The sequence below is a fragment of the Sphingobacterium siyangense genome (assembly GCF_007830445.1).
GTDB classification, from domain to species: Bacteria; Bacteroidota; Bacteroidia; order Sphingobacteriales; family Sphingobacteriaceae; genus Sphingobacterium; species Sphingobacterium siyangense.
Window position 1 is genome coordinate 1 of record NZ_VLKR01000031.1, and the last position, 57,671, is coordinate 57,671.

Here is a 57,671-nt window from a genome sequence, read left to right on the forward strand (position 1 = left end):
CCCTATATTTTAACCGGCTTTGGGATTCCCCTAATTTAAGCGTGGACAGGAGATATTCTTCTCCCTACACAAAAGGCCCGATCGTATGATCGGGCCTCTTTTATTTCGTAATTAATGTAATTTACAATTGATTTGCTCGGGCAGTTATTTCCGCAATGTCCAACACCTCAATCTCTGATTCTTTTTCTTTTATTTTTACGCCATCTTTTAACATCGTCATACAGAGAAAGGACATGCTGCAGCGACAACTTGAGGCTTTGCATCGATGACTTCTTCGATACGTTCGATGTTAATGTCTTTTGCTCCGGGCTCTGGTTCTTTGAACATTTGTCCGCCCCCAGCACCGCAGCAAAGTCCATTGCTCTTACAACGTTTCAGTTCGATCAACTGGGTATCCAAGCTTTCCAATACTTTTCTCGGTGCCTCATAGACCTCATTTGCACGGCCAAGATAACAGGGATCATGATAGGTTATCTTCTTTCCTTTGAATACGTTGTTATCCGCTGGTTTTAATTTTCCTTCATCGATCAGGTTTTGGATCAATTGTGTATGATGAATGACCTCATAGTTACCACCTAGGGATGGATACTCATTTTTCAAGGTATTGAAACAGTGTGGGCAAGCCGTTACTATTTTTTTGATTTCATAGCCATTGAGTACTTCGATGTTCATCATGGCCTGCATTTGAAATAGAAATTCGTTTCCACTTCTTTTGGCAGGATCACCTGTACAACTTTCTTCTGTACCTAAGATGGCATATTTTAAACCGACATGTTGTAATATTCTGCAGATATCGCGCGTAATTTTCTGTGCACGTTCGTCAAAACTCCCTGCACAACCTACCCAAAATAGTATATCAGGAGTTTCTCCTTTGGCCAACAGTTCTGCAACTGTGGGAACTTTTAATTCATTTTCCATCATAAAACTATTGTTGTTGAGTCCAATTGGCGCGGTCCAATTGCGCATATTTCCATGGGGCACCATTGTTCTCAATATTTCCAAACATATTGTTAATACTCGCAGGAGCTTGTGATTCTTCCATAACAGCAAAGCGGCGTAGCTCAATAATAATATCCAAAGGATTAATATTGACCGGGCATTGTTCTACACATGCATTACAGCTTGTACAGGCCCATAACTCTTCTCGACTGATGTAAGTGTCAATGAGAGATTTTCCGTCATCCTGAAAGCTTCCATTTGTTTTGATATTCGTACCGACTTCAGTGAGTCGATCCCGTGTATCCATCATGATTTTTCGTGGGGACAGCAGCTTTCCCGTTATATTTGCGGGGCAGGAAGATGTACAACGTCCACATTCAGTACAGGTATATGCATCCAATAAGCTCTTCCAGGTTAAATCCTGGACATCTTTGGCTCCAAAGCGTGCATTTGCATCTGCTGGAGGCGGGGTGAAACTCGGATCAAGCATTGCCTTAACCTCATTGGTCACAGCTGGCATATTGGATAGTTTGCCTTTTGCGTTCAGATTAGAAAAATAGGTGTTCGGAAAAGCCAAAATAATATGAAGGTGCTTGGAATAGGGGAGGTAGTTTAAGAAGGCAAGTACACCTAGGATATGAAACCACCAACAAGACCGCTCTATTAAAAATAAGGCCTCCGTCGAAGTAGGAAGGTATGGAAGAAGATAATGGCTTACTGGAAAGGAACCTGCCGATTTAAAATGTGCAAAGCCATAGAGTTGCAATTTAAGATCAGAAGCGTTCATCAGCAGGAAAGCCGACATTAAAAGAATCTCTGTGATTAAAATAATATTTGCATCCGTCTTGGGCCAATGTTTCAATTCCGCGCTATTTAAGCGAGCTACTTTAGCAATATTTCTCCGAAATAAAAAGATGAGACAGGATACCAGTACACCCAGCGCGAGCCATTCAAATGCCCCAATCAGGAAATTATAAAAACTCCCTAGAAATGAAAAGATACGATGTGTACCAAAAAGCCCGTCGATGACAATCTCCAACATCTCAATATTGATGATGACAAATCCAAGGTATACAAATAAATGTAGGACTGCGGGGAAAATACGCTTAAACATTTTCTTTTGACCAAAGGCGACGAGGAACATCATTTTCCAACGCTCCGCGGATCTGTCCGAACGATCTGCCGGTCTGCCTAGCTTGATATTACGATAAATCTGTTGTGCATTTTTGCTAAAAAGAAACAATGCTACAGCGAAACAAACCGCAAATATTAGTTGACCTATCATATGCTTGTATCTTGGTTATAAACAAATATACTATATTATTTTGTTATGCTAACATAGTAAAAATAAATCAAAAATGAGGACCTAACACGATAAATTATTGGAAATTTTTAATGGTGAATTTAGGCTGTAATGAAAAACGTCCAAGAAGGAATTATTTCTTCTTGGACGTTTTCTCTAGTTGTATCTGAGTAGACTACAGCTCAACATCAGAAAATGTCTGTTCTAATATTTTACGCATCGTTTTCTGAATTCGTTCTTTTCCTGCTTCGGTATTTACATCAATACCGCAAAATGTACTACCTGTAGATTTTGCCTGAAGGCTCAAATAATAAATTGAACTGACTAAAATCGCTAATGTCGCTCTAAGGTCGTTTTCGGAGTTTTCGAATTTTGAATCGACATGTTTAAATAGTTCTTCGCCGAGCAATTCTCTTCTGTCGGCTATATTTTTAAGCGCTTTTGTTTTTTCGCCCAGTCCCCAATGAATAACTTTTTGCTTCGTCTTATCCTTCAAAAAGGTGTTAAATTGAGATTTAAGCAATTCTTCTATCAAGGAGATACTGATGGAGCCCGGGTTTGTGATCATTTGTTCCAATACGCCCTTGTCTCCGATTTGCCAGAAATCTTTTTGTGTTAGGTAAGCTTCCACCAGTTGATCGAGACCGCCAAAATAATTCCATATTAATGCTTTGTTCAGTCCACATTCCAAAGCAATATTAGGCCCATTCAATGCATGGTATCCTTTTTTCTGAATTACCTTTCCGACAGCAGCGATCATTCGCGCCTTGGTGCGTTCCTTGTCGCGAATAGGACCGGAAGTTACCTTTCTTTCTTTTTTAGGATTATCCTCAATTACTTTCTTTTTCATGCGAATAAAATCATTTTAACGACGAAGCTTTCCTGGGTACCTTATATTCGTCAGTTAATGAACAAATTTGGGACCATGAAGTTTTCATTAGGGTAGATATGTTTGTTTTCCGAACCAATATCTACAATTTAGCTGGTAAATGCAAGAAAATCAAGCAGCAGATTTTTATTTACACTATAATTTGACTGATTCGATAAGCTTTTGAGTTTCCCTTATTCTTTTGGCTGTAGAACTGGAGCGTATTTGGTGCTGTCGGCGCTGTACGCTGATTGCGATTCACTTGCCATTGGGAAAATAGATAGGCAATAAAAAAGGGATTATCGATATCGATAATCCCTTTTTTATTGCCTTGTCTACTAGCTTATTTTCTTGCTGGAGCAGCAGGAGTAGCTGTAGCTGAAATACCTAATTTCGTTTTTACTGCAGCAGTTAAGTCTTCTCCACCTTGGAAATAAGGAATATTTGTACTAGAAATATCAAATACATAAGCCATGCCTTTTTCTTTAGAAACAGCATTTACAGCTTCACCAACTTTTCTGTGTATAGGTGCAATTAATTCTTCTTCTTTTTTGTTTAAGTCTTCTTGAGCAGCTTGTTGTGCTGTCTGAATACGCGCTTGGATATCTTGTAATTCTTGACCTATTTTGTTGATTTCTGGATCAACAGTTTCTTTATTTGCTTCACTTCTGTTACGCAATTTATCGTTTGCATCTTTTTGTTTTGTTTGATAGATGGTAACCATATCTTGAATTTCTTTGGTTTTACCATCGCTCAATGTTTTCAACTGCCCTTCAGCTGCTTTAAATTCAGATGTAGACTGAATAATTTCAGCAAAATTGATATGACCAATTTTTTGCTGCGCATTTGCGAATTGAGTTGAGAAAAATACTGCCACTAAAGCAACCGCACCCTTTAATAAATTTTTCATGCTTTTCATTTTAATCTAATGAGCCATCTTTATGGCAATCTTTTAGTTTTCTAATTAATTACTACTATTACTATTTGTGTCCACAATGATAATAAACTCCCGCTTAGTTTGCAAGACTCGGATTGGGTTTATATCCTAATTTTGTAATGACATCATTACTTTTATTCAATTTTGGATTGGCATAGAGAAAAGTAGACTCATTGCCCTTGTCCATAATAAAATCAATTCCCTGCGCCGAAGCAACATCTTGGATAGCTTTTGCTACACGGTCTTGAATAGGTTTCATCAATTGAGTACGTCTTTTAAAGAGGTCGCCTTCAAATCCAAACTTTTGTTTTTGATAGTCTTTTACTTCTTTTTCTCTTGTCACGATTTCATCCTCACGGCGACGACGCATATCTTCATTTAATAAGACCTGGTCCTTTTGATAAGCCTGATATAGTTTTTCAATCTCAGCATATTTCTGATCCACTTCTTCCTGCCATTGCTTAGAAAGGTCATCTAACTGTTTCTGTGCAGTCGTATATTCAGGAATATGTTTTAGGATATATTCTGAATCAGCATATGCAAGTTGTTGGGCAAATGTTGCTGTAGCACTCACGACTACAAAAGCTATAACTAACAATATTTTTTTCATATTTCCTGTAAGTTTTTATAGACTATACTTTTATTATTTAACACTAATTTACCTTATGACTTCGGATAATCCCAAAAGTTTAATTCGAGAAAACCGCTCTACGTAAATTTACGGCTCAAAAATAAGAAAAAAGAAGCAATCTAACAGATATTTCTCGGGTTTAACACTATTTAACTTGTTGAAGAATGCTCCAATGCTAGTTGCCTGGGTGCTGTTTATGGCTTCTTTTTTTCGGTGATCATAACGACACTCAATATAAGAAAATTTATAAGATATATAGGGTGATTTGGCATTTAATCCGATCGGGTGGAAATGAAAGAAAAATACATGATTTACTGGAAAATAATCTTAAAACAAAAAAGCTATCTACAATTTCTTGCGATAGCTTTTTATTTTATTTCGACAGGATTGGATCAACAAAGATTAGAATCCACCCATATTTTGCATAATACTAAATGTAAAGTTTTGTTTCCATGTACTGCTCGGTAAACCCGGGATAGGGTCGAATGCATGGCCGTAATCTATTCCTAGCATACCGAAGATCGGTAAGAAGATACGGGCACCAACACCTGCAGAACGACGTACTTTAAATGGATTGTATTCGGTGAACTTGTTCCAGGTATTTGCCGCTTCAGCGAAAGCCAATACGTAAACTGTTGCCTGATCATTTAACATCACCGGGTGACGTAATTCCATTTGATATTTCGTATAGATTGGACTACCTGAATTTCGTGCCACATTCACATTTTGTGTTCCTTCAGGAATGATTACACCATTTGCATAACCACGTAACGCAACAATTTCAGATCCTTGTAGGTAATCAAACCCTTGCATACCATCCCCACCGACTTTGAAACGCTCGAAAGTTGATATTTCAGTTTTGCTGGAGTATTTACCCAAGAAACCAAATTGAGCTTGTGCTTTGAAAACAAGTTTTCCCGCAATTTTTGCATACCACTGCGAGTCAAATTTCCATTTGTGGTACTCTGTCCAACGGTAGCGTTCCTGAGCCGAACCATTTTTATAATCAATGTTGTTAAACAATGAATATGGAGGCGTCAATTGCACCGAGAATTTGATGTTTGAACCCGAAGTAGGATAGATAGGAGCATCGATCGAATTACGGCTAAACTCTTGCGTCAAGTTGATGTTATAAGCTGTACCATTATCAAATAGGAAGTAATTTCCATAGTTCTGAAGCTTATAACGTTGGAATGACAAGGAGGTGTTTGCCTGGAACCAGTTGTCTGGCCATTGCAAACGCTTACCTAATGTGGCGGTAATACCAGTCATCCAAATACGATTCAACTCGGAATCCTTAACAATTTGCTCGCCAGTATAGTAGTTAAACCCACCATATGATGAACTCGAAGTATAGGCGCTCAAACCAAAATAAATTGGTTTTTTACCACCTAACCAAGGCTCGGAGAAAGAGAAACTATACGATTGATAACGTTTACCCGAAGTTTGACCACGGACACTCAACTTCTGTCCATCTCCACGTGGTAGCGGTTTCCAGGAACTTTTGTCAAAGAAATTGCTGGTAGAGAAGTTGTTAAATGTTAAACCTAAGGTACCGATGATCTGACCGGCACCATAACCACCCGAAAGTTCGACCTGATCCGAAGGTTTCTCAGTAACATTATAAACAATGTCCACTGTACCATCCGCATAATTTAGATTTGTCGGTACTGGGTTTGTCTTTTGCTCATCAAAATTTCCCAACTGCGCAATCTCACGCACACTGCGCATAATTTGTTCTTTTGAGAATTTTTGACCAGGTTTTGTATAAATAGAACGTAATACAACACGGTCGTTGGTTACATCATTACCTTTAACAATAACGTTATTGATGGTATATTGAGCACCTTCATATACACGTAAATTCAAATCGATGGTATCGTTGTAAATACGCGTTTGTTCGGGGTCTACTGAGAACGTAAGATAACCATCGTTCATATAGATTGAAGAGATGTCATCACTATTTTTTGTAGGACCCATCAATTTTGCTGTTAATTTTTCTTCCGAAAAAACATCACCACGTTTGATACCTAAAATTTTATTTAGTAAGGTGTCAGAATACTTCGCATTACCTGTCCAAACAATATTACCTACATAATATTTAGGACCTTCATAGATGTCAAAATTAACCAACACATTTTTTTCACCCTCGCGAATAACCGTATCTTTCAAGAGCGTCGCATCACGATAGCCTTTGGCTGCCATTTTCTTGATTAGGTTTTCTTTACCTTCTTTGTATTTTTCTTCCTTGAATTTTCCAGGACCGAAAATACGGTACCACATTTTTTGCTTGATTGGCTTGGCCATTTTTCTCAATTCTTTTTGAGAAAAATGTTCATTCCCTGTAAAAGTCATTTTTTTGACTCTTACCTTATGTTTTTTATCCACATCGGCAATAAGTATTTCATTATTAGCCTGTGCCGAGTCTTTCACTGTTTTTAGGGTGATCTCCGGATATAAAAAAGCTTTTTCTTTTAAGAACCTTTGGATTGTAGCACGTGTGGTGTTCATCAAGTTTTCGTTGACAATCTTACCAGTGTTGCTATTTAAACGTTTGCGAACTTCTTCGGTCTGGCTTTTACTTAGACCGTTGATATCAATACGAGTTAAACGAGGACGTTCTACTACACGGATGGTCAAAAATATATTTTCACCTTCAATTTTATCTGCCCATAATTCGACATCATCAAAGAGGCCTTGAGCCATCATATCCTTCACTACTTTTGCAGTCGCCTCACTTGGAACTTCCAAATATTGACCTACTGACAATTTAGAGATCGTAATTAATACATTTTTATCTAAAAATTGTGTTCCAGTTATATCAATAGCACTAATTACATAGTTTTTAGGATTGAGATAGCTGATTTTTTCTGGGTCATTTAAATTGAAAGCACCTTTGTCTTGTCCGTAGACAAGCTGCATTGATGAGAGACCAAAAAATAGTATTACGGGTAGTATACGCTTCATTTATCTATAATTATTGGCGCTAAAGTACACCAATCGTTTGTTAATTTTTGTTAATTAAGAAAATTTAACCAGCTTGCTTTTTTTCAAATCAGTGGTCAAATTTAATAAAATCTTTATAACTGTTCACTTGTTTTTCCAAACCTTCTTTCGCGTTGCTGATAATCGACGATGGATTTAAATAAATCTTCTTTCGTAAACTCAGGCCACATCTTATCTAGGAAGCATAATTCTGAATAGGCAATTTGCCAAAGTAGGAAGTTACTTATTCTCAATTCTCCGCTGGTACGTATCAGAAGGTCAGGATCGGGTAGGTTTTGTGTATAGAGATTTGCAGCGAATAATTCATCGTTAATTTCGTCTGCATGGAGTTTTCCGTCTTTTACTTGTTGCGCTAGATTTCGGGCAGCGTCCACAATTTCTTGTCGAGAGCTGTAGCTCAAAGCTAATGTCAACGTACAGTGTGTATTTTCTTTCGTTGCTTCAATGGTTTCCTGCAGCTTTCTTTGTGCATTTGAGGGTAATTTGGTGATATCACCAATAACATTCAAGCGGACGCCATTCTCCTGAAAAGTTTTGATTTCTTTTTTAAGGGAAGTAACCAATAGTTCCATCAGTGCCATCACCTCAAGTTTAGGTCGATTCCAGTTTTCTGCAGAAAATGCATAAAGTGTCAGAAATTTAATATTGGCTTTTACACATCCTTCTAATGCTTCTCGTACTGCTTTTACACCATTTTGATGCCCAAATACACGAAGTTTCCCCTTCTGTTTTGCCCAACGGCCATTGCCATCCATGATGATGGCGATATGCTGTGGCAATTTAATAGTATCTATCTGATCTAAAAAACTCATTTTTGCTGTTTTCAATAAAATTAACACCTTAGCCATAAATGCTATTTTGGCGTTTTAAAACCTATTTTTGGTTTCCTGTATTGCTATCAATGATTATTGTTTGTTTAACGCACTTTTCATTGATTAATTATTGCACCTGGATTTCTATTATGGATATTCTTATTCCGTCTTCCTTTATTTCTTCCAAATATCGATTTTTAATTGGAAATTCAGAAGTACAATATGTAGAAAGATTGTTTGAAACATCTTCATCTAGCAGATTATCTCTTTTCCTGCGTGCAAAGCGAGGCTGTGCGAAGCTATTAATATCCTAATAGTTTCTGACATCGATACCCCAAAGTAATTTTTCCCGCAGCGTGCTGAAAAAGCTTTCATGCGGGAGCCTAATGAGATTAATAGTAAATGGAGCCTGTTTAATGGTTAATTTTACAGATGTATCAATGGATTCGTTTTTGGAATCACAGCTAAGGATGTATTGATTGCTTCGACTCTCTATTTCCAATTCAAGAGTAAACTGATTGGAGATGACAATGGGTCTCACATTGAGGTTGTGCGGAGAGATGGGGGTAATGACAAAATTGCCACTTTCTGGCATAATAATAGGTCCGCCGCAACTCAACGAATAAGCTGTGGATCCGGTGGGGGTAGCGATAATTAGTCCATCAGCCCAGTATGAATTCAGTAGTTCGCCATTGATGCGTGCATTGACCGTAATCATGGCCGAGCTGTCATAACGAAATACGGTAATATCATTGAGCGCATAGTGATTGCCTTGGAACAAATTAACCTGTTCAGATTCAACAGAGAGCAACACGCGCTTCTGTATCGTAAAACGTTGGTTCAGTATAGCGTCGATAGCATCTTCAAAATCATTTTTATTGATGGAAGCTAAAAAACCGAGGCGTCCAAAGTTTATCCCTGCAATTGGAATTCCGGAGTCTTTAATCAAGGAAACAGCAGATAACATGGTTCCATCTCCGCCCAGACTCAACATAATGTCAATATCGTCTTTGATTTCTTGATAGGTATTGTATGTTGAGAAATTAAAGGTACATTCAAATTGTGATAGCAGAAATTCATGAAATGGATCATAGACCCAGATCTCAATATTTTTATCGACAAGATATTCAAATAAGTGTTTCACATGTGGTATAACAGAGGGCTGAAACTCTCTTCCATATATTGCGATTCTCATATTGTTTTCAATTTATGGGGCAAAGATGAGAAAAAACTAATCCTAATCAAATGTTAATATAATTCATGAGCTGCTGATAACGGTCGGCAGTGTCGTCAAATGCAGCTATGGTATTATGGGTTTCAAGAACTAAATAGTTGTGTCTTAGGAATGAATTCAGTAATGCATTAATGTTCGACTTGTCGACTTTAAGGGTAACTTCAATATGGTCACTTTCCAAATTTATTTTGGTCGCACAATTAAGTATTCTGCAATTGTCACTTTCAACAAGGTGCGCAATCTGTGAAAGTGAAAAATCATGTAAGCCAATTGCCAACACAATAATAGCCCCAGATTCATTTTGCGATTGAATTGAACTTATTGCCTTTAATATATCTAATTGCGTTGACACACCAATATATTTGTTGTCTTGATCTAAAACAGGAATGATTGTACTATTATATACAGTTATCATCACCAAGGCATCGTAAGGGTGTTGATTAAACTTCAGCTGTATGGGGGCTGTATTTATTTTTATGGATGAAAGGGGAGCATCTTCATCTTCCGCATCCAATAAGATGGTTTCATTAACCAGGCCAATATAGTCGTCACCATTTAAAACGACTAATTCTTTACAAAGCATATCTTGCAGCTTCTCTAGCGCTTGTTGTATTGAATCAGCATTTTGAATACTGAAATCAGCATTTGAAAGAAATTGACTTATTAGCATACTCAAACTTAATAAAAAAAGTAGGTGAAAAGAAATTTTACAGATCAGATTTATGCTTAATTCATTGATTGCTTGTAATACCTAAAATACGAAGAACAGCGAAAGATTACATAATTGCAAATAAGTACAATTTTAAAGTTTAAAATTGTACTTTTATTACCATTCTGTTATTATTTTTGTCAACGAATTGGAATAGGCATAAAACGGGGCCTAAATGGAGGAGAAGTATTTTTAATTGGAACAGTAAGATTGATGATCACAAGCGAGAGTAAAAAGTTTATTGATATACGTGAAGTTATTCACAAAAAAAATGCGGGGCTTGCTAAATGGATTCCGTCTTTTTTACTTAATTATTTAAAAAGGACAATTCATGAAGACGAGATAAATGATATTATGACGCGCTTTGCAGATCTTCAAGGCTTGGATTTTGTTGATGCATTGATCAACGATCTGGATGTCAAGGTCAATTTGTATGGGGCAGAAAATATTCCCGTATCGGATCCGGTTATTTTTGCGTCCAATCACCCTTTGGGAGGATTGGATGGTATTGCATTTATGCACGCTATAGGTAAGTATAGACGCGATGTGAAGTTCTTGGTTAATGATATTCTTTTAAATATAGGTAATTTGAGGCCTTTGTTTGTCGGTGTCAATAAGTTAGGGGGGCAAGGGAAACAGGCGATCTCTGCGATTGAGGAGGCCTATGGAGCGGACGATGCGCTACTGGTGTTTCCTGCAGGTTTGGTTTCCAGAAAACAAAACGATGGCCACATAGAAGACCTCGAATGGAAAAAAAGTTTTATTAGCAAATCAAAAAAATATAAAAAAGATGTCATTCCGGTGTTGATTGACGGTAAAAACTCTAAGTTTTTTTATAATTTTGCAAGGCTTAGACAGAAATTGGGTCTCAAGGTAAACATTGAAATGTTATATTTACCTGATGAAATGTTTGCCCAACGCGGACATACCGTCAATATTATAGTAGGAGAAAGAATCCCTTATACAGCGTTTGATCAATCAAAAAACGAAAAAACTTGGGCTGAGGAAGTGAAAAGAAGGGTTTATGGATTGGCTCAAGAAAAATAGAATTTATGCAAGAAATTATACCTCCAGTTGATAGAGAATTATTGAAGACCGAATTGAATAAAGACGTCTTCTTACGATATACCAACAATGGAAATAACGAGATATATTTAATCAACTATCATAATTCGCCAAATGTCATGCGTGAAATTGGGCGTTTGCGAGAGTTGACTTTTCGTGGAGCAGGGGGAGGTACAGGACTTTCAATTGATATCGATGAAAATGATACATGCGAAGATTGTTACGATCAGTTGATCGCATGGAATCCCGAAGATGAAGAAGTGGTTGCTGGTTATAGGGTAATCAAATGTGCTGAGGCTGGTGAAGTAAATGGTATACCCAATTTATCAACAGCACATTATTTTCAGTTTTCCGAATTGTTCACGAACGAATATCTACCTTACACCATAGAATTGGGAAGATCGTTTGTACAACCTAAATACCAACCGGCCATCGACAATAGAAAAGGAATTTTTTCATTGGACAATCTTTGGGACGGTTTAGGGGCTTTGGTGATGCTTAACCCTGAAATTAAATACCTCTTTGGTAAAGTGACCATGTATCCACATTACAATAAAGATGCACGGGATATGTTGCTTTATTTTATGGATTACTATTTTCCTGATCATGATAAATTGGTGCTTCCTCTTCCGGAATTGGAAATCAAAAATGATTACGAACGTTTTGTAGGCGTGTTTGATGGACTGGATTATAAAGAAGGATATAAGGTGTTAAATAGTCATGTGAGAGCGTTGGGTGAGAATATTCCACCGTTGATAAATACGTATATGAACCTATCACCTACGATGAAATCATTTGGCACTGCGCGTAATGACGAGTTTGGTACGGTAGAAGAAAAAGGTATACTGATTGTAATTGATGACGTGTATCCTGTGAAAAAGGAACGTCATATGAACACGTTTGATCGGGATCGTGAATACGGTCATAGAAAACCCAAACGTGGGTAACAACAAGCGTGGATAACAAAATAAAGGGGGATTCAATTATTGAATCCCCCTTTATTTCGTAGGTACAGTGATCTTGATTAGGCCGGTTTTATACAGGTATAAAGTGCAAAGGCTAAAATAGCGCCCAAGATAGGTCCTAGGAAAGGAATCCAGGCATAAGACCAGTCGGAGCTTCCTTTCCCTTTGATAGGCCAAAGGGCATGAAATAAGCGCGGCCCCAAATCCCGGGCAGGATTGATGGCATATCCCGTAGTTCCACCCAGCGAGAGGCCGATGGCCCATACGAGAAATGCAACGGGTATAGCACCAAGAGAGCCCATGCCAATAGGAGCTGTTTTTCCGTCGATGGTCACATCTTGTCCTGTTATGAAGAAAATAACAAAAATCAAAACAAAGGTTCCAATGATTTCACTTGCCAGATTTGTTGACGTATTTCGGATGTTGGGTATCGTAGCGAAAACACCAAGCTTGGTGGTTGGGTCTGCTGTTGCATCGAAATGGTCTTTGTGCATGATGTAGGTTAACATGGCGCCACAGAAACCACCGGCAATTTGCGCGAGAATATAGCCAGGTACTTCCATCCAGGGAAGACCATGATTGAGAGCGACGGCAATGGTTACCGCAGGATTGAGGTGGGCTCCGGTATAGGGGCCAGCAAATACAACACCGACATAGACTGCAAGTGCCCATGCGGTGGTGATTACAATCCATCCTCCATTTTCTCCCTTTGTTCCTTTCAAGATAACGTTGGCCACAACCCCATTGCCTAAAAGAAGGAGGAGGGTTGTGCCGATAAATTCTGCTAAATAATGGTTCATGCTTGTTGGTTAGTTTTCGGTCCAGTACTGTAATGCTTTGACACCCTTGGTCCAGAGCTTAATGATCTTTTTTGTTTGCTCTTCTTGCTCTGCTTCGGGTTCAAATATACGATCCTGTGCCCAAAACTTTGATATCTCATCCTCATTTTTCCAGAATCCCACGGCCAGCCCTGCGAGGTATGCTGCCCCCAAAGCTGTAGTTTCTGTGATTTTAGGGCGTACAACTTTGCTGTTAAGCACATTGGCCTGAATCTGCATGAGTAGGTTATTTGCCGTTGCGCCGCCGTCTACACGTAGCTCTTTGATCGGTATGCCACTATCCGCTTCCATTGCTTGCAGCACATCACGTGTCTGGAGGGAGATTGCCTCTAGTGAGGCGCGTGCTATATGCCCATTGGTGGTTGCACGCGTCAGGCCAAATAGCGTCCCTTGTGCACGAGCATTCCAGTACGGCGCTCCCAGTCCAGCAAAGGTAGGGATGAATGTGACGCCGCCGTTATCCTTCTCTGTAAGTGCTAATTGCTCTACGTCCGCCGATTTGTAGATGATGTTGAGGTTGTCGCGTAGCCATTGGACCAGTGCGCCACCGATAAAGATGCTTCCCTCCAAAGCATATTCTGTTTTCCCGTTGATTTTCCAGGCGACAGTAGTTAAAAGGTTATTCTTTGAACGGATTGGATTATCACCGATGTTCATTAGCATAAAGCATCCTGTACCATAGGTGTTTTTGACCATCCCTTTTTCAATACATTGCTGTCCGAAAAGTGCTGCCTGCTGGTCGCCGGCAATTCCTGCAATCTTGACTTTGTGTGCAAAAATGGTTGTCCGGGATTCTCCATATATTTCACTGCTTTCTTTTACTTCGGGCAGCATGGCAGCGGGGATGTCAAATAATTCGAGTAGCTCCTTATCCCATTCCATGCTATGGATGTTAAAGAGTAAGGTGCGGGAAGCGTTCGTTACATCTGTGATGTGCGCATCGCCACGCGTGAGGTTCCAGACGAGCCAAGTGTCTATGGTTCCACAGATTAATTCTCCGTTTTGTGCTTTTTCCCGTGCACCCTCCACGTTATCCAGAATCCATTTTATTTTGGTTGCAGAAAAATAGGGGTCTAATATCAGACCTGTTTTCTCCTGGATTAGCTCATGTTTTCCAGAGCTACGTAACTCGTCGCAATAATCTGCTGTGCGTTTATCTTGCCATACAATGGCATTGTAAATGGGCCTTCCTGTTTCTTTGTCCCAAACGACCACAGTTTCGCGTTGATTGGTAATACCAATGGCGGCAATATTTTTGCCGTTTAATCCTGCCTTTGTGGTTGCTTCCGCTGTGACACCTGCCTGCGTTGACCAGATTTCATGTGGATCATGTTCGACCCATCCCGGTTGTGGGAATATTTGTGTAAATTCCTTCTGGGCAACGGAGACTATATTTCTGTCCTTATCAAAAATTATAGCCCTGGAGCTAGTGGTGCCTTGATCCATTGCCAAGATGTATTGTTGTTCCATAATTGAGTAATTGAGTATTGCTGGTTATTTTTTTGTATTACTTTAAGATATAATTTTTTGCAACTTTTTGAAAATGCGCTATTTGATCATTTTGCCAATCTTGATCTTTTTCCAGCTCCTGTGCGAGTATTTTTGCGACTTCAGGAGCAGCTTCAATTGCAGCTTTCGCATCAAGAAATAGTATCCGTACTCGACGGGATAGGACATCTTCCACAGTTCTGGCAAGTTCATTGCGTGCCGCCCAAACAACTTCAGCCTTTTTGAATTCAAGATGTGCTATTAATTTTTCGTTCCATTCCGGATTTTCTTGCGCCAATGCGTTGATCGCATCTTGGTCGGCGCCATAAATATACATATGATTGCTTCTGTCTGATGTCGGAATGGCGCTATAAATCTTTTGACTGGCAGACCGGCTTTCTTTTTGTGGCAAACAACCAATTTTTATCGCTTTGTCGATGGTATCTTGGCCCATTCGACGGAATGTTGTCCACTTTCCACCCGTTAAAGTAAGTAATTTGGAGTCGCTGACGATAACCTTGTGGCTTCGTGAGATCTCTTTGGTTTTGTTGGAGTTGCCTGTAGGGGCTGCCAGCGGACGTAGGCCGGCGAATACGGCTAATGCATCGGCTCTTGTTGGTTGTTTTGTCAGGTAGCGTCCCGCAGTTTTCAGAATAAAATCGATCTCCTGCTCCAAAGCTACCGGTTCAAGGCTATGCTCGTCTATAGGGGTGTCCGTTGTTCCCGCAATGACCCGATTGTGCCAGGGTACCAGGAAAAGGACCCGTCCATCATCCGTTTTTGGGATCATAATGGCGTCGTCGCCAGGAAGAAACGATTTGTCAAATACCAGGTGGACCCCTTGGCTGGGACGTACCATTTGTTTTGCTTCCGGTCTGTCCATTTTTAGGATGTCATCGACAAATATTCCTGTAGCATTGATAACAGCCTTGCCTTGTAGGGTGAAAACTTCACCCGTTTCGGTGTCATTAGCGATGACACCATTTATTCGACCACCGCTGTCTTTGGTGAGGTTATTGACTCTTACGTAATTCAGCGCGACGCCGCCCATTTGAATACAGGTTTGCGCAACGTTGAGCGCAAGTCTTGAGTCGTCAAATTGTCCGTCTTGATAAACCACGCCGCCATATAGCCCTTTAGGTCTAACGGTGCTTATGCGGTTAAGGGTTTCTTCTTTGTTGATATGAATGGATTTTCCCAAACTTAATTTACCTGCCAGCAGGTCATATATTTTCATTCCTATGGTATAGAATGGGCCATCGAACCAACTGTAATTGGGGATAATAAAGGATTGATTTTTGACAAGATGGGGAGCGTTTTTTTGAAGTAGACCTCTTTCGTGAAGTGCTTCTTTAACCAGGGAGATGTCGCCCTGAGCCAAGTAACGTACACCGCCGTGAACAAGCTTCGTTGCCTTGCTCGAAGTTCCTTTTGCAAAATCAACCTGCTCCAACAAGATTGTTCTGAACCCTCGGCTTAAGGCATCTAATGCAACACCCAATCCGCTGGCGCCGCCACCTATGACGATAACATCCCATGCGCTCGTATCTCTTATTTTTTCGATCAGTTTTGACCTTTTGAATTCTTGGTGTTTCATTTTGTTTCGTTTTGGATTTTTGTAGTGAATCTTCTGTACTTGTTTTACTACTTCCTTTATACTAAGTTATGCTATATTTGTCGAATTTTAAAGGAAATTAAATAATATTTATGTTAAGGCAAGGTGTTTGTTTTTGTTTTGTTTTGTTTTTATTTTAGCAAAAGGAAGCCTTTCTAGTTTTTGCCAGTGACAGGATATGGCGTATCAACAGGTTGTTTTTTACTTCTCCACAATAGAGTTGTCTTTAATATTGACTGCATTCTGATCGCTTAAGCTGATGTGTGTACGACTTAATCGCGTTTTTATAAACCCGCTGAAATAAGGTCTGTTGTGATCTTGGGTGTTTTTTTTTCATGGTCAATAGCTATATAATGTTTAACCATTATATGCTGCTTATGTTTTGGTTTGGGGAAATGATTTTGTAATTTTAGATCACTATTTAATTTATTTATGATGAGAAATATAAGATTATTACTGTGTGGAGCTATCGTGTTTTTTGGGACGGTACTCGTACAGTCCAAAGCGTTCTCACAGCAGCTTGCTACAGCTCAGGATGTTTCAAAGCCTTACAATCCAGACGCTAATGCACAGAATGATATTGATCAACTATTGGTTCAGGCAAAGAAAGAAAAGAAAAATATCATCATCCAGGCTGGTGGGAATTGGTGTGTCTGGTGTTTAAGGTTTAATGATTATATCCATAAAACGGCAAGTGTCGACAAGTTGTTAAAGAGTCATTTCCTCTATTATCACCTCAATTATTCAAAAGAGAATAAAAATGAGGCTGTGTTTCAAAAGTATGCTCCTGAAGGGAATAAACTAGGTTATCCATTTTTTATTGTTTTGGATAGAAATGGAAAAACGTTGCATGTACAGGAGAGCGGCAGCCTGGAAAAAGGGAAGGGTTATGATGAAGAAAAAGTGCTTAATTTCTTTAAAGCTTGGGTCGCAAAATAAAAATTACCGACTATCATATTGCTATTCTCCACTAAATTAACAGTAGTGCGTAAATAAAACAAAAGCCCCTTTTAAGGGGCTTTTGTTTTGATGTAATAAGTTGGAAGATCGGATAAGGGTTACTCCCGTAAAACTTAGCCTTTCTTTGTACAGTAAGTCGGGAAAGATTGGTGATCAGCATACTAAATTATCCGAATTTCCGCATAAGCTTAATCGGAATTAACAGGTGTTTTATACGCATTCATCCGAATGAGGTCCCTATGAAGTCCCTATTAGGTACGGATAAAGTCCGTGTTATTTTAAATTTAATTCAAGGCTTACCGTCGTTGTTTCCAGTGACGAATATCGGGTTGTGTCTATGACTTTGGTTTTCGAATTTGATTTAATCCAGCTAGTCAGTCATAGGATCGACTGAAAATAAAAAGGTCTCGTTCCTAAGATCGAGACCTTTTTATATGGGCTTGAAACCATTCTTTTTCTACAAGGATATTTTATTCCGCAGTTAAAAAGAGGTTTTGCTCCTGTAGAATATCTTATTGATAGCCTAATAATTTCATGACTTGTTTGGAGTTTTGCTCCTCACCAAACACCTCATAGTTGAATGTTTCATCTCTATTGCGGCGTACAAGCACATGTTTGGGTGAAGGAAGTAAGCAGTGGTGGATTCCACCATATCCGCTTAATACATCTTGATATGCTCCTGTATGAAAGAAGCCCAAGTACTGTACCTTACGGGTCTTCGGCATAAATACCGAGTTCATGTGTGCCTCCTGATTGTAGTAATCCTGTCCATCGCATGTGATTCCACCTAAATTGACGCGTTCATATTCTGAATCCCAGTTATTGATCGGCAATAGAATATATTTTTGGTTCAATGCCCATACATCCGGTAAATTTGTAATGAATGAACCGTCAATCATAAACCAACGTTCGCGATCGTTTTGTTGCTTGCGTCCCAAAACTTTATAGAGAATACCTGATGCTTCAGCAACAGTATATTTGCCAAATTCAGTAATAATATCTGGTTCCATTACCTCATGGTGCGCACAGATTTGTTTGATACGATTGACAATCTCATTGACCATATACTCGTAATCAAAGTCGTGTACCAGTGAGTCCTTAAATGGCATCCCACCACCGATATCTAGGGTATCTAAATCCGGATTTACTTTCTTGAATTTACAATATAAAGTAACGTATTTCTCTAATTCGTTCCAGTAATACGGGGTGTCCGAGATACCTGAATTAATGAAAAAGTGAAGTAACTTTACTTTAAAGTTTGGATTGTCGGCGATCTTGTTGTTATAGAATTCAACGACGTCTTCTTGGCGAATCCCTAGGCGAGATGTATAGAATTGAGAATCTGGCTGCTCCTCGGAAGCAACACGGATACCTAAAGCACAAGGCTCATCCAATTCGATTTCATCATCATAAAGGTTAAACTCCTCTTTGTTATCCAGTACCGGTATAATGTTTTTATATCCGTCGTGGATCATATCGACAATATATTGTTTGTACTGGTAGGTTTTGAATCCATTACAGATCACTGTAATGTCTTTCGTTACTGTGCCCTGTCTTTCCAATGAATCGATCATCGGCATATCAAATGCAGATGAAGTTTCCAGGTGGATATCATTTTTCAAAGCTTCCTCTACGATGTGCTTGAAATGGGACGATTTGGTACAATAACAATATTTGTAAGATCCGCGATAGTTGTGTTTCAGAATTGCGGTCTGAAAGAGGATTTTCGCTTGCTGAATTTTTTTGCTGACGATAGGCAAATAGGTAAAACGTAACGGCGTACCGTACGTTTCTATCATTTCCATTAAATTCAAATCGTGGAAATACAATTCGTCGTCGATGATTTCGAATCCGTCTTGCGGAAAACCAACACTTAAGTCAAGAAATTCCTGATAGCTCTGCATTTTTTATTATTTTTGCAAAGATATACTTTAATGGTGAATACCTAAATAAGGAATGTTATTTATTTCCAATTCACTATCAGGAAGTTGTAAAAATTACAAAATCATTAAATGGCAAATTCTATTCAAAAGCGACTTGTTGAAGTCACTGTACAGGCAGTAAAAGAGCTTTACAATGCAGATATTTTAGAAAATCAAATTGCTTTACAGGCTACCCGAAAGGAGTTTGAAGGACAAATTACAATCGTAACTTTTCCCGTAACGCGCTTTTCGAAATCTTCTCCGGAACAAACCGGAAAGGAAATCGGTGCATATTTGCAACAGCATATTGCTGAAATATCGGATTTCAATGTGATAAAAGGCTTTTTGAATATTGTTCTTTCCGATGCTTACTGGATCACGTTGTTGAATCAGACCATAACGGCGAAGGACTTTGGTGTATTTCCTGCGAATGGAAAGAAACTGATGGTTGAATATTCTTCTCCAAATACCAATAAACCGCTGCATTTGGGGCATATCCGTAATAATTTATTGGGATATTCTGTTGCGGAAATCCTAAAAGCTTATGGTTATGATGTGATCAAAGCAAATTTGGTGAACGATCGCGGTATCCATATTTGTAAGTCGATGTTGGCTTGGCAAAAATTTGGTAACGGTGAGACTCCCGAGTCTACTGGACTTAAAGGAGACCACCTTGTCGGAAAATATTACGTTGTCTTTGACAAAGCATATAAACAGGAAATCGAGACATTGAAGGCTGAAGGGCAGACCGAAGATGAGGCAAAGAAAAATGCACCTTTGATGAAGGAGGCACAAGCGATGTTGCAACAATGGGAAGCTGGTAATGAAGAGGTGATCTCACTGTGGAAAACCATGAACAGCTGGGTGTACGCTGGGTTTGAAAAGACCTATAAACAATTAGGCGTCGACTTCGATAAATATTATTATGAATCCAATACATACTTGCTGGGTAAAGATATTATTCAGGAAGGTTTAGATAAAGGGGTTTTCTTTAAAAAAGAGGATAACTCCGTATGGATTGATCTAACAGACGAAGGATTGGATCAGAAGCTTGTGCTTCGTGGCGACGGTACTTCTGTCTATATTACACAAGATTTGGGGACTGCACAATTGAAATATGATGAATTCAAAATGAATGATTCTATTTATGTTGTCGGTAACGAACAGGATTACCATTTCAAGGTATTGTTCTTAATCTTAAAAAAACTTGGTAAAGCTTGGGCCGACGGATTGTTCCATTTATCGTATGGGATGGTCGATCTTCCTTCAGGTAAAATGAAATCACGGGAGGGAACAGTTGTTGACGCGGATGATTTAATGGCTGAGATGCTTAAGACCGCTCAGGAACGTACCGAGGAACTTGGCAAGACTGAAGGATTGGACGAGGAATCAAAAGCCGTTCTGTACGATACGATTGGAATGGGCGCACTGAAATATTTTCTATTGAAAGTGGATCCTAAAAAACGCCTGTTGTTTGATCCAAATGAATCTGTCGATTTTCAAGGTCATACAGGACCGTTTATTCAATACACGCATGCTCGTATCAAATCTGTTTTAAGTAAGGCTGAATTCGATTTTGATAGTGCTGTGTCTGTACCGGCGACGATTTCCTCTTACGAACGTGACTTAATTCAACAACTGGGTGCATTTCCGGAGATTATTGAAGCTTCTGCGCAAGAGTTCAGTCCTGCACAATTGGCAAATTATATCTATGAGGTAGCCAAGTTTTATAATAAATTCTATCATGAAGAAACCATCTTGAAAGCGGAAGATCATGATGTGAAAAACTTTAGATTGCACCTTTCGGCTTCTGCGGCAAAGGTTATTGCCAAAGGAATGAACTTATTGGGTATTCGTGTACCTGAAAGAATGTAATACTATGAAGAAAATTCGCGTAGGACTTATCGGTTTTGGAATTTCAGGTCAGGTTTTTCACGCTCCCGTGATGCGTTCGATAGCTGAACTGGCTCTTGTTAAAGTGACTGCTCGGAAAGCAGATCAGCAAAGTTTGCTAAAGGAACGCTATCCACAGGCAGAAATTGCTTTGTCTGCAGATGATATTTTTAATGATGCAACCATTGATTTAGTCGTGATTGCAACGTCCAATGAAATGCATTATCCTTTCGCAAAACGTGCATTGGAAGCAGGAAAACACGTTGTCGTAGAAAAACCCTTTACCAATAGTGTCGAGCAGGCCGATGAGCTTATCGCTCTGGCTAAGGAGAAAAATCTGGTCTTGGCACCCTACCATAATTTAAGGTTCAACTCAGACTATCGGACAGTGGAGAAAGTGGTCAAAAGTGGAAGGTTGGGACGGATTGTAAATTTGGAATCAAGGTTTGATCGTTTTCGTAATTATTTGCGACCTAACGCATGGCGAGAGGAAAATTTACCGGGTTCGGGCATATTTTATGACCTGGGGCCACATCTCATCGACCAGGCTTTGCAGTTATTTGGAAAGCCGCATGCTGTCTTTGCAGATTTGGCTGTCCAACGGGATCATGCGAAAACCATTGACAATTTCGACTGCCTATTGTACTACGATAACTTACGGGTATCTCTGAAAGGTTCTATGCTTGCAAAAGAACCCACAGCACGTTATCGTGTCTTTGGAATGAACGGAAATTTTGTAAAATATGGTGTCGACCCACAGGAAGCCTTACTGCGTGATGGCAAATTTCCTGATGAGGATCCAACCTGGGGACAAGAAGACCCAAGTCTATACGGCAAGCTCAATATCGTTGAACAGGGGAATGACATTGAAGAAATGGTTCCTTCTGAAATAGGTTCTTATCCTGATTTTTATCAGAACGTTGCGGATAGTATATTGGGCAAAACTACCTTGATCGCATCGGCAGAGCAGGCACGGGATGTCATTAAAATTATTGAATTGGGATATCAGAGTCAATTGGAACGAAGAGTTGTTTCTGTTGAAAATACATTGATTGCTTATTAGATTGTTGCTGTGAGTATACTATACGATGCTATCATTATTGGGGGGGGAGCCTGTGGTTTGATGTGTGCAGCCCAAGCAGGGCTGATTGGAAAGAAGACCTTGGTCCTTGAACGAAACGATAAGGTCGGCGCGAAGATCTTGATTTCCGGAGGCGGACGCTGTAATTATACAAATATCGGTAATAGTCCCGCTAATTTCATTTCTGAAAATCCAGATTTTTTACATGGTATATTCAAACAATGGACAGTGGACGATACCATTACATTTTTTGAACAGTATGGTATTGTAGGGCAGGAAAAAACACTGGGCCAGTTGTTTCCAGAGACCAATAAAGCAAAAGATATCGTTGCTGTATTTTCAAAAATTTTATACGAGACAGGGCAGGATATTGCATTGAATACCTTGGTGAAATCTGTAGAAAAAAACGATAATGGCTTTATGGTAACGGTAGAAAATGCAAAAGGTGAGTCCCGATATCATGCACATAAAGTTGTTATTTCTTCCGGTGGGCTTCCGGTCCAAAAACTCGGCGCTTCGGACTTTGGATTACGCCTAGCCAAACAATTTGGTTTGAATGTCGTCGGTACAGCGCCTTCACTAGTCCCTTTGACAATAACTGGAAAAGATGCTGATTGGTATAGTTCTTTGGCTGGAAATTCGGTGTTCTCGAAAGTGTCTGTTGCCGGAATGTCTTTTGAAGAGAATATTCTTTTTACGCACTGGGGGTTAAGCGGACCTGCAATTCTTCAGATATCAAGTTATTGGAGACCGGGACAGGAGATTACGATTGATCTACTGCCTAATTTTAATTTAGATAATCTGATTAAACAAGAGCGGCAATACGGCGGGAAAAGACTTGTTTCACAATTGCTAAACGATTATTTCAGCAGAAAATTGGTCGATGCCCTTGGGAAATTTCTAGCATTGGATACCAAAATTGCCTCACTTAGTAAAGCTGATGCGAAATTGATTGTCGATACTATTCATCGCTTCAAGGTAAAACCTGCGGGAGATAAGGGGTATGATAAAGCTGAGGTTATGCGTGGAGGAGTTTCAACGGAAGAGCTAAACCCCAAGACCTTAATGTCTAAAAAAGTTGAAGGTCTTTATTTTGGAGGGGAGACTGTTGATATTACGGGATGGCTTGGCGGTTATAATTTCCAATGGGCTTGGGCAAGTGGTTATGCCATCGCCCAAGATATTTAGGCATTTTTGGAGAGGTAGCGAGAGGGCTTGAATTTGACGTTTAATCGACAGATTTCTCAGCATAGAGTTGTGTGGCAGCAGCCAAGCGCTGCTTTATTCTCGCTTGCAATTTTTTTGGGGAGAGTACTTTAATGGATTCGCCAAAACCTAAAATTTCTCTTTCCAGTTCAAAGTTAAGTACAACATCGATACGAATTAAGATTGAACCATCCTCCTTTTTGTCTAAAATCTGCTGTGACGCATGTAAGGGTTTTGTTGCTACATAAGGTGCATTTTTTGCATTGACTTGCAATATCACCCGGTGCCCGCGGTCCTTTTGTGTCTTCGTTACGCCTATAGCATCCGAAAAGTAACGTTCGAAATCGACCCCTGTATATTCCCTGTATGAATTTTTGCCCATTTCCTCGATAGCATTGATCCGATCGAGCGCTAGTGTCATCAATCCTTCACTCTTTTTATGCTGACCAATTAGAAACCATCGATTACGATATTCTTTTAGGAGATAGGGCGAGAAAACGAGATCCTGTTGTTGTATTGCTTTGAACGATTGGTAGCTGATCAGGAGTGGCGTTTTTTCACGAATGGCTTGATGCAGTGGGCTGATAAAAGAAAGGCCTTTTAGCAGATTGTTGCTTTCCATTTGTATAATAGAAGGTGAATTGTCCTTTTTTGTATGGATGCTATCTTCAAGTCGTGCGACAATATCGCTCATTTCATCAAAGCTGGAGAAACCGCTCACATGCTTAAGTACCTCTACAGCCTCCTTCATTTTTTGCATGTCACCGACGGAAATCGGTGAATTGCTAATGCTATAGTCGGGATCTTCATAGGTGTAGAATTTGCGATGCAAGACGACAATAGGCGCATTGTAGCCGAGCTTATTGCTACGCATGAGTTGAATATCTCCTTGTATGGTGCGTTTACTTATCCCATTTTTGATTCCTTCAAATTCATAGAGTGCATCGGAAACCTTTTCCATAAGATCTTCCAAGGTCCATTTCCGATGTCGTAAACGAAGACAATGGTCAATCGTTTTATACCGTATAAGAGCTAGTTTATTGAGTGCCATGCTTTTTTTGATAGATTGAAAATACAAAAACTTTCTTTATCTACGCAAGTTAATTGCGTAGATTTTTATGCCTGTGATGCAAAATGAATGGTCTTTTCGAAATTGAAAAGAAATTCGGGTTTATCCGAGTAAAATAGCTACTTTTGCGCAGAAGCAAACTGGTTCTATCGCTGCTCTTTTTTGGGAGGAGAGGAAAGTCCGGGCAACATAGAGCAACACGCTTCCTAACGGGAAGGCTGCTATGAAAATAGCAGACAGAAAGTGCCACAGAAAATATACCGCTTTTCGGAGTAAGGGTGAAAACGTAAGGTAAGAGCTTACGGTCTTGTATGGTGACATATATTACGGTAAACCTCGTGTGTTGAAAGACCAAATAGGTTGCGAAATTCGAAGGCTGCTCGTCTTCTTTCAATTTATTGGAATTCGTAATGGGTAGGTTGATTGAGTTTGTCAGCGATGGCAAATCTAGATAAATGATAGAAATTCCACTTCGGTGGTCTACAGAACCCGGCTTACAAGGTTTGCTTCTTTTTCGCTAATTGCCAAAAAAACCTTATATTGATTCCCGTAATTGAAAAAATAGCATAACTCTCGATTTATGAGTACAATTTTAATCATTGATGATGAGCGCGCCATCAGAAGTTCGTTGCGTGATATCTTGGAATATGAAGATTATACGATTTTAGATGTCGACAATGGCCGGGATGGATTAGATATTTTAAAAAAGGAAAAAATAGATCTTGTTCTTTGTGATATCAAGATGAATACGATGGATGGGATGGAAGTTTTGGCGGAAGCACACCAAAGCAGCCCGGACATCCCTTTTATTATGATCTCTGGACATGGTACGATTGAGACAGCTGTTGAAGCCGCGAAAAAAGGAGCATTTGACTTTTTAGAAAAACCGCTGGACCTGAATAGATTATTGATCACGGTTCGTAATGCACTGGATAAAAGTTCCCTAGTCACAGAAACCAAGGTCCTGAAACGAAAAGTTAGCAGCTCGAAAACAAAAGATATACTGGGTGAATCGGGGGCCATCAAACGTATTAAGGAAACAATTGACCGAGTTGCACCAACAGAAGCCCGTGTATTGATTACCGGGGCGAATGGCTCGGGAAAGGAATTGGTTGCACGCTGGTTACATGAAAAGTCAAATCGTGGACAAGGCCCATTGATTGAAGTGAACTGTGCCGCAATACCTTCTGAATTAATCGAATCAGAATTATTCGGGCATGAAAAAGGATCCTTCACGTCGGCTATTAAACAACGTATCGGGAAGTTTGAACAAGCTAGTGGTGGAACATTGTTCTTGGATGAGATCGGTGATATGAGCCTTTCAGCGCAAGCTAAAGTGCTAAGGGCATTACAAGAGCATAAAATCACGCGAGTGGGGGGCGACAAAGAAATTGACGTCAATGTCAGGGTAGTAGCTGCGACCAATAAGGATTTATTGAAAGAGATAGAAGATGGTAATTTCAGAATGGACTTGTATCACCGTTTATCTGTCATACTGATCCATGTGCCAGCATTAACTGATCGTGTCGATGACATTCCTTTATTGTCCACAAACTTCTGTGAAGAGATCTGTATGGAATACGGGATACCTGTAAAGGAAATTACTACTGCTGCAATGAAAGAGTTGAGTCATCTTCCTTGGACAGGTAATATTCGGGAATTGCGCAATATGATTGAACGTTTAATTATTTTGAGCGACAGGTCGATTACCGATAAAGATGTTGTTGCCTTTGCTAACCCGTCCCGCGAACCTGTGAATGGTATAGCTCATGAAAAAAGTGCAACGAATTACGGATTAGATATGGACTCCTTTGATTCGTTTCAAGATTATAAAGATCATGCGGAGAAAGAATTTATAAAATATAAATTGGAAAAAAATAATTGGAACGTCTCCAAAACGGCCGATGATCTTGATATTCAACGTAGTCACCTGTATAGTAAAATAGAGAAGTTCGGTCTAAAAAGAGATTAACCGTTTAGAGAAATTTTAGTCTAGCAGCTGTGAACGAAAATTGCAGTTCGCTCAGACAAAGTGATAAAAAAAAGAGATTCCTTAAGGAATCTCTTTTTTTTATCGTCGTCAACCCTTAACCGGGTTATACTTCTTGTGTTTTTAAAATTGCTTTTATATTGGCAACAGATATTTCTGTATAATTATTTATATAATCATTACTTGCAGGTAATTCTTCTTTTTTATGGGTTGAAAGTACGGCGACAACTTTCATTTCAGCATTTTTCGCCGCGGTAATACCCGAAAAAGAATCTTCAAAAACAATACAGCGGTCAACAGGAATTTGCAGATTTTCTGCAGATTTTAGGTAAACCTCAGGATGTGGCTTATGGAGTTTTACATCTTCGCTGCTTAGCGTGGAAGAGAATAAATGACGTATGTTCAATTCATCCAAAATTAAGTCCATATTCTCTCGGGGAGCAGATGTCGCCACAGCAAGCTTAAAACCGTTATTTTTTAATTCCGTTAGAAACTCAATTAAGCCCTTAATAGGGGCAACGTGTTCTTTATAGATCACTCTAAAAAGCTGCTCTTTTTCAAATTCAAGCGTTCGCAGTTCCTCAGGGGATATCGGACGCTGAAAGAAATGCTGCATAATGTAACTATTATGCTTACCATACATATGCTGCTCAAATTCCTCTTCTGTAGCCTGTTGTACATTGTGGTTTTTAAAAAAAGCTCTAAAAGCTTCCGCATGGAAAGGGTTGGTGTGGCTTATGACACCGTCCATGTCAAATATCGCTGCGTATTCTGTCATTGAGCTAATATACAATAATTGCCTTATTTGATCGATTTTACTCATTCATATTCTGGTAAATATTTTTTTCCGACTAGAGAAAGCTGAGATTAAAGCGTCCCTTGTCGCAGCTGCTTACCTCATTATGAAATTGGAAAAAGTCTTCATAAGTATTGGCAGGATAGCTGCCTTCAAAAAGTTCTAGTTTTCTGTAGGTGAATAGTTTATTGTCTTTTATTTCTGACCTAAATTCATACTTTCCAAATGGTTTCTCAATAATTTTCTTTTCAGGAGTTATGTTTTTGAGCATATTTTCCGGGAGGGCAATGCTAATGCTATCGATATCAGCGTAACCTCTTTCAATGAAAATATCTTCGGTTCTATTTCTACTTTCTGCAATATTGGAATGTGTGTTGAATAAATTAGGTTGGATCAAAAGTTTATTACCATTTTTCACAGCGTAGTTTTTGATAAAAATATTCAGGTTCTCCTCAATAAATGGATTTTCCTCCTTATGTTCAATATAGTTTACCTGATTGAAATTGATATTGTCTATATTATAGTATTCCGTGAGAAGCTTATTCTTATCATTATTACTGGCTAAAAGCACGTCCATATGGTTCTCATATTGGGCTCCGTAGAACTTGGTATTTAAGGTGCCCTGAATGCTTCCGTCTTCCGAAAGTTTTAGGTCGGCATAACGCAGTTGAAGATTGGTTGAATTAATATATTTCGGCGTATGCATGATAACTCCGCCATTTTCGGTACAAGCAACGACATCTCTATCGTCGGTAAAGTCGCTAAGAAAACCAAATGGAAGGTTTTGGCTCGTACATTCCAGCCAGGTTGTATCGTTTTTAAATGGAATACATAAAATGACGTGATTTCCGTCCTGGGCATTTGCAAAGGTTTTGTGAAAACTTTCTTTGCGTCTGCCTGCTTCGACAATACAGTAATAGGAAGGGATATTGACGGCCGACAACATGCTTCGCATGTAATTTGCCAGTGCTTTACAATCACCGTAGCCCAAGCGGTCTACCTCAGAAGCCGGAAATGGTTCTAAACCTCCAATGCCGATTTGAATACTGATGTAACGTGTGTTTTTTTGTAAATAATTGTATAGAATCTTTGCTTTGTCTTTATCTGAGCTGGCGTCTTTTGTTAATGCTATAAATTTTTGTTTAGACGCTTCCGTCAAATCTTCTTTTTTGTTCAATAGGCTATTGGATACCCATTGGCCAAATTCTTTCCAATCCCCGAAATTTCCAGTCTTGCCATAATAAATAAAATTTTTGGGAACGATGAGTACATTTATTCTTTTCAGGTTAGGATTGGGGCTATAAGATTCATCCTTTTTTGCAGCGATCTGTTCAGTATTCCATGTCTTACTTTCAGTCTTGTCATTTTTCTCTTCTTTGATACTTCCTTTATAGTTCGTTGTTTCAATTCGGCATTCAGTGCCAATTGGTGCAATAAATTGAAAGCTGCTTTTCTCTACGGATACATTATTTGAGACCTCAGGAGTCCAAGATGGAATGATCAAGTTTTGTTTACTTCTAACTTCGTATTGGTATTCGACGGTATAGGGATAGCTGTGATAGTCAGGTACATATAATTTTACCCGAGAATCTGCAAACATCGTACTGTTGTCCACAGCGCTAATATCTTTGAAATCTTTCGTTGCAATTTTCTTTTGCAATATCCCCATTTCGTTATAGATGGCGCCCTTAAGGCTCTTGATTTCGCTAGATTTATTATAATAGACCGGAAGTGAAGCATAGCGGTCCCCATTTTTATTGTAAACTGTGATAGCACACGTTATGGTTGTGATGACCTGTTCGGGCGATTTCATTTCTACCACAGTTTTATCATTGCGTACAGTTGCTACTGCTCTGCTCTTTAATGCACTTGGAATATTGGCGACGTCGTAGTTATCTTGTCCAATTGCGAGGATCGGAAGCAGGGAGTATAGTAAGTTGATGAATACGATTTTCATTTTTTACCGATTAATTTTATGTCTAGCTTTTGTTGTTGAATAATACGTGAATACAATTCTTTGAGTGAAAAATATTCATCGACCGAAAAGATGGGTTTGTTAAACGCGAGGCTCTGTAGTATTTCAAGTTGATTGCCATTGACCTGCGTTACATATCTATATTTTGCAGTTGACTCCGGGAGTGCTAACGATGCATTCTGAGGCTTCTCAGCAATTTCATAGCGATCGGGGATTGTCAATTTGACTGAGTATAATGTTTTGGATTTAAAACCCATATCAACCGGATAAGTTCTTTCCTGTGCTTTAAATGGATTGTATGAAATCCTGTCAATAATATTGGGCGCCAATAATAATATGTCTTGTTCCATCTGTTTGGAGACATCTACAATGACATCAAATTCCTCTATTAATAGCTGATCAATTTCTTCTAGGTTTTGGATACTCGATTTTGTTAAAGTTACATTGGGCATTTCTTCGTCCAGCTTTTCCCAGTATTCCTCCAAAGAATTGAATTTGGCGATATGTTGGCGTTTTAAAAAGGCTTTGTTACCCCTGCTACTTATGGTCAGTTTTCCCTTAATTTTAGCTTGTTCATCTAAAGCTCCCTCCAATACGTAGCTTACATCGGAAGACTCTTCTACCATAAGCGGAAACCAGTCTGAGCTCTTTTTGGAGTAGATAATTCTTCCCCGTTCATTTAGACATTGTAAGGGCAGCTCTCCAAAAGGTAAGTATGGATTGGAGGCATCTAGTTTATATTTCACGCCATCTACATCTACGCAAGCGATGACATAGTCGAAATCAGATAATACGGGAAATAAGGCATTGGGAGTTCCGTTTCGTCGCGTTGAAAGAATAATAGGGTAGGCCTCCAGATCTGCCGCTAATAGCGCAGTTACTAGCGCTAAATTGATGTCGCCAATATTGCCAGTTCGTTTTTCCAATGCTTTTTCAATGCCAGATTCTGCATATTTGCCTAAATAGTTATTCCATTTTATTTGTTTGTTGATATAGTTATAGATCTTCTTTGCTTTTTCTAATTTGCTGTCAGTAGGGGATACAATTGTTGCTAAATTGGCTTTGAATACGTCTGTTTTTTTTAATTGACCTCCAAAAGCCTTTTCATTCATGAGGTCTGTATCTACGTCTTTCCAGGTTTTGCTAAATGTCTTCTTACTACCAGTACTCGGATAAAAGATCGATTCAAGCTCATAATAGATAGCAGATTTGAAATTGGTTGGCGAAGTCATGTAGTCCTCTTCAACAAATGCCGGAATGTTCTTCATTGTATAGGTCAATTTTGAACAATCCATTCGCAGTCCATCCAGGAAAATATATTCTTTCAATGCTTCGGCTTTTTGATCGGTAAGTTTGTACGGACCACGTAAAACTACATTGTAAGCGAAAGAAGCAGGAATAATAGCGATATATTGGCTTTGTATTTTGGGAATGTCATCTTGAAATTCCCATGTCTTGAAATTAAATAAATCCTGCTCTAGTGTCCGATAGGACACTTCAATAATAGAGCCTTCTTTAATATTTGGAAGGGTAAATTTATTAAGGTCCAGATAGGCCGAGTAATTTTCCCTGAAAACTTTCTTATTTTCAAGCTCCGTTTTCTCGATCCTGCCATTTTCTAAGTTATATGTAACAGCCTTGAGTTCGTCAAAATAGTCTCGTATATAACTTCCGCGTTTATACGAGGGGATTTCAAAATTAGCTTTTTTAAACCCTTCTTTGTTATTGATGCGGATAAGTACATGGTATTCATGTTGAAGTTTTATACGATTATCATAATCATCAACAAAAACAGAACTTCGTCCAAACTCATTCAGCACGATAGCATTGGCATTACTATCCAGGTCTGTTCGTGAGAAATCCGAAATAGAAACTTTACCAAAATCAAAAGTTTGGGCTATACTATTTGTATAAATAGAAAATATTAAAAATAGCGTTAAAAACTGGCGCATAACTATAGGTGTAATAATTCACGAATATAAGTTTTTAGCCAAAATTAAACGATACTTTAAAATAATTATTTGTCTAGTTGCAAAAGATTATTAATAATTTCGGTGATGGTATCGACATCTTCACCATCTTCCAGCATAGAGAATGCAAGATAGGTGGCGTAAATTTCAGGACTGAATTTTACATGCTTATCAGCGATAAACCGGTCGATCTGCTCTTCATTGCATTCAAAATGAATACTTTGTAGTTCGTTGAAAAGATTGGTTGAAATGGTCTGATGGTTTTCACCACAGGCAAATCCTGCAACAATATGGAATAGAAACTTATCGGTTATTTCGTCATCTTCCTTTTTGAACATCGCACGAATATGCTTATAATCGAATTTAGTTTTTGCGCTATTCACAATAGTGTCCCAAATCTGATACTCTGCTTTAGTCTCCATAGCTCGCTTTAAATTTATATTGGTATAACCAATATAGCAAAAATAATTTGATTTTTGGCAAGGATAATGAAACTTATGGACTAGCCTGAGCAGCTATAATAAGCTGACTATCTATGGATATGAAATGTATGAGGTCGCTAGGGGGTAGCTATAACTAATTTGTAGTGAATAGTTTATAATTGTAGTAGGGTGAAAACTATCTCCCCTAAAAAGCAGCCTAATATAACACCCAATAGAATTGACAAAATTACCTTTAACCATACTGGGCTTGTTACTAAAATCGGTTTCATGGAGCAAAATTGCTTTAAAAATATACTTGAATGAAGACTTTTATCTTATTTAAAGCTAGCTGTGGCGATACAATGACATGAATTTTTGGCTTTGTGGTATGATAATTGAAAATTAATAGTTGGATTCGATTTTTTTAGTAATTTAAGTCGGAAAATGAAATTGTTGAAATAGCCTGATTTATAATTATGATAACACGAATAGTATTGACAATTGCTCTATTCACTTTAACAAAAGTTGGACTTGGCCAACAGGTGAATATTGATAAAATTCGAAAAGAATATGCGGAGGCCGTGAAGGACGAAGATCTATGTGAACATAATTTGGAGGTGCTGACAGAAGGTGCCAAATCACCGACCGAGAAAGTATACCTGGCCGCTTATCAAATACTTTTAGCGAAACATATCGGCAATCCATTTAAGAAAGTTGGGCAGTTTAAAGAGGGTAAAAAGCATTTGGAAGAAGTGATTAAGGAAAATCCAAATCATATTGAAGCACGGTTTATACGTTGGAGCGTACAGGTGCATGCGCCTTCTTTTTTGGGATATAACAATAATATCCTTGAGGATAAAAGTTTTCTTGTTAAAAATCTTTATAAATTACCCAATGAAGAGGCTAAATCAATTATTTATAATTATCTCAAAGGCGCAAATCCCTATCTTAAAGGTGGGCAGGTATTTAGCGCTACAGAGCTGAAGGAGCTAGCCCAATAGGACGTTAAAGGTTGTTAATTTGACAAGACTATGGGGTATTTTGGCTAGAATATTGCGTATCTTGCTATATGAATTAATTCAACATCTACAAAAAGAGTATATCATGAAGAATTTAGTTTTTCCAATGACTGTATTAACGGCAAGTTTGTTTGTTATCGGATGTGGTGTCAGTAAAAAGCAATATGCTGGTTTACAGTCCGACTATAGTAAATTACAAACGGAGCACAGTCAATTGACCAAGCAATATCAGGATGGACAGCTTCAATTGGCTGAAGGTCGGACACGGATCAAGAGTTTAGAAGATCAGTTGGCCTCTGAACGACAAAATAATGCGGATCTCCGATCGGCTTATGCTGCTTTGCAGAAATCGCTCGATAACAGTATTAATCAGAATTCACAGGGAAATATCAATATTTCCAAGTTGGTTGATGAAATTAACGCTTCAAATAAATATATTAAGCATCTCGTTGAGACGAAAAACAAATCCGATTCCTTGAATCTGGTATTGACCAATAATTTAACAAGATCGCTTAGCCGTGAGGAATTGCAGGAAGTTGATGTACAGGTATTAAAAGGGGTAGTTTATATCTCACTTGCTGATAATATGCTTTACAAATCCGGTAGCTATGAAATTAATGATAGAGCCGATCAGACATTAAGTAAAATTGCGAAAATTATCCAGGATTACAGAGATTATGAAGTATTGATTGAAGGTAATACCGATACCGATCCAATTTCTAAACCTAATATTCGGAATAACTGGGATTTAAGTACCTTACGGGCTTCTTCTGTGGTACAAGCTTTACAAAATAAATATGGTGTGGATCCTAAACGCTTAACTGCAGGTGGTAGGGGCGAATATAATCCAATTGCAGATAATACGACCGCGCTAGGTAAGCAACGGAATAGAAGAACGCAGATTATTATCACTCCTAAATTGGATCAATTTATGGAGTTGATTGATAAAGCTCCGGAAGCTACTGAGGTACCATCGGCACAATAGATTTTAATGCGGTAAATAAAAAAAATCCTTTCCGTTTTCGGAAAGGATTTTTTTTATTATCCAAAGAATTTAGTCGGGTCAAAACCATGCTCTTTCAACACATCATCTGGTACGCCATTCCAGACTCCAGGTTTATTTCCGGCATAGCCGATATCTTTCACACCCATTTCACTTGTGTAAAATCCTGAGGAAGTCAGATTGCGCATCAATGAAAAGAAGGCGGCACCTTGTTTCATTTCCGGTTTTGCCAAATCAGGGTAGGCAATATCATCCACTAATGCAAGTTGATCTTTTGCGCCGCATTTGATAAATACTGTTCCGTAACGCTTTTTGGATTGGAGGTCGAGCCAACGAAGCCCGCCACGCATAGGGATTTTATTATCAGGCAAATCTTTTACGATAAATTCGATGAAATCGGGTACTCCCGCCTCAGAAGCACTTCCTGAAATGTTATCCTTAGGAATAATAATATCTGCCAAAACAGTGATTGTAGCCATTTCATGTTCGTCAAAAAACTTTTCGGCATATAATTGTTCCGTGCGTTCGTATTCAAAATCCTGGACTCCAGGTAACTTTTTGCTATTGTCTGCTACCGCATTTTTAGCATCTTTTGAATTGCAAGCTGCGGTTAAAAGACCAGATCCAGCTGCAATTAATCCTAATGCTCTTAAAGATTCTCTTCTATTCATGCTTTTAACCGTTTAATTTTTTCTTTTCTTGAAGTATATATTCTGCTGTCCGCATTGATAAAGCGAGTATTGTCCAGGTCAGATTTTTGTCACCTTGTTGTACAAATGGTCCCGCATCCACGACGTAGAGATTTTTACAATCGTGCGCTTGTCCCCATTTGTTCAAAACGGAGGTTTTAGGGTCATTTCCCATTCTTGTGGTACCACCTTCATGAATAATTTTTCCGGGAGCTTCCAGGCCATATAATGTATCTGCCCCTGGTATTTTAGAAGTAATTACAGCGCCCATTTCGTGCATAATAGACTGAAATGTCTCTTGCATATGTTTGGCTTGTGCTATTTCTTCATTCGCCCATTTGTAGTTGAAACGTAGCACAGGAATTCCGAATTTGTCGACTTTATCCGGGTCAATTTCACAGTAATTGTCTTTTCTTGCCAATGCCGTTCCCCGGCCTGCCATACCTACATTTGCACCATAATAGCTACGGAAATCTTCTTTTAGTGCAGTACCATAACCGCCTTTGGCTTTTGACTTCCCATCCGAATTTTTTGCCAGGTCATTTACTTTCGGTACCCAATTCAAAAATCCATAAGAGGGCATATGTAAACCACCACCATATTCGATGTGGTAACCTCTTGGGAAACTCAACTTGGCATTATCTTCCCACCATGGTGAATAAATATGGACACTTCCAACGCCATCTTCATTATAACGCTTCCGGTCAAGTAGTTGTGGTAAAAATCCAGATAAACTGGCCCCTGTAGAATCGTGGAGATATTTTCCAACTAAACCGCTGCTATTACCAACACCCCCAGGATGCGATTTTGATTTAGAATTTAACATGATCCGCGCGCTTTCACAGGCACTAGCACCCAAAATAACGGTTTTCCCTTTAACGGTATATTCCTGCAGATCCTTGGTGTTTACATAAGAAACACCAACTGCAATTCCTTCATCATTTGTAATGACTTCCCTTACCATTGCATTGTCTATCACCTTTAGGTTACCTGTTTTCATCGCTGGAATAACCAGACAAGATGAAGAAGAAAAGTCCCCATAAACTTTACATGCACGACCACATTGGCCACAGTAGAAACAGGTACCTCGATCTTTAATATCTTTTGATACTTCGGTTAGCACGGCTCCTCTTCCGGGAATTACTGGAACTCCAGCTTTTTTGGCACCTTTTGCAATATATAATTCGTTTAAGCGTGGTTTAGGTGGTTTCATAAAAATACCATCGGGTTCGTTATGAATACCTTCTGCCGTGCCATATATTCCGATCATTCGATCTACACGGTCATAAAATGGCTTAACTTCTTCATAAGTGATAGGCCATTCGTCTGTTACACCATCCTTTGGCTTGAAATCGTCAGGTCCCATACGCAATGAAATTCGACCCCAGTGGTTTGTTCTGCCGCCAAGCATACGTGCTCTAAACCATTCAAATTCAGTTCCCGCTACCTTGCTGTAGGGTTCACCTTCGATTTGCCAGCCACCGAAGGCTGCATCAAAATCCCCGAATGGTCTTGTGGTACCGGCACCTCTTCTTGGAGATTCCCAAGGCCAGCGTAGTTGTAACGAATCTTTTGCTGGGTCATAAAAAGGACCTGCTTCCAGCATCAATACTTTAAGCCCCGCATGTGCAAGTATATAACCTGCCATACCACCACCTGCGCCGGAACCAACTACGATGGCGTCAAATAATTCGGGATTTTCTTTAATTTGATAATCTGACATAATTAAATGAAGTAATTAATTGAGAGGCCTGTACGCTACATTTGCCCTAAGGCTTAAGATGTAAATGAGAAGGTTCAATTAATTTAATGGTTATTGTTTCATGTTTAAAATCATGGTGAATATATCGATAAAAATTCGTTTTTTTTAATTTAATTTATCGATTTAGCAGATTTTAAATAAAGAATATGGGATTGTTACAAAAAATACCGTGTTTTATTAAAATTTTATGGAGGGCAGTCATTGAATACTGCGTTTATTCCGTTGCAACGAAATAAACGCAGTTGTCATTTACAGGTCTTTTAGTTTGATGACTTTGTTGATATGGATTTCCTGTAGAAAGACCGCATCATGTGAAATGACGAGTAGCGTACCTTTATAAAGCTGAATCGCTCGGGTTAGCATCCGGATATTTTGAAGATCTAAATTGTTTGTTGGTTCATCAAGAATAATTAAATCTGGAGACTGTTGCTGAATGGTGAGGCAACATAATATCAGACGCATTTTTTCACCACCGCTCAATAGTTGGCAGGGCTTGTCCCAATCGTCTTTTCCAAATAAGAATCGATTGAGCCTAATTTTGATCTCATGTTCAGGTAGTGCGTCGCTATTGAATTGCTGGGCCTGCTCGTAAATACTTAGATGCGAAGATAAAATGGAGTATGTTTGATCTAAATAGATCGAACGAAATGATTGACGTTCAATTTTTCCTTGTGCAGGTGTCAATTGGCCGAGTAAAAGTCTGACCAATGTCGTTTTGCCAGATCCATTCTGTCCTTGTAGTGCGATACGATCTCCACTGAATAATTGAAAGTTGATATTAGCTGGCCAGAGTCCTTGTGAGTCATACTTGAAATTGACATTTTCGACTTTGACCATACTCTTTCCGGTTGGAAAGACACTGTTTCCTAAATCTATTTTAATTTCATCCAGTGCAGATTGTGAACCTCGGAGTTCCTGTAAATCGGATTTGATATCTCCAATTTTGTCCTGATGCACACTTTTTATCTTGGCGGTACTTTTTTCAGCATTGTTGCGAAGTGTATTCATCATGATGCGCGCTACACCTGCCTTTTCCTGTTTTTTTTGACCGCGGTTGTTTAATCTATTTTGGCGTTCGATTGTTTCTCTTTCTTTCTCCTTTGCAATTTTGATCGCCCTTTCCTTGTGGTGAATATCTTGTTGTAACGTATGGCGCTCGGTCTCTTTTTGAGTTTCGTAAAAGGCATAATTCCCCCCATACCGCTTGATGCCCATTGGGGTCATTTCGGCCATGTCATCCAGTAAATTAAGCAGGGTTCTATCGTGGCTGACAATAATCACTGTGTTTTTGCTTGATTGAATCCAATCGTATAGTAGCGTTTTGCTATCCATATCCAAATGGTTGCTGGGTTCATCAAGAAGAATAAGTTCGGATCGGTGAATGTGGATTCCGGCCAATAAGACTTTTGTTTTTTGTCCACCACTAAGGGACGACATCTGCTGTGTCAACTGGATATCGTGCAGATCCCATTGCTCGAAAGCTTCTTGGCATCGTTCCTCCAAGGTCCAATCATCTTGAAGTCTATTGAAATTTTCTTCAGATGCATCGCCAGCTAATATGGCGTGGAGTGCATCTAATTTTTGGGCAATGCCAAGTGCTTCGGCGACTGTGTTATCCTCAAATTGTCCCACAACTTGAGGGACATAATAGGTGCTGGTGCTGACTTGTACGCTGCCACTGGAAGGTGATAGTTCTTTGGCAATCAGTCGCAATAAAGTTGATTTACCGACACCATTGTGGCCGATGAGCGCTATTTTCTCTTGCGCATTGATGTGTAGATTTATGTTCCCAAACAATAAATCTTTATTCGGATGTATATAAGAAAGTTGTTGTAATGAAAGCATGTTGAAATTCTTTAAATGTTAGAAAAGACCATTTGGACAGGTATTGTCAATGGATGGTATTTATTTCGTTCTAAAGAATTTTAATCTTACATGCAGTTTTAAGGATGTTGAGAGAAGCAAATATAGCGTTTTTATTTTGATGACGGGAAAGTTTTTGAGGAATAGTCAAATTGTTTATTTTTCTACTATTTGCTTCGAACAAATTGTACTTTTGAAAAAACGAATATTGTGAATAGAGTTCTCCTTATAGATGACGAAGAGAAACTTCGGAAATTGATGGCCAAAATTATTAGTCTGGAAGGTTTTGATGTGATTGAAGCTGCTGATATTAAATCGGGGTTGAAAAAGCTTGAAGTCAGTGATGTGGACGTTGTACTTTGTGATGTCAAGCTGCCTGACGGTAATGGGGTGGAAACGGCCAAATTAATTAAAGAACGGTATCCGATTGTAGAGATTATCCTATTGACAGCATACGGGAATATCCCGGACGGTGTTCGGGCGATAAAAAATGGTGCTTTTGAATATATTACCAAAGGAGATGACAATAATCGCATTATACCCCTACTTTATAAAGCCAGTGAAAAGGTTGCATTGGCAAGAAGGGTACAACAGTTAGAAAAGCGATTAGGAGATAAACTTTCTTTCGATAAGATTATTGGAAAATCTAGTGCAATAAAGGCTGCCATCGGCATGGCACAAAAAGTTGCTGTTACAAATACAACGGTCTTGCTAACAGGCGAGACGGGTACCGGTAAGGAGGTTTTTGCACAGGCAATCCATCAGGCGAGTTCCAGGAGAGTGCGTAGTTTTGTGGCCATTAATTGTGCAGCATTTACAAAAGATCTGCTGGAAAACGAGCTGTTTGGTCATAAATCCGGTGCCTTTACCGGTGCTACTAAAGATCAGCGGGGTTTGTTTGAAGAAGCACATTTGGGGACTATTTTTCTGGATGAAGTCGGGGAGATGGCCTTGGAACTTCAGGCCAAAATTCTTCGCGTTTTGGAAACGGGCGAGTTTTTAAAAGTTGGGGACTCCAAACCAACGAAAGTGGATGTACGTATCATAGCCGCGACCAACAGAAATCTTGAAACCGAAATTGCATCTGACCATTTCAGGAGTGATCTATTTTATAGGTTGTCTGTTTTCACGATTGAATTGCCGCCACTGCGTGAGCGTATTGAAGATATAGCGACTTTGGCACAATATTACGCTGATATCTTTGCTTTAAAATCTAACTTGAAACCTTTGCGGATGACCCCTGAGTTTGTGCAGGCTTTGGAAACTAACCTATGGCGGGGAAATATCCGTGAACTGAAAAATGTGATTGAACGCAGTGTGATTTTGAGTGAGGGCGGCATATTAGGTGTTGAGGGTCTTCCTTTCGGTGAACGTGAGTATAGAGAAGGGGCAAGCGTCTTATCAAACTTTTCAATGTCCAATATGGAGAGGCAACATATACAACGTGTATTGAAACATACGAATGGAAATAAAGCTGAAGCTGCTCGATTGTTAGAAATCGGCATAGCTACCTTGTATCGAAAAATTGAAGAATATAAAATCCAATGAAACTTAAAGCAAAGCTGACATTTGGGGTAGGATTTTTATTTTTTATGATCTTACTGCTTGCGATAGTGAGTGGGTATTATGTTTATCGATTAAAAAAAGATACCAATAATATTTTAGTCGACAATTATAATACGCTGCATTATTCCAGAAATATGCTGTTGGCCTTGGAAGATCTTTATACGAATGAGAAGAACATTGCGTTATTTGAACATAATTTAAGCCTCCAAAAGCGCAATGTAACTGAGCCTGGAGAACGAGCGGTGACCGAACGTATAGATCATCACTTTTTGAGTTTAGCGAAACAGCTGAAAGATTCTACAATTGCTGCTGACTTACACAAAGATATATTTCAGCTAATGTATCTTAATATGCAGGCAATTGAAAACAAAAATAATATCGCCAATGCAACAGCTGAAAAAGCTATTTTGGCGATCTCCATTGTTGGTGCGATCTGTTTTATGATTGCGTTTGTATTGCTTGTCAATCTCCCCCTAGCCATTGCTGGTCCAATTGTACAATTAACCGATAGTATTAAACAGATTGCTGCTGGGAACTATAAAAGGAGACTTCATTTTAAGCGAAAGGATGAATTTGGAGAAGTGGCGCAATCGTTCAATACAATGGCTCAAAAACTCGAGGAATATACGGAAAGTAAATTGGGTAAGATCTTGCAGCATAAAAAGAGAATAGAAGCGCTTATTGATAATATGCATGATGCCGTTATAGGGATAGATGAGGAAAAAAGAGTGCTTTTTGCAAATGAACCCGCTTGTTTGCTCTCGGGGTTAAAACACGCAGAATTTGAAGGGCAAAAATTAGTGGAAATAGCTTCTTCCAATGATTTGATTCGTAAGCTTCTCGATAGGATCAACGCTTTAAACCAGCAATCCGAACATCTGGGATTGGTTCAGATCTTTGCCTATGGAAAAGATAACTACTTTGAACTGGAGGTTATCGACATTAATGTTGTACCAACGGGAGAGGAGAGTTCGCAGTTTATTGGACAATTTATTTTGTTGAAGAACGTGACAAGTTTTAAGGAACGTGATGTCGCAAAAACAAATTTTATTGGAACGGTATCTCATGAACTGAAGACACCAATCGCATCAATACGCATGGGGATCCAATTGCTCGAGAATAAGCGGATTGGAGAGTTGAATGAAGAACAAAAAGACTTACTTGAAGGAATTGCTGATGATACAGAGCGGCTCCTGAAAATTACGGGGGAACTTTTGGATATTGCACAAGTGGAGAGCGGTACCATTCAGATGAAGCTGAATCCGGCGACAATCGGACCGATTATAGATTATGCCCTTTTAGCCAATCGTTCAATGCTTGACCAAAAGAAAATTCGACTACAGGTTGATCTGGAAGAGGAACTGCCGATGGTTTTTATTGATAACGAGAAGACCGCATGGGTATTGACGAATCTACTGTCCAATGCAATTCGTTATTCCGATGAAGGGGGGGCGATTTGTCTTGCTGTCAAAAGAATGGGGGCCAGGGTGCTTTTGCGTGTTGAAGATCAGGGACAAGGAATCCCGGTACAATATTTAGCGAAGATTTTTGATCGGTATTTCCGTGTTCCAGGGGGTACAAAGGAAGGAACAGGCTTGGGTTTAAGCATAAGCAAGGAATTTATCGAAAGCATGGGGGGAGAGATTGATGTGCAAAGTGTTTTTGGTACTGGAAGTGCATTTTTCGTTTACCTTCCTATTGTACCGCTTAAGCAATCCACTTAAAAAAAGGAAGAGCTCAATAAAAAGCTCTTCCTTTTTTTGCTTAACGAGAGATTGAAAGATCCTGCAGCTTGCTATGCAGAGGCTGTAGGATCGGCACCCGCTAAAGTTTTATTTCATTGTCATCGATAAGTTTTGCATCACGTGTATTTTTTTGTACTGCGATAGCTGAAAAAATACTCAACGAGAAGGACATTGCATAGAATCCTTTTTCACTTAACAGCAGATCCGCGTTCCATAGGCCTACAGTTAATAGCACGACGGCAGCAATTGTTGCAAACCAGCTTAAACCATAGTACAATTCGGTAACAGCTAGTCCTTCTGCTTTATCTCTTACACTTTTTTGAACGGAGATAACCGCAAATAGCGCAAATAGTAAAATTGTAAAATAATACCCTTTTTCATTTAAAGCCATTGTTGCATTCCATAAGCCGACACAATAGCCAACGGTACCAACCAATAATGCAGTCCATGAGGCTCCAATAAATGCTCCTGTTGGTTTAAATGGGTTTCTTTTGTCTAAATTTCTTTCAGCCTTTTTTTCTTCAATCATGTTTTTTAGCGGTTCCATAATTTTCTTGTTTTAGTTTTGATTTGTTGTTGTTTTATGATTCAAATATCGATAGGAACTAATTATTTTAAAACTTGAATTTATAAGAATACTGACGATATAATTTTGTTTAATATATTTGTTTAATTCTAAATTTAAGCTATGGCGGACGCGATATCGGATCTATTATTATTATTGAATAAAGATGATATTAGGGATTTTAAAACCTTTTTGAAACAAAAGAATAAGCGAAATGATGTGAAAAATATCAAGTTACTTGAGATTATAGAAACTGATGATATAAATAAGCTAAAAAAGTTATATGATCCCATTAAAAACCGGGATGCTTATCACGCATTGAGGAAAAGGCTTCATGATAGTCTTTTGTTTTTTCTTTCAAATAAGGTTTTTGAACGAGACAACAATGAAGCCCACGAAGCGTTGAGATTATTTGTTGTGGGTCGTTTTCTATTGGAAAGTCAGTTCATTAAGATTGGATTCAAATGCCTTCAACGGGCTGAGGACAAGGCTCTAGTTCTGGAGCAGTTTAGTTTGCTGAACGAAATCTTGCAAATCAGACTACAATATACACATTTAGATTTGAATGTCAATTTGGAATTGCTTATCGATCGTTTTACCGAAAATCAGCAAAAACTGCAGCAAGAAGCAAAATTTCAGATTGCTTATGCGCTATTGCGTTCAGCATTGCAGGATATTCATTTGAAAGCAAAAATAATTGATATCAATAAGTTGATTTTGCGTGTACTGCGTAAATACAGTATTTCTTTGGATGATCTCTTATCATTTAAATCACTCTATCAACTTCTGTATATCGCAAATGAGTATGCCGCAATACATCAAAACTATACACTGGTTCGTTCTTTTTTAAAAACAGCAGATAATTTTTTGATGAAGTATGATGAACAATCGGCGCATCAGCTATTTTACTATCTTCATATTTTGTATTATCTGGCCAATTTTAATTTGAGGAACGGATTCTTTAATGAGAGCATCGGGTATTTAGAGCGCTTGAATGAAGTTTTATCTCAAGGAAATACGGTTTTTCGAGTCCAGTTTCAGCTGCGGTGCCATTTGTTGATGGCATTGAATTTCCATTACCTTGGCGATGGAGTAAAAGGTCTTTCCGTGTTAAGGGCGGGGATTAAACAAGCCTCACCAAAATCAAGTGAGGTTGATCTTGCGGATCTACAGTTGTGTTTGGTGATGTTTTTAACGCAATTTGAAGATAAAACAGCATTGATTGAGCTTCGACAGTTGATTCGAACAGATGCTTGGTACGAGAAGAAAATGGGTATGTTGTGGACGATTCGGAAGAGTCTGCTTGAAATTCTGATCCATATTCAATTCGATCACATCGATTTGGCAACCTTGAAATTAAAAAGCTTTGTCGGTAGGTATAAAAAATACTTGCTGAATGTCAAGGAAAACAGAGTGATTGATTTTGCCAAATTGGTAGAGAAATATCTTTTAAATCCAGCAGTTATTCAAGGGAAATCCTTTCGGGCAGCTGTTCAAACTTTGGCGGAGGACAAAGAAAATAAAGATTTATTTATTATGGGATTTATTGCTTGGTTGAAAGCTCTTAGTGTATCTCAAAGTCCGTATCAGGTTTTATTGAACTTGATTAAAGAAAATAGCTGGTGATCAAAGAAGATAGCCGGTGATCAATAATAAAGGTGATCAATAATAAATATGTAAGACGATTTGTTTCTTTGAAGAGTCAATCAGGTTCTGTAGTCTTTTGTAGAATTCGACGTTTACCATAGGACAGCCTTCACTGAGACATATTGGATCTACTTGTTCATCGTAAGGCATGCGGTCATATTTGTGTAGAACGATGTTTCTAGCATATGCATTGCTATTGGAGCTATCTAAGCCATATAATTTATATGCTTTTCCAAATTTACCGTTATACGAGCTGCCGATAGCATAACTACCTAGCGATGTCGCATGAGAGTTATCCGTATTACTAAATTGCAAAAGATTCTTTTTTCCGGTTTCGGAGCCGGATCCATGTGCCACTAGCCCTTGATCTAGAATCCGATCTGTTTTTAGATCTACGACAAAAAAACGATTTCTTCCCGAGGGTCTTTTCATATCCAAGAGAAAGGATATGTCACTATTATACTTTTTGTTGTTTATGATGCGTTTTTTTACGTTCTTTATTGCCATCGTATAGCGAAAGGCGTCTGAAGGAGTATTTTCTTCCCTATCAACAACTGCTAAAAGCGTGTTTTTTTGAATGGTTTTGTATGTGATAAGGCCAATTCCGAGGATAATAACCAAAAGAATGATTTTATTCATGTAAATAAAGCATATTTTATAAAGTACTTTTATTGAATCTTATGTCTGCTGTTCGAGAGACCTATTCTATTTGTTTATAAAATCGTTCGAAGGTTTTCCAGTATTTATCTTTGTAGATGCTATAATCAATTTGGAGATTGTCCCTGTATTCTTCGATTAATCGATCAATCGTTCGTGAGGCTTTTCGAAATTCTGTACAAGCCAAGTAAATTTCCCTGAGGTTATCGGCAGTTTCTCTTCCGATATTAAGAAATCCAATATCATTTGGAAGACTGTCCATTAATTCTTCTTCAAATTTATCCATTAAATCGTAAGTCTCCTGATCGGGCATGCCATTAGTTGCTGTTCCGTCATAATTAATCTTTAATGTAACTATCCAAGGGTGAGAAGCTTTTCCGTCCCAGTCTAATAACGTCGTATTGATGATGGCAAAGATAGGTAAGTCGTTCTCCAGGATACCCTCAAAAGCAGTGTATGTGTCATCTGCGGCCCGGTGCCTAACGTCGGTATATTTTTCCACAAATTCCTTTTCCCGCCAGATCAAATAGTCTTTTAATTTAAGTAGAGGAATCAGCTCTTCTGTTGCAAGCTCTTTTGAGGTTACATTCAAGTTATCTATGGCTATGATCGAGTTCAATTCACCAATGTAATTGTCGAGAAATATTTCTATCCCATGGAAAATATTGGCTTTGTTCTCTTCCGTAAAATCGGGGTGAACAATAACAATATCGACTTCATCCGGATGGTATTTGTGTTGAATGGGGTAAAAAAACATATCCTTGATGTCAAAAGTGAATCCATACATCGTGATTTTGAATTTTTCCATATCCGCAATAGCGGGTTTTAATGCAGTAAATTTCCAATGTGCTAATGCTGGAGCAGAAGCAATCAGATGCTCTACGAACGCAACGTTTTTGATGACACCATCTGGGGTAACTACAAGTTCTGCAGTGTCATCATCGTACATTCCCGTTAAGAAATACAGTTCCTTACGAAGAGCATCGATCTTCGGCGAAAGTTTGCTGAAAAAATTCTGATCAATTTGTTCTCCAGTCTTGACGATTTGAAAAAATGCGTGTTCGTTTTTTGTAAACCAATCCCAAAAATCCGCTATACTGTCCTTTTTATTTTCTTTTTTACCAAAAATATTGTTCAAAAATCCCATAATTAATAGCTGTTTGATTGAATCATCAAAGTGCGTATCTGTTACTTAAAGCGTTTTTATAACCACAGAGGATTAAATGATCCGAATGAAATAATCATGAATACCTCTGTTCCTAAATTTAATTATATAATTATAATCCGGCAAGGGAATTTAAGTTTAAAAATAATTGGACAAACAATTGCGTATGGAGTTTGTTAGGATTATTGTTGGAATTATAAATTAAAATTGGTCTTATGAAATTTAGCAAATTAACATTTTGTCTATTGGCAACTACAGTTGTGCTTTCCTTTACGGCTTGCAAATCAGGTTTATCTGATGAGAAGTTGGAAGAAAAGATCGAAAACGCACTTACCGGTCGTAAAACCGTGGACGTCGACGTCAAAAAAGGGGAAGTTATCTTAAGTGGTACGGTTGCTTCCGAAGAAGAAAAGCAACAAGTGGAGTCTATTGCTAAAACAGCAGGCGATAAGGACATCAAGTCTATTCAAAACAATATTATCGTTAGCGCCCCAGTGTCATCGACTCCAGCTCCTATTGAGGTATCCAATAATGATGCGGTGCTTGGAGCAGCAGTGAATACGTTTATGAAGGATTTTCCTACGGTACAGGCAAGTGTAAAGGATGGTGTGATCGCTGTTACAGGTACTTTGGAGCAGCCTAAGATAATCACCTTAAAGCAAGGTTTGGATAACTTAAATCCAAAAAAAGTGGATCTAAGCGGTATTGTTGTCAAAAAATAAAATAGTGAAGTTATGTCATTGCAGGAAAAATATAAGGTTCTTTTAGATACGGCACAGTCTTCAGGTGTAAATGACCTGAACTACGCCGAAATGGATGGAGTATTGCAAATTCGTGGTACAGCACCAACAGCAGATGTGAAAAATAAGCTCTGGGAAATCTACGGTAATATAGATCCTAATTTCCAAACTGGAGATGTGGTCTTAAATGTAGATGTGGCAACGGAAGTGCCCGGAAGCCAGGTGAAAGTTATAACAGAAAATAGCAATTTGAATATTAGAAAAGGCCCTGGTACAGACCAGCCTATCGTGGGAAAAGCTGCTAAAGGAGAAATCATCACATTGATTAGTAAGGCTAATGATCAATGGTGGTTGGTCAGAACCAAAGATAATGAAGAAGGGTATTGTTATGCACAATATTTAGAGTCTGTTTAGTTCTCGAATGTTATTTGCATGATGGGTACCAGTACCAATTGGCTTTGAAAAAAGGGGAGTTATTGATAAATAACTCCCCTTTTTTCATTTCACGATTAAGCTTGTCTGTTCTGTAATATGGAGGGACTACAGCATCTATCGTATTGGGGAATTATTTGGAAAATCAACCGTATTTTAATTTTTGGTGTAATAATTGTATTACTGTTATTGCAACAATTTTATTACATTATGTCGAAATCACGTTTTATCATATTATTATGCTTGTGTTTAGCTGTTCAGTTGGGAGTTGCGCAAGAGTATGTTCGCTTGGACAAAGATCGTTATCAATTGCATTTGTCAGAATATCCAAAGGATACAATCCGGGTACTTGAAAAAGGCAAAGAAACGAAGTTGAAACAGGGGAAATATATTCTGCAAAAGAATCAATTTATGGGACTTTCCAATGCATTTATAACGATTAATCAGGATGGCATCGTCGATGGTGATTTTAAAATTGAAAGAGATGGGCGTACCGGTGATGTTATCGTAAGACATGGTGTATTGCAGCAAATGACTGTCAAATCTGCTGCATTACCAGACTTTCAATACACCATAACGGATAGTTCAAGTGTGCAGCGTAATTTTAAGAATGGGAAAATCAGTCAGGAAAAAACGGTATTCTACCGAGCAGCAAATAGTGGTAAAAAAGTGACAAAAGTCTTCTTTGATAATTACTATACGGTTGAAAATGATTTTGACCATACCCGAGCTGACTATCGATTAGACAATACCTTAATGTACAGCGCCAAATTAAATTGTGGTGGGCAGATACAGGAATCAAAGTCATTTGATGTCAATGGTCAGTTACTAAAACATACCTATCGGAAAGCTAAAATTGATTACACTGATCTGTATCAGAATAATAATCTCGTTGAGCGGAAATATAACCTTAATAACTGCTTTTACCATGAGTATTTTAAGAATTCATTGTTAGTGCAAAAGGTCGTGGAGAAAAAGGATAAAGGGAGTATAGAAAAGTATGTTTATAATGGAGCCGGAAAATTGATAAACAAAAATACCGGCGGATAATTTAAAAATGCATCTTGAATCAAGTATGGATGCCAATATTTTTGCATTTTAAAAATATAGCACTACCTTTGTCAAGCAATGAAGAAAATGAACAACATATTACGTCTTCCATTTTTCTTTAATTATTATCGCCCGATAATCGTTCGGGACCCCTATGCCTATTAAATTAAGAAATTCAAATTATTATTTATAGCTAAGCCCGAACATAACGTTCGGGCTTTTTTTATTTTATATAACACCATGTTAAAAGAGTTAGAAGAAAATATCGAAATTATTTTACCGAAGGAGGGGCTTGCATCGAAGTTGAAGGAGGCCGAAGAAAGGAACCGACCATTGATTATAAAACTTGGTTTTGATCCAACAGCACCGGATCTTCATTTAGGGCACGCTGTAGTGTTAAAGAAACTACGCCAGTTTCAGCAGCTGGGCCACGAAGTCGTGATCCTCGTTGGTAGTTTTACAGCTCGGATCGGCGATCCTACAGGAAAAAATAAAGCCCGTAAACCTTTATGCCAGGATGCGATAGCGCACAATGCGGCAACTTACATTGCGCAACTGTCTAAAATTATTGATGTATCAAAAGCGAAAGTTGTTTTTAATGGAGACTGGTTGGATCAACTAAATTTTACAGAAATTATCCAGCTGGTATCGAAAGTCACTGTCGCTCAATTGATGCAACGGCATGATTTTAATAAGCGTTTTAACGAAAACCAATCAATAGCCATGCATGAATTGCTTTACCCGATATTGCAGGGCTTTGACTCCGTACATGTCAATAGTGATATCGAAATGGGGGGAACGGACCAACTGTTCAATTGCGCGATGGGCCGGCAGCTACAGGAATCTTTTGGACAGGATCCACAAATAGTACTGTGTATGCCCTTGTTGCGCGGGCTGGACGGAAAGGAAAAAATGAGCAAATCATTAAACAATACGATCGGTCTTTTGGATGAACCGAATGAAATGTTTGGTAAAACCATGTCTATTCCTGATCATTTAATTCCAGAATATATTGACTTGACAACTGATTTCAATCAGGAAACCAAACTTGGCATGAAGACCCGTATTGAAATGGGCGAAAATCCAATGGAAATTAAGAAACTTATTGCACGTAATCTAGTTGCTCAATACCATGGCGAAGAGTTTGCGACCAGTGCGGTTGATTTTTTTGTTAAGCAATTTCAGAGCAAGAAATTGGAAGAAAAGGCTTTTGAGGAGGTGTCGGGTCAAGTATTGCGCGAACAGTTTGGTGAACAGATTAAACTGGTCGATCTATGTCATTTCCTAAAGGGGGCAACAAAGTCGGCGATGCGAAGATTGATTATAGGCGGTGCAGTGCAGATCGATTCAATAAAACAGCTGAATCCGGATCTGATGCTTGATTTGAATACGTGTTTTAAAATTAAATTAGGTAAAAGGGCTTATTTTAGAGTTATCTAGTAAGGTTTGTGAGGGTATACTTTTTTAATATTTTGCTAAAAGTAGTAAAATAACATCGTGGTTCTTTCTTAAACCACAAATAATTTCTACCTTCATATAGGAGTCTCATACTTTATTTTCATACCAATTATAGATGGAAACATATAATAACATTGTTTTGGAGCGGTTGCCCAAACATTTGAAACGCTATGTAGTAGCCCAACGATATGAACGTTACACCGCGCTGGATCAAGCATTGTGGCGTTATGTCATGCGTCAGAATTATTCTTTTTTGAAAGATGTAGCCTATTACCCTTATATTCCGGGATTGAAGAAAGCAGGATTATCCATCGCGACCATCCCGAACCTACAGGACATGAACGATAGTCTAAAATTAATTGGTTGGGGGGCTGTGACTGTGGATGGATTTATTCCGCCGGCTGCTTTTATGGAATTTCAGGCGCACCGCGTACTAGTTATTGCTGCAGACATACGTCAATTGGAACATATCGAATATACACCGGCACCAGATATTATTCACGAATCTTCAGGACATGCGCCTATAATCGGTGAGCCAGATTATGCTACATATTTGCAGTACTTTGGGGAGGTTGGTACGAAAGCACTTTCTTCGGGCAAAGATTTTGAACTCTACGAAGCTATTCGCCACCTATCTATTTTAAAAGAACACGCTACAACAACGGCGGCTGAGTTGGCGGAAGCAGAGAAAAATTTGCAGATCATTCAAGATAATATGGGCGAGCCTTCGGAGATGGCATTGTTGAGCAGGTTACATTGGTGGACTGTGGAATATGGACTTATTGGAGATCTTCATAACCCCAAAATTTATGGAGCTGGTTTACTGTCTTCCATTGGAGAAAGCGCAAGCTGTATGCAGGAGGATGTGCCCAAGTTGGCGTATGGTTTAAATGCAATCGAATATCCTTATGATATTACCAAACCACAACCACAGCTATTTGTTACACCGGATTTTGAACACCTAAAGCTCGTATTGGATAAATTTGCTGATACCATGGCTTTTCGCGTAGGGGGCAAACAGAGCCTTGACAAGGCAATAGACTGTAAAGCTGTTTGCACTGTGGAATATAGTTCCGGTTTGCAGGTGTCGGGCGTTTTTAAGTTGGCCAACGCGGATAAAAATCTTTCTTATATTCAAACACAAGGACCTACAGCTTTGGCTGTAGCAGGTAAACAGCTTGAAGGGCACGGTATAATTTATCATAGCGAAGGGTTTGGCTCTCCAGTAGGACACTTGCGTGGTGCAGATCATAACTTAGCCGATTTTGATGAAGCAACATTGATTCAATATGGTATAGTGGAAGGGCAGCAGTGTTCGTTAAACTTTGCTTCAGGGATTATTGTATCGGGAATTGTTCAAAAGATTGTACGTCAATTTGGCAAGATTGTTTTGATTTCATTTATAGGATGTGAGGTATATCGTAGCGATAGGGAAGAGGTATATTTTAAACCTGAATGGGGAACATACGATATGGCTGTCGGAGCGGAAATAGTATCTGTATTTGCAGGCGCTGCAGATAAAGATGCCTATGATGCGCTGGAAGAGCATTTGGATCAGGATCTATCTACAATATCTACCGAGACGGAAGATGTAAAACTAGTGAATTGTCATGCTGCGATACGGAATTTGCGGGACAACGGTTTTGATCAGAAAGTATGGCTGGAGATTTTCAGTCAATTGGGACCGGAAAATGCAGATCATTGGTTAGGTTTGGTTGAATTATTTGAAATTGCCCGGACTAATGATGGAGGGGAATTAACTACTCAGGCCGAACAGAGGCTCTTGGAATTTATTATCCGATATCCAAATTTGAAAAAACTGATTGATGATGGGTTACGTGTTGCTAAGGAGGAAGATTTAAATAACCACTAGGTTAGATGATCGTGGATTATTATCGTAAATCATGTAAAACTTTCTATATTTGCGGAAACAAAATTAACCGCATTATTTTTGATGAATGATAAGTATACTCCAGGGAGACACTTGCTTTTGACTTTGCAAGTTGAGGACGTATTGTTATTAACTAGTTTGGATCCATTTTTGGAGTTTACGAAAGATCAGATTAAGGTCAATCATTTAAACATTGTTGGCACTTCGACGCATACTTTTCAGGGGGGAGGATTTACAGCTGCAATTTGCTTAATGGAATCACATATATGTATCCATACGTGGCCTGAGTTTGGACAACTCACATTGGATATTTATTTGTGCAACTATCTGAAAGATAATAGTGATAAAGTCTTTCGATTAGGCAGTCTTTTCAAGGACTATTTTAATGCCATTGTTATTAACGAAACAGTCGTAGATAGATAGTATATGGAAGTTGTTTGTGCTGACTGTGGCCATGTTCATAAATTTATTGTGGATGTATCTGATTTCTCTGGTTTTGTATGTGTCAACTGCCATAGTTATTTTAAAGGAACAACACTGGCGACGCTGACGTTTGTCAAAAAGTTTGAAGTTCCCAAAATCTTGCAATGGGCTAAATTGAATGAATCCATTCAATTTAAACGGATGAATTATAGGATTATAACCAAAATTCTTAGACTTACAACAACAGGGGCTTATGGCAATGAATATGTAGGATTAAATAATGGTAATAAAAATCCGATTTATTTAGCCGATGGTGTTGATTACACAAGTGTTCTACATGCTATTTCTAAGAAAAAGGTGATCGTTACCCCCGATAGCGTTTGTAAATTCGAGAGAGGAAATTATGATTTAACATATACAGATCGCCAGCGCGTCATCTATGCCGAAGGTTTTGTGTTTGAAGATTTAGATACTGAATCTACTGTCAAGACCTATATTCGAACGATAGATGAAGATCGTTTTATTTCAGAAGAGTTTATAGACGATGATATCGAATACTATCAAGGTTCTTATATTGACGAGAAGTCATACTTTAGTCTATTTGATTTTTATAAAGATTATAAATTCACAAGTGACCTTGTAGGGCGAAAGTTTGAGAAACTTGGGGTTATTTTGGTCTTATTAATAGCGTCCATCTTTCTTGCATTAAATTTTAAACAGATCGGAAGTGATGTCTATACTTTTGATGAGACGTTTAAGGTCAAGAAAGCCAGTAGCGAATTTATAGGGACGTCTTTTGAACTAAAAGGAGAGGTTTCAAAAACATTGCTGCTTGTATGAATGGCAAATAAAAAATAAAGTTTTACAACAATAGAAAAGTAAGTTTTTTTAAGAATTTATTGTTTTCATTCAACAGCTATTAAATAAGCTTTAAACATGATTTTAATAGCTATTAAATGACGCATAAATAAAAGGGACATTCATCCCTTTTATATCTTTAAGCCATTTGTAATATTAGCCAGTTATCTCCCGTCAATAAAGGTTTTGTGTAACTCAGTCTGACAACTTGCTTCTGCCTTTTCAAGCTCTCTTTTAACGGGCGTGCTCAATATAGTATAAAGTGTGGTACGGGAAATCGGATATACTGGATAGATATACTTACGCCATACAACCGTTGTGGCGACATCGGGGGATTTATACTTATTGTATATATCAAGTATGTTCTGATAGCGTCTAAGTTTGTTGATATTAGCCCCAGTGATTCGATTATTCATACTATATACAATAGTTAATTATTGGTTTCCTCTATTAAGAGCTCATAGCTAAAATCAGATACCGCTTTGATATTGTAGGCCTGTACATTCTCACCCTTGGTAAATGGGAAACTAAATTCTTCGATAGCGATATAGTTTATTCCCAACTGTTCAAGGAGGGGACATTCAACCTTGATATTGTTTGCCGATGTAAGCACCTTTACCAGCTTTTGGAAGTCAACAATCGGGAAACAATCTTTTACGCTTCCTTTTAACATCGATCCCATCAAATAACCAGTAATCTGTATTTGATAATCGTCACGGCTCCAGCGTTCTTTAATTGTTCCCTGAAACTTATTGTTCTTTTCAGGATCCTGTTTAGCAACATTGCGCTTGACCAGATTGTTTTTGCTACTGATTGTTATCATCGGCTCATAGGGCAACAGAAAGTATGTTTTTCCATCATCAATGGACAGGGATAACGGAAAAAACTGCTCTGATTCGGATTCTGGCCTATCTGCCAGCCATACATCACCGATTATCTCCGAGGGATGACCGGTATCAATATCCAGTCGGTTGCGGATCGGTAAAAAGGGAACCGTTGGCAAAACGTGCTTTGCCAATTCGTTTTCCAGTGCCTCAAAGCGTGGCACTAGCTTAATAACTTCACTGCCTACCAGTGAAGCAAATAGTATATCTTGATTTGAAAGTGACATAATTACATCTTTGTCCAAAAATAAAACAACAGATCTCGATGATTCAGAAAACAAGAACGGGATTGAACTATATTGTTCAATCCCGTTATGACATACACTTCTTTATGATGGATTATTGTGTTTTTTTTCTTCTGTCAGCCTCTGCGTACACTATTTTGGAAACTGTTTTTGGAACAAGGAAATATTTGCTTGACAATTCATTGTAGATGACTTCCATTCGCTTTCCCTCGTGGTTGAACATGTGCTCAAAATCATCGTAAATCGCCCTGTTCCTTTTTTCAATCAAACTGTTATCTCTCATGTGTTGATCTGTATTATTAAAAATTTCAGTGGTTAAATTCTTTCCTTTGAGGGGCTAGCTATTCCCAATTCGTCAAGTAGTCCGAAAACCACCTTTTCAGCCTCTCTGTTGGATTTTGACTGGCAGACCGACTTTACTATGGATTTGAACTGATTTACTGTTTTAAGGAGCTCAAAGTGCGCCATACTGTTTAACGGTTTCTTTACTGTTCCAGACTTCTGCAAGAACATATCCAGTTTTGCGGCATTGATCTTTTTGTCTACAGCTGTTGCCCCATAGATAACACCTGCCTGATAGGCCAGTGAGAATACTAGGGATTTTAACCTTTCCGTTGGATTATGTTCCGACAGGGTGCGGATCATCCCTTTCGCCTCTTCAAAAGTTAGATCCTTTGTACTTTTGGATCGGCCTTTGGTAATTCCCAGAACTACGTCCTCCTTATATTCTGTCCATCCATTTTGCTTTAAAAGAATGTGTATTTTTGCCAGTTGGGGTTTGCTTACTAATTTCATTTTAAACAGTGTTTAAAGGGTTATTAAAAGTTGTTTAATTATCTTCTTTTGCCTGAACAAAATATTCAGGTTTAATAATGTTCGGTGAAATAATAACTGTCTCTATCGGGGCACATGTTCTCGCATTCAGTATGGTCTCCTGACTTCCTACAGCATCGGCATCAGCTGCAATCATTGTGTTTATACCAGCTTGGAACATCTCTGCAATGTTCATCATGCCCGGCCAGCATTCCGACCAATGGTCTGTTTTGCAAAAATCAATCTCAATACGTTTTACAGATGCGTCCTTATTGACCGTATCTGTTCTGATTGTGTGCGTGGGCTCCTGTGCTTCTTTTTTCATGGCCTTAGTTTAAAAGATTAATGGAATTGTTGATTGAAATCGCCATGCACTGGGTATGTTCGGGCTTCAGGATGTACGATCCGAATGTATGGACGCAGGTGTTTTTTTTGATATCCATCACTTTAATATTGATACAGACAGCATTTGAATCCTTTCTTATTATCGGTATCATATAGTTTAGAATAGTTTTGGCATTTTCGATGATTCCATGCTCACCGATAGCCCATTTATCTGTTGAACAATATTTTATTCGCAGTTCTTTGACGCTACTTTCAGCTGTTATCACCTGTACGATAATTGCATGGGTCAGATCATCCGGTTGGTTCAGACGATTGGTGTTCGGGTTATATTGAATGATTTCTTTCATGGTTACTTTACTTTATCAGTTTTACATAATTTATTATCGCATAGCACGTTGGATTTACCGTATTTTTCGACTAATAAGCAAGTCAAGAACAAAATCATCCAGATGCTGGATAATTTTTGCACTTATTTCGGGGTGTTCTGTATCAAGGAAAAGTTTAAGCTTGTTCAATATAGTTTTGGAAATAACCAAATAATTGCCCTCGCGCAATGATCTATCGCTAATCGCCCGATTTTTCTCTTCTTTCCAATTTCCAGCTTTGATCCAGCATCCTAGTGTTTTTTCGGTAACACCAACTCTGTCAGCACATTCTTTCGCCGTTAATTCCTTATACACGTAAAGCATGTGAGCTTTTGCCCATGCATATACCTTTTGCCTTTTATCTGATTTTTTGATATTGTTAGCCATAGTATTATTGTTTATTTTGTCGCTGTATTATTCGTTAATAGTGTTGTATAGCAATATTGCATTGGATAGATCCCCAAAACGTTTATGCTGGTAAAAGTCTTTTGTCTCGGATTTTGGAATCCCATTCTGCTCGCAGATAAAATCAATTTCTGAACGGTTCAGGGCCTCAAGTTCATGCCAGATATTGATGCGTCTATAAAATTCAGATATGCCTATTTTCTGCTTTTTAGCCTTATTCTCAAGATTTAGCTTAAAATATGGCATTCCTGCCAGCATTATCGCGCAGTTATGCATAGTCCTGTCCCTTAGCACATGCAGATGCATCAGCATGACATCGTTTAATTTACCGGCTTCATCAATCATCAGCAACGGCTCCTCTAAGACATTCAGTGCGTCACATGCCCGGCCGATCATATCGTACAATGAACCTTCGAAATCATAGCCCAATAGCTTGCCCAATTGGTAGAAAAACTGTTTTGGCCTCTGATTGTCGAAATACAGATAAAAAGTATTTTCATTTCGGGCAATTGCTTTGAGGGCTACTGTTTTGCCCATCCCTGTATCACCGATCAGACCGAGCATCAATTTGTGTTTACGTGCTTTTTCTGCCATTCCCATGGCGGTTTTCAGATTGTGGGTATGGAAGATCTTATGCGTGGATTCAGGCCTTACAAAATGCCATACCTTTTTCCACATCTTATCATCGATGCTGTTCCATTTATCATTGCACATATTGCTCAGCGTAGCACTGCTTACGCCGATCTGCAAGGCCAATTCGTTACGGCTGATCCCTTTGATCCGGCAATATTCTTCTATTGCTTCTTTGATCTGTGTTTTTTCCTGTAGCTTTGTCATTATTTTTGGTTTATTATTTATAATTCAAGATTATTATAGCCCATGGTCTCAACATGGGCTTTTTTATAATATATCGTCAATTTCAAGCACTGATATCTGGTGATTCTTTGCAGAGAAAGGGCTACGCTTGTTCCTGCTGGTCTTAACGTTCTTTTCATGATCCTCCCGCTCCGTATTGACAGGATTATATTCCCTTATCATATCCCTGTTGATATTCTTCTTGTCAAGCACATACTCAATGAGCATATTGCCCTCGGCATTATTGTATTTTTCTTTTTGAACCGAATATGGACTGAGCATATTCAGGAAGTCGTCGCCGTCCTCTTCCATACCGACAGCCCTTATTTTAGCCGTTTGCTTTTTCACGGTTGTTTTGATGCTTTCAGCATGTTTGGACACTTTAATGAGTGTTTTTACATCGTCCGCTGTCTGTCCGGCCTGTCCTTCATGTACCATTGTAGCCTGTCTACACTCGCATAGATATTCGCCTTTTTCAGAGAAAAGATGTACAGTGGAAAGGTCGCATTCATCATAATACATTTTTACAGATTGACCGCTAAGTCTAAGTTTCAGCTCATTGTCCCAAATAGTGTAATGATATGTTGTATGCCTGATTGTCGTGGAAACTTCACCCCTTGATGCTTTTATGGTCTTATGTTTCCAGAAGAGCATAGCGATATCGGAAGGGTCTATTTTATTTGCCCTTAGCTTTTCACATTTTTCAAACTGCTCACTTGGTGAGGTTGCCAGATGCGTTTTCGTCTGATTGTAGATATGGATAAGGTTGGTGACAATGACCACCATGCTTTCATACGTATACAGATTGTTCTTGCTGCGTAAGCGATTGACGAAATCAGCATTTATACGACCATTGGGACGGCTGGAGCGTATACCTTCGCCCATAAAACCATCGATCATCCGTTGATATTTTGACTGGAATGAACCAAATAACCTTTCCACCTGCGACTTCTCTTTAGGATTGCCCTTTTGCGTTGGCGTAAATCTACAGCCCTTTAATTCTAGCATATCCTTTAATGCCTTAAATTCTTCCGTTTTTGTAGCACTGGCGTTATCATATTTCAATTCAAAAGGCACAATCCGCTCCAGGTCGAAAGCCATTTTTATTGCGCTAAGAACATTATACCTGTCTTCTGATTCAGCAAGGTCAAAACCGACGATCTTTTTCGTTTTTACATCGATCACCGCAAAAAGATTGAGCCGGATCTCCTTTGTCATGGACTCGTTCCAGCATGGTATCTGTAACGGTGTACCATCGGCATAATAGAGGTCGCCAGCCATTTTAATATCCTTCCTGCGTACGATGGGCATAACTTTGCTGTCAAAGTATTCAGAATTTCGGTACATCATAAGCCTGTTTTTGTTCTCAGGTTTATTGACGTATCTGGATACGGAAGATCGATCAATGGTTTTTAGCTTTTTCTTCTCAATCTCGGAATTTACAAGGTCTGTAATCTGGTCAATAGTATACTGATTAGGATGCTTGTAATACTTTTCGATCAATGCTTTGACGTAATCAGTAACCTTAGTA

At 38.7% G+C, this 57,671-nt stretch carries 51 protein-coding genes, 1 other RNA gene and 1 pseudogene (1 of these 53 running past the window's edge); 20 read left to right on the forward strand and 33 right to left on the reverse strand.

The features are described 5' to 3' along the window. Positions 1–121: 121 nt before the first annotated feature. From IQ31_RS21470 to IQ31_RS21510, 9 genes and pseudogenes are all read right to left on the reverse strand, one after another. Positions 122–918, reverse strand: a pseudogene (locus IQ31_RS21470) ((Fe-S)-binding protein). 7 nt (positions 919–925) lie between these two features. Then, entirely contained in the window at positions 926–2,224 is a 1,299-nt protein-coding gene (locus IQ31_RS21475; protein ID WP_088160854.1) for a 4Fe-4S dicluster domain-containing protein, read from the reverse strand. A 193-nt stretch (positions 2,225–2,417) separates the two neighbouring features. After that, complete coding sequence (locus tag IQ31_RS21480; RefSeq protein ID WP_070569195.1) at positions 2,418–3,092, reverse strand: TetR/AcrR family transcriptional regulator; 675 nt, start codon at positions 3,090–3,092, stop codon at positions 2,418–2,420. A 361-nt stretch (positions 3,093–3,453) separates the two neighbouring features. Next, on the reverse strand, positions 3,454–4,020 hold the full coding sequence (locus IQ31_RS21485; RefSeq protein WP_145329989.1) for an OmpH/Skp family outer membrane protein: 567 nt from the start codon (positions 4,018–4,020) through the stop codon (positions 3,454–3,456). A gap of 103 nt (positions 4,021–4,123) precedes the next feature. Then, a complete protein-coding gene (locus IQ31_RS21490) occupies positions 4,124–4,657 on the reverse strand; it encodes an OmpH/Skp family outer membrane protein (RefSeq protein WP_046671928.1) in 534 nt (177 codons plus the stop codon). 423 nt (positions 4,658–5,080) lie between these two features. Beyond that, complete coding sequence (gene bamA / locus IQ31_RS21495) at positions 5,081–7,645, reverse strand: outer membrane protein assembly factor BamA (RefSeq protein WP_075991764.1); 2,565 nt, start codon at positions 7,643–7,645, stop codon at positions 5,081–5,083. Positions 7,646–7,758: 113 nt separating this feature from the next. Then, entirely contained in the window at positions 7,759–8,496 is a 738-nt protein-coding gene (locus IQ31_RS21500; RefSeq protein WP_088163492.1) for an undecaprenyl pyrophosphate synthase, read from the reverse strand. 310 nt (positions 8,497–8,806) lie between these two features. Further along, on the reverse strand, positions 8,807–9,691 hold the full coding sequence (locus IQ31_RS21505) for an NAD kinase (RefSeq protein WP_145329991.1): 885 nt from the start codon (positions 9,689–9,691) through the stop codon (positions 8,807–8,809). Positions 9,692–9,737: 46 nt separating this feature from the next. Further along, entirely contained in the window at positions 9,738–10,400 is a 663-nt protein-coding gene (locus IQ31_RS21510) for a CBS domain-containing protein (RefSeq protein ID WP_075991767.1), read from the reverse strand. Positions 10,401–10,652: 252 nt separating this feature from the next. Here IQ31_RS21510 and glsA point away from each other — a divergent pair, with 252 nt between their 5' ends. Together glsA and glsB are read left to right on the forward strand one after the other, a co-directional pair. Continuing rightward, on the forward strand, positions 10,653–11,486 hold the full coding sequence (glsA, locus tag IQ31_RS21515) for a lyso-glycine lipid O-acyltransferase GlsA (protein WP_088160857.1): 834 nt from the start codon (positions 10,653–10,655) through the stop codon (positions 11,484–11,486). A 5-nt stretch (positions 11,487–11,491) separates the two neighbouring features. Further along, positions 11,492–12,451 carry a glycine N(alpha)-acyltransferase GlsB gene (gene glsB / locus IQ31_RS21520; protein ID WP_075991769.1) on the forward strand — a complete coding sequence of 320 codons (960 nt, stop codon included), beginning with the start codon at positions 11,492–11,494 and terminating at the stop codon, positions 12,449–12,451. Positions 12,452–12,528: 77 nt separating this feature from the next. Here glsB and IQ31_RS21525 read toward each other — a convergent pair whose 3' ends face one another. The 3 genes from IQ31_RS21525 to IQ31_RS21535 are packed head-to-tail and all read right to left on the reverse strand — an operon-like array spanning position 12,529 to position 16,393. Then, positions 12,529–13,269, reverse strand: a complete 741-nt coding sequence (locus tag IQ31_RS21525; RefSeq protein WP_145329993.1) for an MIP/aquaporin family protein — start codon at positions 13,267–13,269, stop codon at positions 12,529–12,531. 9 nt (positions 13,270–13,278) lie between these two features. After that, a complete protein-coding gene (glpK, locus tag IQ31_RS21530) occupies positions 13,279–14,778 on the reverse strand; it encodes a glycerol kinase GlpK (RefSeq protein WP_145329995.1) in 1,500 nt (499 codons plus the stop codon). Positions 14,779–14,815: 37 nt separating this feature from the next. Beyond that, complete coding sequence (locus tag IQ31_RS21535; protein ID WP_088160860.1) at positions 14,816–16,393, reverse strand: glycerol-3-phosphate dehydrogenase/oxidase; 1,578 nt, start codon at positions 16,391–16,393, stop codon at positions 14,816–14,818. A gap of 450 nt (positions 16,394–16,843) precedes the next feature. Between IQ31_RS21535 and IQ31_RS21540 the strand changes: the two genes are divergently transcribed. Further along, the gene (locus IQ31_RS21540; protein ID WP_232475726.1) at positions 16,844–17,350 is read left to right on the forward strand and encodes a thioredoxin family protein; all 507 of its coding nucleotides are present in this window, start codon (positions 16,844–16,846) and stop codon (positions 17,348–17,350) included. Between the two features lie 533 nt (positions 17,351–17,883). On the opposite strand, the gene IQ31_RS21545 is transcribed toward IQ31_RS21540, so the two are convergent. Continuing rightward, positions 17,884–19,275 (reverse strand): arginine decarboxylase, encoded by a 1,392-nt coding sequence (locus IQ31_RS21545; RefSeq protein WP_046675638.1) that lies wholly within the window; start codon positions 19,273–19,275, stop codon positions 17,884–17,886. 108 nt (positions 19,276–19,383) lie between these two features. Here IQ31_RS21545 and argS point away from each other — a divergent pair, with 108 nt between their 5' ends. From argS to IQ31_RS21560, 3 genes are read left to right on the forward strand one after another with little or no spacing between them, the layout of a single operon-like run. Next, positions 19,384–21,168, forward strand: a complete 1,785-nt coding sequence (argS, locus tag IQ31_RS21550) for an arginine--tRNA ligase (protein WP_088160862.1) — start codon at positions 19,384–19,386, stop codon at positions 21,166–21,168. 4 nt (positions 21,169–21,172) lie between these two features. Continuing rightward, on the forward strand, positions 21,173–22,249 hold the full coding sequence (locus tag IQ31_RS21555) for an oxidoreductase (RefSeq protein ID WP_088160863.1): 1,077 nt from the start codon (positions 21,173–21,175) through the stop codon (positions 22,247–22,249). 15 nt (positions 22,250–22,264) lie between these two features. Beyond that, a complete protein-coding gene (locus IQ31_RS21560; RefSeq protein ID WP_145330049.1) occupies positions 22,265–23,455 on the forward strand; it encodes a BaiN/RdsA family NAD(P)/FAD-dependent oxidoreductase in 1,191 nt (396 codons plus the stop codon). Between the two features lie 40 nt (positions 23,456–23,495). Here the strand turns inward: IQ31_RS21560 and IQ31_RS21565 are convergent, their stop codons facing one another. Then, positions 23,496–24,524 carry a helix-turn-helix transcriptional regulator gene (locus IQ31_RS21565; protein ID WP_145329997.1) on the reverse strand — a complete coding sequence of 343 codons (1,029 nt, stop codon included), beginning with the start codon at positions 24,522–24,524 and terminating at the stop codon, positions 23,496–23,498. A gap of 151 nt (positions 24,525–24,675) precedes the next feature. On the opposite strand from IQ31_RS21565, the gene rnpB reads away from it, so the two are divergent. Together rnpB and IQ31_RS21575 are read left to right on the forward strand one after the other, a co-directional pair. Then, positions 24,676–25,055, forward strand: an RNA gene (gene rnpB / locus IQ31_RS21570) — RNase P RNA component class A. Positions 25,056–25,122: 67 nt separating this feature from the next. Beyond that, positions 25,123–26,514: a sigma-54-dependent transcriptional regulator gene (locus IQ31_RS21575; RefSeq protein ID WP_088160865.1), complete on the forward strand. Its 1,392-nt coding sequence runs from the start codon at positions 25,123–25,125 to the stop codon at positions 26,512–26,514. A gap of 124 nt (positions 26,515–26,638) precedes the next feature. Here IQ31_RS21575 and IQ31_RS21580 read toward each other — a convergent pair whose 3' ends face one another. The 4 genes from IQ31_RS21580 to IQ31_RS21595 form a co-directional block, all read right to left on the reverse strand. Further along, positions 26,639–27,310, reverse strand: coding sequence for an HAD family hydrolase (locus IQ31_RS21580; RefSeq protein WP_088163494.1), 672 nt, complete (start codon positions 27,308–27,310; stop codon positions 26,639–26,641). Between the two features lie 73 nt (positions 27,311–27,383). Further along, positions 27,384–29,285 (reverse strand): DUF3857 domain-containing protein, encoded by a 1,902-nt coding sequence (locus tag IQ31_RS21585; RefSeq protein ID WP_088160866.1) that lies wholly within the window; start codon positions 29,283–29,285, stop codon positions 27,384–27,386. Then, positions 29,282–31,255, reverse strand: coding sequence for a transglutaminase domain-containing protein (locus tag IQ31_RS21590; RefSeq protein ID WP_088160867.1), 1,974 nt, complete (start codon positions 31,253–31,255; stop codon positions 29,282–29,284). The genes IQ31_RS21585 and IQ31_RS21590 overlap by 4 nt, the downstream gene beginning before the upstream one ends. 65 nt (positions 31,256–31,320) lie before the next feature. After that, positions 31,321–31,695, reverse strand: a complete 375-nt coding sequence (locus IQ31_RS21595) for a hypothetical protein (RefSeq protein WP_088160868.1) — start codon at positions 31,693–31,695, stop codon at positions 31,321–31,323. A gap of 476 nt (positions 31,696–32,171) precedes the next feature. Between IQ31_RS21595 and IQ31_RS21600 the strand changes: the two genes are divergently transcribed. Beyond that, the gene (locus tag IQ31_RS21600; protein WP_088160869.1) at positions 32,172–32,696 is read left to right on the forward strand and encodes a hypothetical protein; all 525 of its coding nucleotides are present in this window, start codon (positions 32,172–32,174) and stop codon (positions 32,694–32,696) included. A gap of 103 nt (positions 32,697–32,799) precedes the next feature. Then, a complete protein-coding gene (locus IQ31_RS21605) occupies positions 32,800–33,699 on the forward strand; it encodes an OmpA/MotB family protein (RefSeq protein ID WP_075994703.1) in 900 nt (299 codons plus the stop codon). A 56-nt stretch (positions 33,700–33,755) separates the two neighbouring features. Here IQ31_RS21605 and IQ31_RS21610 read toward each other — a convergent pair whose 3' ends face one another. From IQ31_RS21610 to IQ31_RS21620, 3 genes are all read right to left on the reverse strand, one after another. Then, positions 33,756–34,388: a gluconate 2-dehydrogenase subunit 3 family protein gene (locus IQ31_RS21610; protein WP_088160870.1), complete on the reverse strand. Its 633-nt coding sequence runs from the start codon at positions 34,386–34,388 to the stop codon at positions 33,756–33,758. A 4-nt stretch (positions 34,389–34,392) separates the two neighbouring features. Beyond that, a complete protein-coding gene (locus IQ31_RS21615) occupies positions 34,393–36,129 on the reverse strand; it encodes a GMC family oxidoreductase (RefSeq protein ID WP_088160871.1) in 1,737 nt (578 codons plus the stop codon). 288 nt (positions 36,130–36,417) lie between these two features. After that, positions 36,418–38,013, reverse strand: coding sequence for an ABC-F family ATP-binding cassette domain-containing protein (locus IQ31_RS21620; RefSeq protein ID WP_145329999.1), 1,596 nt, complete (start codon positions 38,011–38,013; stop codon positions 36,418–36,420). Positions 38,014–38,241: 228 nt separating this feature from the next. Here IQ31_RS21620 and IQ31_RS21625 point away from each other — a divergent pair, with 228 nt between their 5' ends. Further along, on the forward strand, positions 38,242–39,579 hold the full coding sequence (locus IQ31_RS21625; protein WP_088163495.1) for a sigma-54-dependent transcriptional regulator: 1,338 nt from the start codon (positions 38,242–38,244) through the stop codon (positions 39,577–39,579). Continuing rightward, positions 39,576–41,321 carry a sensor histidine kinase gene (locus tag IQ31_RS21630; RefSeq protein WP_145330001.1) on the forward strand — a complete coding sequence of 582 codons (1,746 nt, stop codon included), beginning with the start codon at positions 39,576–39,578 and terminating at the stop codon, positions 41,319–41,321. Before IQ31_RS21625 ends, IQ31_RS21630 begins: the two co-directional genes overlap by 4 nt. A 100-nt stretch (positions 41,322–41,421) precedes the next feature. Here IQ31_RS21630 and yiaA read toward each other — a convergent pair whose 3' ends face one another. Continuing rightward, positions 41,422–41,889 (reverse strand): inner membrane protein YiaA, encoded by a 468-nt coding sequence (gene yiaA / locus IQ31_RS21635; protein ID WP_046675653.1) that lies wholly within the window; start codon positions 41,887–41,889, stop codon positions 41,422–41,424. Between the two features lie 141 nt (positions 41,890–42,030). Between yiaA and IQ31_RS21640 the strand changes: the two genes are divergently transcribed. Beyond that, the gene (locus tag IQ31_RS21640) at positions 42,031–43,533 is read left to right on the forward strand and encodes a hypothetical protein (RefSeq protein WP_145330003.1); all 1,503 of its coding nucleotides are present in this window, start codon (positions 42,031–42,033) and stop codon (positions 43,531–43,533) included. A gap of 36 nt (positions 43,534–43,569) precedes the next feature. Here the strand turns inward: IQ31_RS21640 and IQ31_RS21645 are convergent, their stop codons facing one another. Both IQ31_RS21645 and IQ31_RS21650 read right to left on the reverse strand, forming a co-directional pair. Beyond that, complete coding sequence (locus IQ31_RS21645) at positions 43,570–44,193, reverse strand: murein L,D-transpeptidase catalytic domain-containing protein (RefSeq protein WP_145330005.1); 624 nt, start codon at positions 44,191–44,193, stop codon at positions 43,570–43,572. Positions 44,194–44,254: 61 nt separating this feature from the next. Further along, positions 44,255–45,358, reverse strand: a complete 1,104-nt coding sequence (locus tag IQ31_RS21650) for a DUF695 domain-containing protein (protein WP_145330007.1) — start codon at positions 45,356–45,358, stop codon at positions 44,255–44,257. A gap of 233 nt (positions 45,359–45,591) precedes the next feature. Between IQ31_RS21650 and IQ31_RS21655 the strand changes: the two genes are divergently transcribed. The 7 genes from IQ31_RS21655 to IQ31_RS21685 all read left to right on the forward strand — a co-directional run bounded on the left by IQ31_RS21655 (position 45,592) and on the right by IQ31_RS21685 (position 52,210). Further along, entirely contained in the window at positions 45,592–46,098 is a 507-nt protein-coding gene (locus IQ31_RS21655) for a BON domain-containing protein (RefSeq protein WP_088160876.1), read from the forward strand. Between the two features lie 12 nt (positions 46,099–46,110). After that, complete coding sequence (locus IQ31_RS21660) at positions 46,111–46,530, forward strand: SH3 domain-containing protein (protein WP_046675658.1); 420 nt, start codon at positions 46,111–46,113, stop codon at positions 46,528–46,530. Positions 46,531–46,647: 117 nt separating this feature from the next. Beyond that, positions 46,648–47,598, forward strand: a complete 951-nt coding sequence (locus tag IQ31_RS21665; RefSeq protein WP_145330009.1) for a hypothetical protein — start codon at positions 46,648–46,650, stop codon at positions 47,596–47,598. A 240-nt stretch (positions 47,599–47,838) separates the two neighbouring features. Continuing rightward, positions 47,839–49,038 (forward strand): tyrosine--tRNA ligase, encoded by a 1,200-nt coding sequence (tyrS, locus tag IQ31_RS21670; protein WP_145330011.1) that lies wholly within the window; start codon positions 47,839–47,841, stop codon positions 49,036–49,038. A 133-nt stretch (positions 49,039–49,171) separates the two neighbouring features. Next, the gene (locus IQ31_RS21675) at positions 49,172–50,929 is read left to right on the forward strand and encodes an aromatic amino acid hydroxylase (protein WP_145330013.1); all 1,758 of its coding nucleotides are present in this window, start codon (positions 49,172–49,174) and stop codon (positions 50,927–50,929) included. Between the two features lie 81 nt (positions 50,930–51,010). Beyond that, positions 51,011–51,370: an S-adenosylmethionine decarboxylase family protein gene (locus tag IQ31_RS21680; protein ID WP_088160879.1), complete on the forward strand. Its 360-nt coding sequence runs from the start codon at positions 51,011–51,013 to the stop codon at positions 51,368–51,370. A gap of 3 nt (positions 51,371–51,373) precedes the next feature. Beyond that, entirely contained in the window at positions 51,374–52,210 is an 837-nt protein-coding gene (locus IQ31_RS21685; protein WP_145330015.1) for a hypothetical protein, read from the forward strand. Positions 52,211–52,392: 182 nt separating this feature from the next. On the opposite strand, the gene IQ31_RS21690 is transcribed toward IQ31_RS21685, so the two are convergent. From IQ31_RS21690 to IQ31_RS21730, 9 genes are all read right to left on the reverse strand, one after another. Next, positions 52,393–52,644 carry a hypothetical protein gene (locus tag IQ31_RS21690; protein ID WP_145330017.1) on the reverse strand — a complete coding sequence of 84 codons (252 nt, stop codon included), beginning with the start codon at positions 52,642–52,644 and terminating at the stop codon, positions 52,393–52,395. Positions 52,645–52,658: 14 nt separating this feature from the next. After that, positions 52,659–53,339 carry a DUF6046 domain-containing protein gene (locus IQ31_RS21695; protein WP_145330019.1) on the reverse strand — a complete coding sequence of 227 codons (681 nt, stop codon included), beginning with the start codon at positions 53,337–53,339 and terminating at the stop codon, positions 52,659–52,661. Between the two features lie 112 nt (positions 53,340–53,451). After that, the gene (locus IQ31_RS21700) at positions 53,452–53,640 is read right to left on the reverse strand and encodes a hypothetical protein (RefSeq protein WP_145330021.1); all 189 of its coding nucleotides are present in this window, start codon (positions 53,638–53,640) and stop codon (positions 53,452–53,454) included. Positions 53,641–53,672: 32 nt separating this feature from the next. Further along, positions 53,673–54,152, reverse strand: a complete 480-nt coding sequence (locus IQ31_RS21705) for a hypothetical protein (protein WP_145330023.1) — start codon at positions 54,150–54,152, stop codon at positions 53,673–53,675. A gap of 34 nt (positions 54,153–54,186) precedes the next feature. Next, complete coding sequence (locus tag IQ31_RS21710) at positions 54,187–54,495, reverse strand: hypothetical protein (protein WP_145330025.1); 309 nt, start codon at positions 54,493–54,495, stop codon at positions 54,187–54,189. A 4-nt stretch (positions 54,496–54,499) separates the two neighbouring features. Further along, positions 54,500–54,862, reverse strand: a complete 363-nt coding sequence (locus IQ31_RS21715; protein ID WP_145330027.1) for a hypothetical protein — start codon at positions 54,860–54,862, stop codon at positions 54,500–54,502. Positions 54,863–54,916: 54 nt separating this feature from the next. Beyond that, positions 54,917–55,267, reverse strand: a complete 351-nt coding sequence (locus IQ31_RS21720) for a hypothetical protein (RefSeq protein WP_145330029.1) — start codon at positions 55,265–55,267, stop codon at positions 54,917–54,919. Positions 55,268–55,294: 27 nt separating this feature from the next. Further along, complete coding sequence (locus tag IQ31_RS21725; protein WP_145330031.1) at positions 55,295–56,122, reverse strand: AAA family ATPase; 828 nt, start codon at positions 56,120–56,122, stop codon at positions 55,295–55,297. 63 nt (positions 56,123–56,185) lie between these two features. Then, positions 56,186–57,671, reverse strand: partial view of a Mu transposase C-terminal domain-containing protein gene (locus tag IQ31_RS21730; RefSeq protein ID WP_145330033.1) — the 3' portion only. 620 nt of this gene lie beyond the right edge of the window; only the last 1,486 of its 2,106 coding nucleotides appear in the window; the start codon falls outside the window, past its right edge — the gene reads right to left on this strand; its stop codon occupies positions 56,186–56,188.

Excerpts from the sequence above, each read along its gene's own strand:
- IQ31_RS21475 (WP_088160854.1), bottom strand. The coding sequence starts at position 2,224 with ATGATAGGTCAACTAATATTTGCGGTTTGTTTCGCTGTAGCATTGTTT.
- IQ31_RS21480 (WP_070569195.1), bottom strand. The coding sequence starts at position 3,092 with ATGAAAAAGAAAGTAATTGAGGATAATCCTAAAAAAGAAAGAAAGGTA.
- IQ31_RS21485 (WP_145329989.1), bottom strand. The coding sequence starts at position 4,020 with ATGAAAAATTTATTAAAGGGTGCGGTTGCTTTAGTGGCAGTATTTTTC.
- IQ31_RS21490 (WP_046671928.1), bottom strand. The coding sequence starts at position 4,657 with ATGAAAAAAATATTGTTAGTTATAGCTTTTGTAGTCGTGAGTGCTACA.
- bamA (WP_075991764.1), bottom strand. The coding sequence starts at position 7,645 with ATGAAGCGTATACTACCCGTAATACTATTTTTTGGTCTCTCATCAATG.
- IQ31_RS21500 (WP_088163492.1), bottom strand. The coding sequence starts at position 8,496 with ATGAGTTTTTTAGATCAGATAGATACTATTAAATTGCCACAGCATATC.
- IQ31_RS21505 (WP_145329991.1), bottom strand. The coding sequence starts at position 9,691 with ATGAGAATCGCAATATATGGAAGAGAGTTTCAGCCCTCTGTTATACCA.
- IQ31_RS21510 (WP_075991767.1), bottom strand. The coding sequence starts at position 10,400 with ATGCTAATAAGTCAATTTCTTTCAAATGCTGATTTCAGTATTCAAAAT.
- glsA (WP_088160857.1), top strand. The coding sequence starts at position 10,653 with ATGATCACAAGCGAGAGTAAAAAGTTTATTGATATACGTGAAGTTATT.
- glsB (WP_075991769.1), top strand. The coding sequence starts at position 11,492 with ATGCAAGAAATTATACCTCCAGTTGATAGAGAATTATTGAAGACCGAA.
- IQ31_RS21525 (WP_145329993.1), bottom strand. The coding sequence starts at position 13,269 with ATGAACCATTATTTAGCAGAATTTATCGGCACAACCCTCCTCCTTCTT.
- glpK (WP_145329995.1), bottom strand. The coding sequence starts at position 14,778 with ATGGAACAACAATACATCTTGGCAATGGATCAAGGCACCACTAGCTCC.
- IQ31_RS21535 (WP_088160860.1), bottom strand. The coding sequence starts at position 16,393 with ATGAAACACCAAGAATTCAAAAGGTCAAAACTGATCGAAAAAATAAGA.
- IQ31_RS21540 (WP_232475726.1), top strand. The coding sequence starts at position 16,844 with ATGATGAGAAATATAAGATTATTACTGTGTGGAGCTATCGTGTTTTTT.
- IQ31_RS21545 (WP_046675638.1), bottom strand. The coding sequence starts at position 19,275 with ATGCAGAGCTATCAGGAATTTCTTGACTTAAGTGTTGGTTTTCCGCAA.
- argS (WP_088160862.1), top strand. The coding sequence starts at position 19,384 with ATGGCAAATTCTATTCAAAAGCGACTTGTTGAAGTCACTGTACAGGCA.
- IQ31_RS21555 (WP_088160863.1), top strand. The coding sequence starts at position 21,173 with ATGAAGAAAATTCGCGTAGGACTTATCGGTTTTGGAATTTCAGGTCAG.
- IQ31_RS21565 (WP_145329997.1), bottom strand. The coding sequence starts at position 24,524 with ATGGCACTCAATAAACTAGCTCTTATACGGTATAAAACGATTGACCAT.
- IQ31_RS21575 (WP_088160865.1), top strand. The coding sequence starts at position 25,123 with ATGAGTACAATTTTAATCATTGATGATGAGCGCGCCATCAGAAGTTCG.
- IQ31_RS21580 (WP_088163494.1), bottom strand. The coding sequence starts at position 27,310 with ATGACAGAATACGCAGCGATATTTGACATGGACGGTGTCATAAGCCAC.
- IQ31_RS21585 (WP_088160866.1), bottom strand. The coding sequence starts at position 29,285 with ATGAAAATCGTATTCATCAACTTACTATACTCCCTGCTTCCGATCCTC.
- IQ31_RS21590 (WP_088160867.1), bottom strand. The coding sequence starts at position 31,255 with ATGCGCCAGTTTTTAACGCTATTTTTAATATTTTCTATTTATACAAAT.
- IQ31_RS21595 (WP_088160868.1), bottom strand. The coding sequence starts at position 31,695 with ATGGAGACTAAAGCAGAGTATCAGATTTGGGACACTATTGTGAATAGC.
- IQ31_RS21600 (WP_088160869.1), top strand. The coding sequence starts at position 32,172 with ATGATAACACGAATAGTATTGACAATTGCTCTATTCACTTTAACAAAA.
- IQ31_RS21605 (WP_075994703.1), top strand. The coding sequence starts at position 32,800 with ATGAAGAATTTAGTTTTTCCAATGACTGTATTAACGGCAAGTTTGTTT.
- IQ31_RS21610 (WP_088160870.1), bottom strand. The coding sequence starts at position 34,388 with ATGAATAGAAGAGAATCTTTAAGAGCATTAGGATTAATTGCAGCTGGA.
- IQ31_RS21615 (WP_088160871.1), bottom strand. The coding sequence starts at position 36,129 with ATGTCAGATTATCAAATTAAAGAAAATCCCGAATTATTTGACGCCATC.
- IQ31_RS21620 (WP_145329999.1), bottom strand. The coding sequence starts at position 38,013 with ATGCTTTCATTACAACAACTTTCTTATATACATCCGAATAAAGATTTA.
- IQ31_RS21630 (WP_145330001.1), top strand. The coding sequence starts at position 39,576 with ATGAAACTTAAAGCAAAGCTGACATTTGGGGTAGGATTTTTATTTTTT.
- yiaA (WP_046675653.1), bottom strand. The coding sequence starts at position 41,889 with ATGGAACCGCTAAAAAACATGATTGAAGAAAAAAAGGCTGAAAGAAAT.
- IQ31_RS21640 (WP_145330003.1), top strand. The coding sequence starts at position 42,031 with ATGGCGGACGCGATATCGGATCTATTATTATTATTGAATAAAGATGAT.
- IQ31_RS21645 (WP_145330005.1), bottom strand. The coding sequence starts at position 44,193 with ATGAATAAAATCATTCTTTTGGTTATTATCCTCGGAATTGGCCTTATC.
- IQ31_RS21650 (WP_145330007.1), bottom strand. The coding sequence starts at position 45,358 with ATGGGATTTTTGAACAATATTTTTGGTAAAAAAGAAAATAAAAAGGAC.
- IQ31_RS21655 (WP_088160876.1), top strand. The coding sequence starts at position 45,592 with ATGAAATTTAGCAAATTAACATTTTGTCTATTGGCAACTACAGTTGTG.
- IQ31_RS21660 (WP_046675658.1), top strand. The coding sequence starts at position 46,111 with ATGTCATTGCAGGAAAAATATAAGGTTCTTTTAGATACGGCACAGTCT.
- IQ31_RS21665 (WP_145330009.1), top strand. The coding sequence starts at position 46,648 with ATGGAGGGACTACAGCATCTATCGTATTGGGGAATTATTTGGAAAATC.
- tyrS (WP_145330011.1), top strand. The coding sequence starts at position 47,839 with ATGTTAAAAGAGTTAGAAGAAAATATCGAAATTATTTTACCGAAGGAG.
- IQ31_RS21675 (WP_145330013.1), top strand. The coding sequence starts at position 49,172 with ATGGAAACATATAATAACATTGTTTTGGAGCGGTTGCCCAAACATTTG.
- IQ31_RS21680 (WP_088160879.1), top strand. The coding sequence starts at position 51,011 with ATGAATGATAAGTATACTCCAGGGAGACACTTGCTTTTGACTTTGCAA.
- IQ31_RS21685 (WP_145330015.1), top strand. The coding sequence starts at position 51,374 with ATGGAAGTTGTTTGTGCTGACTGTGGCCATGTTCATAAATTTATTGTG.
- IQ31_RS21690 (WP_145330017.1), bottom strand. The coding sequence starts at position 52,644 with ATGAATAATCGAATCACTGGGGCTAATATCAACAAACTTAGACGCTAT.
- IQ31_RS21695 (WP_145330019.1), bottom strand. The coding sequence starts at position 53,339 with ATGTCACTTTCAAATCAAGATATACTATTTGCTTCACTGGTAGGCAGT.
- IQ31_RS21700 (WP_145330021.1), bottom strand. The coding sequence starts at position 53,640 with ATGAGAGATAACAGTTTGATTGAAAAAAGGAACAGGGCGATTTACGAT.
- IQ31_RS21705 (WP_145330023.1), bottom strand. The coding sequence starts at position 54,152 with ATGAAATTAGTAAGCAAACCCCAACTGGCAAAAATACACATTCTTTTA.
- IQ31_RS21710 (WP_145330025.1), bottom strand. The coding sequence starts at position 54,495 with ATGAAAAAAGAAGCACAGGAGCCCACGCACACAATCAGAACAGATACG.
- IQ31_RS21715 (WP_145330027.1), bottom strand. The coding sequence starts at position 54,862 with ATGAAAGAAATCATTCAATATAACCCGAACACCAATCGTCTGAACCAA.
- IQ31_RS21720 (WP_145330029.1), bottom strand. The coding sequence starts at position 55,267 with ATGGCTAACAATATCAAAAAATCAGATAAAAGGCAAAAGGTATATGCA.
- IQ31_RS21725 (WP_145330031.1), bottom strand. The coding sequence starts at position 56,122 with ATGACAAAGCTACAGGAAAAAACACAGATCAAAGAAGCAATAGAAGAA.